Genomic DNA, 55,526 nt, shown 5'->3' on the forward strand with positions numbered 1-55,526 from the left:
CCCCTGGGTGGACTGCTCGTCCAGCCAGCCGGCCACCGCCGCCGAGGTGGCCGAGGGGTTCTTCGCCCGGTACAGCGCGGCCACCCCGGTCACATGAGGGGCCGCCTGGGAGGTGCCGCTCTTGGTGGCCGGGCCGCCGCCCGGCCTGGCGGAGATGATGTCCTGACCGGGCGCCAGAAGCCGGACGCAGGGACCCCAGTTGCTGAAATCCGTCATCTGGTCCTGCTTGTCGGTGGCCCCCACCACCACCGCCTGCTTGGCGCTGCCGGGGGAGTTCTGGCAGGCGTCGGTGGGCCGGCTGCCGGGCGCGGCGTTGCCCGCCGAGACCACCGGCACCACGCCCCGGTCCGCCAGATTGTCAATGGCGTTGTTGGTGGTGGCGGACACCGGGCCGTTGAGCGAGGCATTGAGCACCGCCGGCGCGGTGAAGTTGCCGGCCACCCAGTCCAGTCCCTGGTCCAGCCGGGCGGTGGAGGTGGTCCCGGCGCAGTCCAGCACCCGCACGCTGACCAGGGAGACTTTACGGGCCACCCCATAGGTGGCGCCGCCCACGATGCCCGCCACATGGGTGCCGTGCCCGGTGCCGGAGGCGCAGTCCCGGCCGTCGCCGCCCGGGGTGACCAGGTCCACCCCCGGTCTGGCGCGGCCGCCGAACTCGCTGTTGGCGTAGTCGATTCCGGTGTCCACGATAAAGGCGGTCACCCCCTCCCCGGTGCCGTTCACCTTGAACTGGCCGTCCAGCGGCAGGGCGCGCTGGTCGATCCGGTCCAGCCCCCAGGAGGCCGCCGGCACCCGGGCCGCCATGGGCCCGGTGCTCGCCGTGGACGCCGTGAACACGGCGTCCTCCTCCACCGCCTCCACCTCCGGCGAGCGGCGCACGGTCTCCAGCTGGGCGGGGGTCAGGGTGGCGGCGAAGCCGGACAGCGCGTGCGAGTAGACCGCGTCCGGGGTGACCCCCAGCTGCAGGGTGAGCACCCGGGCGCTGCTGCCCTGGCGCAGCCGGACGATGTAGTGGCCCGGCACCGCCTTGCCCTGGGTCCGGTACAGCGGTGCCAGGGCGGCCTCGCCCCCGGCCGGGTGCTCGGGCGTTCCGTCCGCGGCGGCCGGCAGCGCGGCGGCCGCGGCGATGGCGAGCAGTAGCGCGGCGAACACGGTGAGTTTGGGAGCCTTCATAGCTCCCTGGATATGCGGTCCCGCGGCGGGTCGCGACCCCGGCTGGGCCAACCGGCGGGCCCGGGGCCGCTGCCGCCCGGGTTCGCCTTGAGCCAGGTGCTCCGGTTAGGTTTTCGGTCATGACCGAAGCTGCTGCCCCCTCCTCCACCTCCGGCGCCGTCGCCGCCGGCCTCGCCACCGTCACCCTGGACGGCACCGTCCTCGACACCTGGTACCCGGCCCCCGAGCTGACCGCGGCCCCCGGCCCGGCCGGCACCCGGGAACTGACCGCCGAGGAAGCCGCGGAGCTGCTGGGCGAGGCCGCCGTCAAGGCCATCGGTCCGGACCCGCGCCGCGAGGTCACCGTGGTCGCGGTGCAGACCGTGATCGGCTCGCTGGACGACAAGCCGCTGGACACCCATGACGTCTATCTGCGGCTGCACCTGCTCTCGCACCGCCTGGTCAAGCCGCATGGCCTCAGCCTGGACGGCATGTTCGGCCTGCTGCCCAATGTCGCCTGGACCTCGCTGGGCCCGGTCGCCGTGGACCGGCTGGAGCAGGTGCGCCTCAATGCCCGCGCCGAGGGCCTGCACCTCGCGGTGACCAGCATCGACAAGTTCCCCCGGATGACCGACTATGTGGCCCCCTCCGGCGTCCGCATCGGCGACGCCGACCGGGTCCGCCTGGGCGCCCATCTCGCCCCGGGCACCACCGTGATGCACGAGGGCTTCGTCAACTTCAACGCCGGGACCCTGGGCACCTCCATGGTCGAGGGCCGGATCAGCGCCGGAGTGGTGATCGGCGACGGCTCCGACATCGGCGGCGGCGCCTCCACCATGGGCACCCTCTCCGGCGGCGGCAAGCAGATCATCTCCATCGGCGAGCGCTGCCTGCTGGGCGCCGAGTCCGGCATCGGCATCGCACTGGGCGACGAGTGTGTGGTGGAGGCCGGGCTGTATGTCACCGCCGGCACCCGTGTCACCCTGCCCGACGGCGAGGTGGTCAAGGCCCTGGAGCTCTCCGGCGCCAGCAATATCCTCTTCCGCCGCAACTCCCTCACCGGCACGGTGGAGGCCCGCCCCTACAAGGCGAACTGGGGTGGCCTGAACGAGGCTCTGCACAGCCACAACTGACGCTACTGGAGCGGCCGTTCGGCGTGGGCACGCCGGACGGCCGCTCTGGCGTTCCGGCCCGCCGCTGCGTCACCATGGAAGGCGTCCGGTCCAGCGTTGTCCGACCGCCGGGAGGGCGAGGATGAAGCTCGGTAAGCCAGTTGCCGTGGGGTTCGCCGAGGAGGCCGCGGAAGCGGCGGATCCGGCTGCGTCGGTTCCGTCCCCGGAAGAGGTACGTCCCGTACGGGCGGAAGGCGCCGGAGCGGCGGGGCCGCGGGCCGCCGAGGATGAGGCGGTGCCGGCCACCCGATGAGGCTGCGGCTCCCCGAGGAACGCCCCGCCCGGCCGCCCACCGGCTACAAGATCGCCTACCCGGTGCTGTCCCAGGACGGCACCCGGTCCGGCTTCACCGGAGTCTCCCTGGGCGGGGGTTCACCCTATGGCGTGCTGGACGACGCCCGCTGCGTCTATGGCCGCCGCCATCGCCCGCCGGCCCGCCGCTGTGACTGCGGCTTCCACTGCCTGCACTCGCTGTCCGAGGCTCTCGGGCTCACCTGCACCGGGGCCCACCGGCGGGCGGTGGTCCTGGAGGTCACCGTGCTGGGCTCCTACATCCGCTACGAACGGGGCCTGCGCTACGCCCGCCAGCGGGTACGCACGGTACGGGTCGGGCCCTGCGCCTGCGGGCGCCCGCCCCGCCGGCTCACCGACGCGGGCTGGGGCCGGCCCGGCTGGCGCGTACTGGGCCCCGACTGCGGGGCGTGCGCGCTGGGCCTCACCGGGGTGACCTTCGCCGAGTTCGCCCGGCTGGCGGGCGGGCAGCTGAAGGTCATCCCCTCGCAGCGGGACGGGCCCGCGGATGCCACGGTGCCGGAACTCATGGCGGAGGCGGCGCTGCTCCAGGCCCGCCTGGACTGGTTCCAGGGCCAACTGGCCAAGTTCACGGGCCGCGAACAGCTTTAGGGGTGCCCCCGTAGGGGCGCGGGGAACTGCGCGCCCAGCCCCGCACGGCTCGCACCCGGCATGTGACCTGTCACTGCCACGGCGACTGCATTTTGCCGGGTGCGCCCTTCAGGGGCGCGGGGAACTGCGCGCTCAGCCACGTGCGGCGCGCGCCCGAGGTGTGACCTGTCACTGTCACGGCGACTGCCCGGGGCCGGGTGCGCCCTATCAGGGGCGCGGGGAACTGCGCGACCAGCCAGGGGCGGCCCGCGCCCGACAGTGATACGGCGTCTGCCGAGACCCCTTGTCGCCCGGCCGCGGGCCGGTGGTGGTTGCTCGCGCAGTTCCCCGCGCCCCTGAAGGGGCGCACCCGGCGATGATGTGGCGTTTGCCGATGTTGCTTGTTGCCCGGCTGCGGGCCGGTGGGGGCTGGTCGCGCAGTTCCCCGCGCCCCTAACGGGGCGCCCCGCATGCGGCGTGTGCCTTGAGCAAGGCATCCGTGCGGGCAGCGGACAAGCCCCGCAGTGGCGCCCGCACCGCACCGCCCGGCAAGCCCAGCGCACCCAGCAGGGCCTTGGCCGTCACCGTGCCCGGCACGCCATCCGCCATCATCAGCCGGACCAGCGGCAGCAGCCGCTGATGGAGCCGGGCCGCCCCGGCATGATCACCCGCGTCGAACGCGTCCAGCATCGAAGCCAGCTGCGGCCCCGCCACATTGGCGACCGTGCTCACATAGCCCGCCCCGCCCACCGCGTACAGCGGCAGGTTCAGCTCCTCGCACCCCGAGTAGTACGCCAGCTCCGTCTCCGCGATCACCCGGGAGCTGCCCAGCAGGTCATAGGCGCAGTCCTTGACGGCGACGATCCGCGGGTGCCCGGCCAGCCGGAGCATGGTCTCCACCTCGATCCGGGTGCCGGTGCGCCCCGGGATGTCGTACAGCATCACCGGCACCTCCACCGCGTCCGCCACCGCGCGGAAGTGCGCCTCCACATCCTCCTGCGGCGGCTTGCTGTAGTAGGGGGTGACCACCAACAGCCCGTCCGCACCGGCCAGTTGCGCCGCACGCGCCAGCTCCACCGTGTGCCGGGTGCCGGAGGAGCCCACTCCGGCGATCACCGTGGCCCGTCCGCCGACCGCCTCGGCAACCGCCCGCACCAGCGCCGACTTCTCCGCGTCGCTGGTGGTGGGCGACTCGCCGGTCGTCCCGTTGAGCACCAGGCCGTCACAACGGCCCTCGGTGACCAGGTGATCGGCCAGCCGCTGGGCTCCGTCCGGATCGAGGGTCCCGTCCGCGGTGAACGGGGTGACCATGGCGCTGAGAGAACGGCCGAAGGGGCGGGTGACCGGCATAGGGCTCACACTCCGGGAACAGGGGGCTCTGCCGGAATTCTGGCCGCTTCGACCGTACAGGTCTATTTACTTGTCGTTAGCCCATCGCTAAGCAGTGCTACGCGATTTCAAAGCCGTCGGCATACAGGTGTGTCGAAGCGGGATCCGCTTCTACGCGCATCAATCCCCGTTGCCGCCAGGGAAGTTGTCAAGGCTTCGCCCAGCTGCGCCCGCTGTCGGGTGCATCAGCCGAACGAGGCCCCGTCGAATCCGTCTAGGCTTGGCCGGGTGCGCACCCGCCCCACGGCCGGCGGGCGCCCGACATGCCTCCGCAATGCCGCCGCCACAAGGAGAAGCCCCCTCATGCCCGCAGACCGCCCCACCATGCCGCCGGTGCGGCTCCACTCCGACGCGGAGCTGGCGCGGGACGCACTCTCCGCGCCGCTGTTCGCCCGCGCCGTCCGGCTGGCCCGCTGGGCCGGCGAGGGCACCCCGGTGGGTGCGGGCGGCGAGCTGCTGTCCGATCAACTCCGCGTGGCCACCGAGCTGTTGGGCCTGGACAAGGAGGAGGACGGCCCCGCCTACACCGCCGAGGCCTGGCAGCTCGCCCTGGACACCGGCCTGGTGGACTTCACCGAGGACGAGGAGGCCGAGGCGGCCGGCGGCCCGTCCGACGAGCCCAGCGGCACCGCGACGGCCGGCGAGGAACTGGCCGGCCTCACCTCCGGCAGCCCGCAGGACGTTCTTGACCTGTGGCTGAGCGGCCTGGAGACGGTACTGGCCGACGCCGCCGCCCCCGACCTGGGCGACATCGTGGACCAGATCTCCGAGGGCGGCGACCTGGACCTGGACGCCATCGACTGGAACCCGGAGGAGGAGGCCGACTTCCTCGACGGCGTGCTGGGCAACCTCTATGTGCTCACCGCCCTGGGCGAGGGCTCGCCCGAGCGGCCCGTCCCGCTGCCCGCGCTGGCCGCCTCCATGATCGTCCCGGATGATATGGACGAGCCCACCGACGACATCCTGGAAGAGGTCTCGGACGCGATGATGCGCCTGGACGACCAGTTCCGGGTACTGGCCCCCACCGGCCTGCTGGATTACCAGCCGGTGGACGAGTCGCTGATCGAGGAGGTGGACGGCGAGGGCCATATCCGCGAGTCCGTGGACGGCGTCCCCTCCGGGCTGCCCGAGGAGGAGGACGTCACCCGCTACGGCATGGTCGCCCTCACCCCGCTCGGCGTCTTCGCGGTGCGCAACCGGATGCTGGAGGCCGGAGTGGACGCCCCCCTGGTCGGCGACCTCGCCGGCCGGGGCGCGGACGTCCTGCTGGCCGCCCTCCCGCACTACCCCGGCCCGGCCGCCCAGGCCGAGGCCGAGCTCTGGCTGGCCCGCCGCACCCCGCCGGACGCGGCCCGCGAGCTGCTCGCCGCGGCGCGCGGCGACGACGCGGACGCCCCGCTGCGCCGGCTGTCCTGCCAGCAGACCCTCTCCCTGCTGGGCGCCGAGGCCGCGCCCGCTCTGCGCGAGGTGCTGGACGACCTCCACCTGGGCGGACTGGCCCGGGTCTGGCTGGCCGAGACCGGCGCCACCGACATCCCCGAGCCCGGCGAGGCCATGGTCTTCTGGCTGACCATCGACACCATCGCCGCCCAGCTGGCGGTCGGCGGCGAGTCGGAGGAGCTGCGCGGCCTGGTGGAGGGCCTGGTCGGCCAGCACAGCGGCTTCCTGGACGCGGCCTGGCGGGTGGACCACCCCGCCACGGCGGAGGTGCTGGAGGCGATGGGCCGCCTGCACCCCGACAAGAAGGTGGCCAAGGAGGCCCGTAAGGCCGCCTACAAGGCACGCTCCCGCGGCTGAGGAATCTCCGGCGCCGCCCGGTGTTGTCACCAGGGTGATACCGCTATCGATACTCGACCGCTCCCTGGTGCGGCGGGGACAGCCGCCCGGCGAGGCCCTGCGCGAGACCGTACGGTTCGCCCGGCACGCCGAGGCGCTGGGCTACCGCCGCTTCTGGGTCTCCGAACACCATGGCGTCCCCGGCATCGCCGGTTCCGCCCCCACCGTGCTGGCGGCGGCCGTGGCCGCCGCCACCGAACGGATCAGGGTCGGCACGGGCGGGGTGATGCTCCCCAATCACCGCACCCTGCTGGTCGCCGAGCAGTTCGGCGTCCTGGAGTCGCTCTTCCCGGGCCGGATCGATATGGGCCTGGGCCGCTCGGTCGGCTTCACCGACGGCATCCGGCGCGCCCTGGGCACCGAGAAGTCCGCCATGGACGACTTCGGCGCCCAACTCGCCGAACTCCACGCCTGGTTCACCGATGGGCCGCGCCCCCACTCCCGGGTCCACGCCCGCCCCGCCGAGGGCCTGCGCCTCCCCGCCTTCGTCCTTGCCAACGACGCCGGCGCGCAGATCGCCGCCGAGGCGGGCGCCGCCCTGGTCATCGGCGGCCTGCGCCCCGACGCCCGTCTGCTCTCCGCCCTGGACCGCTACCGCTCCGCCTTCCGCCCTTCCGCCTGGTGGGACCGCCCCCAGGTGATCCTGGCCGGCGGCATCGCCGTCGCCGGCACCCCGGACGCGGCCCGCCGCCTGCTGGCCCCCGAGACCTGGTCCCTCGCCTACTCCCGCACCCATGGGGTCTTCCCGCCCCTGATCCCCGCCGAGGAGATCGCCCCCGAGTGCATGACGCGACGCGAGCGCGAGTTCTATGAGTCCGGGATGCGCGCACACCTCTATGGCACCGACACCCAAGTCGCCGCCGAACTGGACGACTTGCTCGCCGCGACCGCTGCCGACGAGCTCCTGCTCACCATGGGCGCCCATGACCGCGAGGCCCTGCTCACCTCCTGCGAGCGCCTGGCCGAACTGGCCGCGGCCGGATAACCACCGGTGGTGGGCCGGGTTTCCGCACCACTCCAGGCCCTCAAGTTGCGGAAACGCACCCTCATGGCCGCGCTCCGGGTGCCGAACGGCCGCGCCCCGGTGAGGCTGGGGGCACCCACAACGCAACAAGAGGTGCACGATGAGGCGTACGCACTCCCTCCGAGCCGCCCTCGCTCTCGCCGCGGTGCTCTGCGCGGGAATCGGACCGATCGCCGGGGCCGAGGCCGAGGCCGCGCGTCCGGCCGTGGTCCGGACCACGCAGCCGCCCAGCCGGGAGCGGATTGCGGCCCTCTTCGACCGGTGGAACGCGGCACTGCGCACCGGCGACGCCGAGCGCGTCGCGGACCTCTATGCCCGCGACGCGGTACTGCTGCCCACCGTTTCATCCAGGATCCGCACCAACCGGGCCGGAATCGTTGACTACTTCGAGCACTTCCTGCTGAGCAAGCCGGTGGGAAGGATTCAGGAGCGGTACATCAATGTGCTCAGCGACACCGCCGCCGTGGACACCGGCCTCTACCGGTTCACGCTGACCAACGAGGACGGCAGCACCTCACACGTCGATGCTCGCTACACCTTCGTCTATGTGCTGCGCGGCGGCCGGTGGCTGATCCTCAACCACCACTCCTCGGCGGTTCCGGCCGGGGACTGAGCAGCCGGTCCGCTACAGTGCCTCGCCTCCCGGCCTGACCAACTCCCGTGCGGTGCGGGCCTTGACGAACCGGCCGAGGGCCGTCATCTCCCACTCGCCCGAGTACTGGCGGATGAACTTGGCCATCAGCACACCGGTCGTGGGCTCCGAGCCGGTGAGGTCATAGCGGACCAGCTCCTCGCCGGTCTGGGCGTCCACCAGACGGCAGTAGGCCTTGGCCACATCGGTGAACTTCTGGCCGCTGAAGGAGTTGACCGTGAAGACCAGGCCGGTGACATTCGGCGGCAGGCCGCCCAGGTGGACGGTGATGGTCTCGTCGTCACCGGAACCCGCGCCGGTGAGGTTGTCCCCGGAGTGCTGGATGGCACCGTCGAGGATCATCAACTTGCCGAAGTAGCAGGTGTCAATGGGCCGGCGGTCCGGGCCATAGGCGATGACCGAGGCATCCAGGTCGATGGAGCGCCGGCCGTAGGCGGGCTCCCAGCCCAGGCCCATCCGCACCGAATGGGCCAGCGGCCGGCCGTTCTTGACCAGGGAGACGGTCTCGTTCTTGCGCAGGCTCACCCGGCCCTTGTCCAGGCTGACCTTGGCAGGGGCGGCAGCAGGAGCGGGCGGGGCCGGGGGTATGGGGGCGGCCACCGGGGCGGGTTCCCCCGCCGGTTCCCCCGCCGGTTCCTCCACCGTGACACCGAAGTCCGTGGCGATACCGGCCAGACCGTTGGCATAGCCCTGCCCCACCGCGCGCAGCTTCCACGCCCCCGCGCGCCGGTAGAGCTCCACCACCACCAGGGCCGTCTCGGTGCCCAGCCGCGGCGGGGTGAAGGTGGCCAGCACGGCGCCGGTGGCGGTGTCCCGGACGGTCGCGGTGGGCTCCGTGCCCGCGAAGTTGCCGCCAGGGCCGTCCAGGCTGGCGGTGACCACCACCTTGTCGATGGCGGCGGGCACGGCCGCGGTGTCCACACTGATCGCATCCGGGACACCGGCGGACGCCGAGCGGTGGGCCACCCCCGGCCCGTTGGGCTGGTTGTAGAAGACGAAGTCGTCGTCGGAGCGCACCTTGCCGTCGGCGGTGAGCAACAGGCCCGATACGTCGAGCCGCACAGGGGCGGTGACGTCCACCGTCACACAGGTGGCGGGAAGCGGGATATTCGAGCCGGGTGTCATAGCGGTCATGCCCCGGGTAACGCATGGCTCCCCTTTACGGTTCCATGACCCTACGCGCCGCGCTCGGCGCCGGATTTCCTTTGCGGTTCGGTGCGAAGCGGCAAAGGAAATCCGACGCCGAGTGTCAGGACACCGGCTTGGGAGTGATGAAACCGCAGTCGTAGGCGGCGATCACCGCCTGGGTGCGGTCGCGTACGCCCAGTTTGGCGAGCACCCCGGCGACATAGGTCTTGACCGTGGCCGCGCCCAGGAAGAGCCGTTCGGCGATCTCCGCGTTGGACAGGCCCAGGGCCATCAGCCGCAGTACCTCCGCCTCCCGCTCCGACAGCCTGGCGCGGAGTTCCGCGGCGCGGGCGTCGGTGGCGCGGCGGCCGGCGTGGGCGGCGGCCAGGTTGCGTACCGCGGCGGGGAAGAGCAGCGAGTCGCTGCGGGCCACCAGGCGTACCGCATGCACCAGTTCGGCCGGTTCGGCGCGTTTGAGGAGGAAGCCGGAGGCGCCCGCGTGCAGGGCCTCATAGACATAGCTGTCGTTCTCGAAGGTGGTGACCACGATGACGCGCGGCGGCCGGTCCATGGTGGCCAGGATCTGCTCGGTGGCCCGGATGCCGTCCACATCGGGCATCCGTACGTCCATCAGCACGATGTCCGGCCGGAGTTGGCGGGTGACGGAGACCGCCTCGGCGCCGGTGGCCGCCTCGCCGACGACCTCCAGCCCCTCCTCTGCGCCGAGGATGACACGCAGCGCGGTGCGGATCATCCGCTCGTCGTCGGCCAGGACGATACGCAGGGCGGAGTCGGAGCCGGTCATCGGGTGGTTCCCTTCAGGGGCAGGTGGACGGTCAGCTGCCAGGTGTCGTCCCGTTGGCCCGCGGTGCTGCTTCCGCGCAGCAGGGTGGCGCGTTCGGCTATGCCCGCCAGGCCCCGGCCGCCGCCCTGGCGGCGGTGGCCGGGGCCCGGGGTGAGGGGATTGCGCACGGTGACCTCCAAGTTGTCGTCGTCCATGTCGATCCGCAGTTCCACCGGCACCGGGCCGGCATGGCGCAGGGCGTTGCCCAGCCCCTCCTGGACGATCCGGTACGCCTCCCGGGAGACCACCGGCGGCAGCCGGTCCAGGGGCCGGCCGGTGGTGGTGAGGGTGACCGTGCTCCCGGCCGCGCGGGTACGGGCCAGCAGGCCGTCCAGCTCGGCCAGGGTGGGGGCGGGGGCGGCGGAGGCGGGGCCGTCCTCGCGCAACAGGCCCAGCACGGTGTCCAGTTCGCCGACCGCGTTCCGGGTGGTCTGCTCGATGGCGGCCAGCGCCTCGCGGGCGAAGGCCGGATCGGAGTCCAGGACAGTGCGGGCCGCGCTCGCCTGCAGCAGTACCGCGCTGAGCGCGTGTCCCACCGAGTCATGCAGCTCACGGGCCAGCCGGTTGCGCAGGGCCAGCTGGTGGGCGCGGTGTTCGGCCTCGGCCAGCCGGTCGGCGGCGCTGGGGCCGAGCAGCCGGGGCGCACAGCGGGCCAGTACGGTGCCGGCCGCCCAGGGGGCGGCGATCAGCAGTGCCAGCAGGGCCAGGCCGGACAGGGGTGCCAGCAGGGTCAGCCAGGGGCCCTGGGCCCAGTGCGCCCAGGGCATGGCGCGAAGGGTGTCACCATGGCCGGTCAGCGGCAGGGCGATCAGTGCCACCGCACCCGGCGGCCCGGCCAGTGCCATACCGCTGACAATGCCGCCCAGGAGGACATGCAGGGTGAAGTAGAGCGCGGGCCGGGTCCGTTCGCCCCAGGTGTCGGCGGGGCCGGTGGCCAGTTCGCCGTCGGGTGCGGTCAACGCCCGGGCGGCGGTGGCCTCCAGCGGCCGGACCAATGGGAAGAGCAGTGCGGACAGAGCCGCCAGCGGGACGGCCACCAGCAGGGCGGAGAGCTGGAAGACGGCGGTGCCCAGGAGCCCGGTGCCGGGCGCCAGTGCGAAGGACAGCAGGACCGTGGCCAGGAGGTAGTAGGGCATCAACAGGGCGCCGCCCAGGAGGAGATGCACCCAGCGCAGCCGGGCCTGTGACCCCAGTATGGCCCTCACGGGGTACCGGCGGGGGTCGGGCGCCGGGCCAGGAAGGAGAAGAGGGCCCAGGCCAGCAGGAGTCCGATCAGCATCTGCACAGAGTAAGTGGCGATGGGAAGGGGGGTGATGATGTGGTCCTTGGAAGGGGAGGTGACGAGGGTGGAGAGGAGCATCCAGGCACCCCAGCAGCTGAGCGCGGCCGATCCGATGCCGGTCAGCAGCAGCGGCAGGCGCAGCGGAAGGTACCTGCCCCGGAGGAGCAGCAGCACACCGGCCAAGGTCAGGGCGGAGAACAGCACATAGCCCGACTCCACGATGGTGAAGTCGGTGCCGCGGGCCGCGGACGGGAGGCCGGTGCGCAGCCCGCAGGCCCACAGCAGATGGACGGTGGCGGGCAGCAGGGTCAGCAGGCCGGCGGTGCGGAAGGCGGCCAACTGCGCCGCGGAGGGCGGGAGTCGGTCCGGTGCGCCGATGGGGCCTCGCCAGAGCCGGCCCCAGCGGTCGCGGGCGTAGCGGAGGAACAGGGTGCCCAGGGTGAGGCCCTGGATGATGAATCCGGTGTAGACCACCGTGAACACCCAGTCGTCCAGGAACGGTTGGCCGGAGGCATGGGCGGGGGTGGCCAGGCCCAGGGCGCGGGCGAGCAGTTGTACCGGGAAGCCGTACATGATCTGGGCCAGCAGGCCCACCGCGTTCCACATGGGCAGCAGAAGCAGCCAGGCGGGCACCCGGCGGCCCCAGGGGCGGGTGAGCAGCAGGGCGAGCACCACCACACAGGCGTCCATCAGCACCGTCACCGCGTTGCCGTAGACCATCACCGTACGGTTGGTGCGCAGCGGGCTGCCCGGCGGGACGCCGACCCGGCTGCCGCAGATCCAGGCGAGCTTGAGCACCAGGTAGGGGACACAGGCGGCGGTGGCCACGGCCCGCAGGACGGCGAGCGGCGAGGGGCGGGCGGATACCCGGGGGGTCAGGGGCAGCGGACGGTTCATGGCAGCAGCCTCGCCCGGCCGGGCGGCCGGCCGCTTCGGCCGTGCAGAGGAGCGGCCTCCGCCGTGCGGTGGAGGCGGGTCCGGCTATGGACGAACGGCGGGTGATGGGCCATTAATGATCACGTGACCACCAGTGATGCTTCTCATCCTCACCGGCAAACGGATCCCGGCCGTCAGGGTTCCCGTTCCGCAGCGCAGGACCGTCCTCCGGTGTCGGGCGCACCCGTCGGGGTGGACGGGATACTGCGCCTCGCCATGGGCTTCCAGGCATCGAAGGTGCTGCTCACGGCAGTCCGGCTGGGGCTGTTCACCGAGCTCGCCGAAAAGCCGCTGGACTGCGAGGAGTTGCGCACCCGGCTCGGTCTGCACCCCCGCGCCGCCCGCGACTTCTTCGATGCCCTGGTGGCGCTGGGCCTGCTGGAGCGTTCCGGCGATCCCGAGGGTGTCTATGCCAACACCCCCACCACGGACCGTTATCTGGACCGCGCCAAGGACACCTATCTCGGTGGATTCCTGGAGATGGCGGACAGCAGACTCTATGGGTTCTGGGCGTCGCTGGGGGAGGGGCTGCGCACGGGCAGGCCGCAGAACGAGATATCGGACGGCGGCGGGCTCTTTGACACCATCTACCGGGATCCCGCCCGGCTGGCCGGGTTCCAGCGGGCCATGACCGGGCTGTCGCTGCGTTCCGCGCACGCCCTGGCCGAGGCGCTGGACTGGACGGCGTACCGCACCGTCGCCGACATCGGCTGTGCCGAGGGCGCGCTGCTCAGCCATCTGCTGCACCGGCACCCGCACTTGCGCGGCACCGGCTTCGACCTGCCCGCCGTGCGGGACAGCTTTGCGGACCATCTGCGCCGGCACGGCCCGGCGGGCCGGCTGTCCTTCGCGGCCGGTGACTTTCTCACCGGGCCGCTGCCCCGGGCCGAGGTGCTGCTCTTCGGCCACATCCTGCACAACTGGGACCTGCCCACCAAGCGGATGCTGCTGGCCAAGGCGTACCGCAGCCTGCCCGAGGGCGGCATTGTGGTGATCTACGAGAGCCTGATCGACGATGACCGGCGGGAGAATGCGACGGGGCTGCTGATGAGCCTGAACATGCTGATCGAGACGCCGGGCGGCTTTGACTACACCGGGGCCGACTGCCGGGCCTGGCTGGCCGAGGCGGGGTTCCGGGAGAGCCGGGTGCAGCATCTGGCGGGCGCGGAGTCCATGGTCGTCGGCCGTAAGTGACACTGGTCGCAGGGCCACCAGCGAGGAGAGCGGGAGAGCGAGTGACGGGCGAGGTGCTGCGGATCAAGGGCCGGGTGCTCATCGGGCCGGAGGAGGTACGGGACGAGGCGTGGGTGGTCGGCGGACGGCTCACCTTCGACCCGCCGGCGGGGGCGCGCCAGGTGACCACCGTCGAGGGCTGGGCGCTGCCCGGTCTGGTGGACGCGCACTGCCATGTGGGTCTGGACGCCCATGGGGCGGTGGACCGGGACACCACCGAGAAGCAGGCGCTGACCGAACGGCACGCGGGGGCACTGCTGCTGAGGGATGCGGGCTCGCCCTCGGACACCCGCTGGATCGACGACCGGGAGGATCTGCCGCGGATCATCCGGGCGGGCCGGCATATCGCCCGTACCAAGCGCTATATCCGCAACTACGCCCATGAGATCGAGCCGGAGGATCTGGTGGCCTATGTGGCGCGCGAGGCGCGCCGGGGCGATGGCTGGGTCAAGCTGGTGGGTGACTGGCTCGACCGGGAGACCGGCGATCTGTCCTTTGTCTGGCCCCGGGGCGCGGTGGAGGCGGCCATCGCGGAGGCGCACCGGCTGGGGGCGCGGGTGACCGCGCACTGCTTCGCCGAGGAGTCGCTGGCGCCGCTGGCCGAGGCGGGGATCGACTGTGTGGAGCACGCCACCGGGCTGACCGAGGAGACCATTCCGCTCTTCGCCGAGCGGGGGATAGCCATTGTGCCGACCCTGGTCAATATCGGCACCTTCCCGGAGCTCGCCGCCCGCGGGGAGGGCAAGTTCCCGCGCTGGGCGGAGCATATGCGCTCGCTGCACGCCCGGCGCTATGCGACGGTGGGCGCCGCCTATGACGCCGGGATCGAGGTCTATGTCGGTACCGACGCGGGCGGTTCGCTGGCCCATGGCCTGGTGGCGCGGGAGGTGGCGGAGCTGGTCAAGGCGGGGCTGCCGGCCAACGCCGCGCTCCGGGCCGCCTCCTGGGGCGCCCGGCGGTGGCTGGGCCGCCCGGGGCTGGAGGAGGGCGCCCCGGCGGACCTGGTGGTCTACGGCGAGGACCCGCGGGCGGATGTCCGGGTGCTGGGCGCACCGCGACGGGTCATTCTCCGGGGACGTGTGGTGAGTTGAGCGACTGCTGAATCGAATGCGGTGCCGAATCCCCCTCTTTGGAGTGAACTGACGCTGGTTCAGGGGTAGTTCACTCTTCCGTGGCCGACCATTGCGTGGTCGATGCCGGCGGCGCGCGATGTCCCCCATGGGCGCGCCGGCGGCTCCTTTCTCCATGTAAGGGTTCCCACACACGTGTTCAGCACCAGCAATGCCTCCTTCGGCATGCCCGTACGCGCTCTCACCGCCCTCGGTACCGTGGGCGCGCTTGCCCTGGGCACCGCCCCCGCCGCCCATGCCACGGGCGAGCGCGGACGCTCCGGCGCGGTCGTCCTGCGCACCGGGCTCGATGTCGCCCTGCTCGGCCGGTCCGTCCATGTCCCGCTGAACGCCTCGCTCAACGAGGTGAGCGCGCCCGCCAGTGGTGAGCGCAAGGCCCTGTCCGTCACCCTGGACGGTGCCCAGCAGGGCCGCCCCATCGAGGTGTTGCGCGCCGACGCCGCCACCGCCCGGGCCACCGCCGACGCGCACTCCGCCCGGGGCTATGCCAACCTGGTGCACGCCAGGGTGCATCTGCCCGGGCTGCCGCTGCTCTCCCTGATCGAGGTGGACCAGGTCACCTCGGAGGCGGACTGCCGGGCGGGCCACCAGCCGGCCGCCCACTCCCAACTGCCCGGCTCGGTCACCGTCCTGGGCAAGAAGGTCACCGTCGGCGCCAATGGCACCACCAAGGTGGACGTACCCGCCGTCGGCGAGGTCCGGCTGGACCTCGCCAGGACCGCCACCACCTCCCGCACCGCCGCCGCCACCGCGCTCGAGCTCTCCGTCTCGGTCAACCCCTTGAAGCTGGGCGTGGCCGAGGTCCATGGCACGGTGACCCTGGCCCGGGCGACCTGCGAGTCACCGGCCGCCCCGGCCGCCAAAACCGGCTCCTCCGACACCAGGGGCACCCAGCTCAAGCCGCAGACCGTCGCCGACAAGACCGTGCCCAAGAACCACCTGGCCCAGACCGGCGGCTCCTCCGCCACGCCCTGTATCGCCGCCGCGGCCGGGCTGTTGGTGGTGGGCGGCGGCGGTGCGCTGCTCGTCTCCCGGCGGCGGAGGGACGCGGCGTAAACGTCGCTGGGGATGGGTGCGGCGAGTGTCCGGGAGACCGCGCGGCCCGGCCCGGCCGCCTCACCCGGCGGGCTCGCCACCGCCTGACGGGGCGGGGGAGGACATCGCCTTCGCCAGGGCTGCCGCGAACTTGTCCGTGGTGGCCCGGTCCCGTACCGCCAGCCGCAGATAGTCCGGGCCCAGGCCCGGGAAGGTGTCACCGCGCCGCACCGCGAAACCCAGGCCGCGCAGCCGCACCCGCACCGCGTCCGCGCCCGGCAGCCGGACCAGGACGAATGGCCCGGCCGCCGGGGTGTGGACGGTGAGGTCGCCGAACTCGCCCAGCCGTGCCACCAGATGCTCCCGCTCGGCCGCGATCCGGTGCGCGGCATGCGCCGCCTCGGCCAGCGCCCGGGGGCCGCTGCACGCCTCGGCGGCGGCCAGCGCGGGCGAGGACACCGGCCACAGCGGCTGCGCCCGCTCCAGCCGGGCGATGGTCCCGGGCGAGGCCAGCACATAGCCGATCCGCAGCCCGGCCAGCCCCCAGGTCTTGGTCAGCGAACGCAGCACCACCAGGCCGGGCAGATCGGTCCGGGCCGCCAGCGACTCGCCCTCGCCCGGCACCGCGTCCATAAACGCCTCGTCCACTACCAGGGTCCGCCCCGGCCTGGCCAGCCGGGCCAGCGCGGTGGCCGGATGCAGCACGGAGGTGGGATTGGTGGGATTGCCGACCACCACCAGATCCGCGTCCCCCGGCACGGCCCGGGGGTCCAGCCGGAAGCCGTCCGCGGCATCGAGCAGCACCCGCTCCACCGGGTGCCCGGCATCCCGCAGGGCCGCCTCCGGCTCGGTGAACTGCGGATGTACCACCACGGGCCGCCGGGCCGGAAGTGCCCGGGCGATCAGGACAAACGCCTCCGCCGCCCCGGCCGTCAGCAGCACCCGCTCCTCCGGCAGTCCATGCCGCGCCGCCACCGCCCGCCGCGCGGCCCGCCCGTCCGGATAGGCGGCCAGCCCGTCCAGCGACGCGGCTATCCGCTCGCGCAGCCACACCGGGGGTGTGCCCTGCCGCACATTGACCGCCAGATCGGCCAACTCGGCGCCCTTGCCGCGGACTTCGGCATCGCCATGGTGGCGCAGATCCAGGTCGGACTCGGTGGGTATCGCCATGCTGGGGTCTTTCTCGGGCGGCGGCCGGACAGGGAAACGGTATCGGTCCGGGCCGGCCCGCCGCTCAGCCGGGCTCCCGGGCGATGGCGCAGGTGGCCCGGGGGGACTTCCGCTTCCCCACCACCAGCACGGCCCCGGCCCCCGCGGACCGCAGCGCCGCCGCCTCCGCCACGCTCCCGGTGCCCACGGCGGCCCGTGCCGTCGCCGACGGGTGCGGTACGGCCACCGAGTCCAGCTCCGCCGCCGGATACGCCCGCACCGGCACCCCCAGCTCCGCCGCCGCCGAGCGGAGGCCGGGCTCCCCGGCCTTGCCCTCCGCGGTCGCCAGGGCGGCGATCACGCCGGGTCCGGCGTCGGCGAGGGTCCGCCGGACAAGGTCCAGCACCTCCTCGGCGGTGACCCCCCGCCGGGCGCCGATGCCCAGGTGGAGGCGAAGGGGGCTGTGCTGCAATTCCGGGCTCCTTCGAGATGTACGCCGGGCAACCCTAAGGCCGGCCCTGCGCACGCCCCCAGCCGCATATGAGGGCTACGGCAGAATCTCCAGCTGGACACCGGCCTCAGTGCTGCGGATGCCGGACGTCAGGCAGTCCATGGGCAGTTGGCGGGGCGGGGCGGATACGGTCCGCCGTACCGGGTGCCCGGCGCCGAGTCCTTTGACCACCCGGCCTGATTGCAGAACGGCCACCGGGCCCCCGGCCCGGGCGGTGATGACAGCGTCCAGGGCGATCAACGACCACCGGCCGTCGGCATACCGGACGGTTTCCCTGCCGTCGGCGTTGGACGAGGAGGCGCAGGAAGCCGGTGCGGGGGAGGAGTCGAAGGAACTGGTGGCAGCGAGGGTCCGGCCCGGGCCGGTGGTGCACTCGTACCGCAGGTCGGCATGGACCCGGGTCGGCCGGGACCGCAGGGTCAGCGGCGGGTCGTAGTGGCTGATGGAATGGCCGGTGCAGGTGACGGCCCCGTCCCCGCCGGTCAGCCCGTCCCCACCGGTCAGGGCATGGCCGGCCGGTGCCCATACCAACGACGAGATCATCAGCGCCAGGGACCCCAGCGTCACCGCGGTGCCGCGCATCCGGAACACATCTCCTCCAACCAACTCATCGGCAGCTGCCGTCACTTGACTGCCCATGGCCGCGTCGGTCACCCAGGCGCCATGGAGCAGCACCCGGCGCGCACCCGCTCGCACGCGCGCTCCAACGCGCTACCGCTTCTGCCCACCCCGCACATTTCCGGGAGCCCTGCGAGGCGCGGTGCGGGCGGGGGTAGGAAGGACGGGACGAGCGGGGGTGCTCGTCGAGTCGGAAGCGACTTGGGTGAGTTGAGAGCGAGTTGAGAGCAAGTGGGAGGAAAACGAGTGGACCGTACGACCACCACAGCCGCCACCGCCACCCGGCGGGTCTTCGCGATGATGGACCTGGACGGGGACGGTGTCATCTCGGCACAGGACTATCTCTCCCGGATCGACCGGGTGGTCGGGGCGACGGGGCGCACCGAGGACGACGCGCTGGTCATCACCGCCCGCGCGGAGGGCGCCAAGGCCTGGCGGGCGATGGACGCGAACGCGGACGGACGGCTGACCTTCGAGGAGTACGACGCATGGGTGGACGGTGAGAAGTTCGACAACATCTGCCGCTTCGCGCTGGGCTCGCTGTTCGACCTCGTGGACGCCGATGGGGACGGGGCGCTGAACCGGGACGAGTTCACCACCCTGCGTACCGCGCTGAACAATCCGCCCGGCAATGCCAAGGCCGCGTTTGACGCGCTGGACGCCGATGGTGACGGTCTGGTCGCCCGCGGCGCCTATCTGGCGGCGATCCGTGCCTATGTGGTGGGCGACAACTCCCCCATGGGCGAGGCGCTGTACTGAGGTTCCCGGCCATGTACTGAGGTTCCCGGCCACCGGAAGTTCCGGGCGCCCGGGGGATTGCCTGTGGGCTCCATCGGCGGCAAGCTGCCGAGCCGTTGTACCGATGCCCGCCGGTAATGCCCTACGAAGGGAACCGTCCAGTGTCCCGTAAGCCATATGCCCTGCTCGCCGCCGCCGCGCTGCTTCCGCTCGGCGCCGCCGCCCAGGCCGCGGCGGCCACCCAGCCCCCGCCCGCGCAGCCGGCCGCCTGCACCTACACACCCGCCGTCCCCGCGGACAACTTCAAGGGGATACCGGTCTTCGACCCGGCCAAGGCCGCCAAGCCCTATAGAGCCACCCTGCGCACCAACCAGGGCGCCATCACCTTCCGGGCGCTGACCGACAAGGCGCCGTGCACCACCTATTCCTTCAAGTTCCTGGCGCAGCACGCCTACTTCAACCGCACCCACTGCCACCGGCTCACCACCAAGGGCATCTATGTGCTGCAGTGCGGCGACCCGACCGGCACCGGCAGCGGGGGGCCCGGCTATTCGTTCCCCGATGAGAACCTGGCCGGGGCCACCTATCCGGCGGGGACGGTGGCGATGGCCAATGCCGGGCCCAACACCAATGGCAGCCAGTTCTTCTTTGTCTGGAAGGACACCAAACTGCCGCCCGCCTATACGCCGTTCGGCAAGGTGACCGGCGGCCTCAAGGTGCTGCAGAAGATCGCGGCGGGTGGCGAGGACGACCAGAACGGGCCCGGTGACGGGTTCCCGAAGCTAGCGGTCAACATCAAGCGCGTGCATATCGTGTCCCGCTAGCGAGGCAAGGGCCGCATTGGCGACCAGGCGCCGGGGAAGTTCCGGCGCACCGGCCCAGTGGAGGTGGAGATAGGAGGCGTGTACGCCGCCCTGGGCGAAGCCCTCCACACCGCGCCGGGGGTGGGTGACGCCCCAGGCGGGGGACGGGCCCGCGCCCGGGGTGGTCATGGTGCGGTGGAACTCATGGCCGCGTACCCGGGTCCCGGCGGCCGCGAGGGCGTTGTCGGTGAGGGCGACCGCCTCGCGGTAGCCAAGGGTGAGGCGCTGCGACATCACGGCGTCGGCTGCCAGGACGCCGCACATCGGCTTGCCGTCGAGTGAGCGGGAGAGATAGAGCAGGCCCGCGCACTCGGCCACAATGGGCGCCCCGCTCGCCGCCAGCCGGGAAACCTCCCCGCGCAGCGGCTCATTGGCGGACAGTTCCGGGGCGTACACCTCGGGGAAGCCGCCGCCGATGACCAGGCCGGAGGTGCCGGGGGGAAGCGATTCATCGTGCAGCGGGTCAAAGGGGACGACCTCTGCGCCCGCCGCCGTCAGCAGTTCGGTGTGCTCGGCATAGGAGAAGGTGAAGGCGGGGCCGGCGGCCATGGCGATCACCGGGGTGGCGGGGGCGGTGGAGGGCGCCGGTTCCCAGGCCGGGCCGGGCAGCGGGGGCGCGCTGCGGGCCAGGGCCAGCAGGGCGTCCAAGTCGCAGCCGGTACGTACCTGTTCGGCCTGGGCGGCCACCGAGTCCAGGGCGTCCATACGCCGTTCGGCCACCGGGACCAGGCCCAGGTGGCGGCTGGGTACGGAGATGGCCGGGGCGCGGCGCAGCACGCCCAGCACCGGTACCCCGGACTCCTCCAGGGCCTCGCGGAGCAGCGCCTCATGACGGTCGGAGGCGACCTTGTTGAGGATGACGCCCGCCACCCGCACCTCCGGGTCCCAGGAGGCGAAGCCATGCACCAGGGCCGCCACCGAGCGGGACTGCGAGGAGGCGTCCACCACCAGCACCACCGGGGCGCGCAGCAGCTTGGCGACATGGGCGGTGGAGGCCAGTTCACCCTGGCCGGCGGCCCCGTCGAAGAGGCCCATCACGCCTTCCACAATGGCGAGTTGGCAGCCCGCCGCGCCATGGAGGAAGAGGGGGGCGATACGGTCCGGGCCGCAGAGGTAGGCGTCCAGGTTGCGGCCCGGCCGGCCGGTGGCCAGGGCGTGGTAGCCGGGGTCGATGTAGTCGGGGCCCACCTTGTGCGGGGAGACGGCCAGCCCCGCGTCGGCGAAGGCCCGCATCAGCCCGGTGGCCACCGTGGTCTTGCCGCTGCCGGACGCCGGGGCGGCGATGACCAGACGAGGTACGTTGCTCACCACTCGATGCCCCGCTGGCCCTTCTGGCCGGTGTCCATGGGGTGCTTGACCTTGGTCATATCGGTGACCAGATCGGCGAAGTCCTGGAGCTTTTCCGGGGCGTTGCGGCCGGTGATGACCACATGCTGGGTGCCGGGACGGTCCCGCAGGACGGAGATCACCTCATCGGTGTCGATCCACCCCCAGTGCAGGGGGTAGGCGAACTCGTCCAGGACATAGAGGCGGTAGGTCTCGGCGGCCAGGTCGCGCTTGACCTGCTCCCAGCCCTCGCGGGCCTTGTCCTCATTGCTGATCTCGGCATCCCGCTGGATCCAGGACCAGCCTTCGCCCATCTTGTGCCAGGTCACCGAGCCGCCCTCGCCGGAGTCGCCCAGCACCTTGAGGGCCCGCTCCTCGCCGACCCGCCACTTGGCGGACTTCACAAACTGGAACACCCCGACCGGCCAGCCCTGGTTCCAGGCCCGCAGGGCCAGGCCGAAGGCGGCGGTGGACTTGCCCTTGCCGGTGCCGGTGTGGACGAACACCAGCGGGCGGTTGCGGCGCTGGCGGGTGGTGAGTCCATCCTCGGGTACCACCAGCGGCTGTCCCTTGGGCATTACGCGGCCCTCCTGTCTGCACAAATGTCTGCACGAACGGTCCGTACCAGCGCGGAGACATGCTCCGCGCGCAGTTCCTCCAGGGTCACCACCGGGCCGCGCAGTTCGCGGCCCAGTTCGGCGGCCAGCCCCAGGCGCACCGGGCCGGACTCGCAGTCCACCACCACCGAGGCGACACCCTGTCCGGCCAGCAGCCGGGCCGCCTGCTGCGCCCGGGGCAGCGGGTCCGCGCCCCCGGTGGCCCGGCCGTCCGTCACCACCACCAGCAGCGGACGGCGGGAGGGGTCGCGCAGCCGCTCCACCCGCAGCACCTCATGGGCCCGGAGCAGGCCGGCGGCCAGCGGGGTGCGGCCCCCGGTGGGCAGCCGGTCCAGCCGGGCCGCGCCGGTGTCCACCGAGGAGGTGGGCGGCAGCGCCACCTCGGCACCGGCGCCCCGGAAGGTGATCATCCCGATTTTGTCGCGGCGCTGGTAGGCGTCCAGCAGAAGGGAGAGCACGGCGCCCTTGACGGCGCTCATCCGCTTACGGGCGGCCATGGAGCCGGAGGCGTCCACCACGAACAGCACCAGGTTGCCCTCGCGGCCCTCGCGGACGGCCTCGCGCAGGTCATCGCGGCGGACGACCAGTCCGGGACCGGAGCGGCCACGGGCCCGCTGGTGCGGGGCGGCGGCCTGTACCGTCGCCGCCAAGTGGAGCCTGGTGAGGGCGCCTTGGGGGCGGCGTGCGCCGGTGGTGCGGCCATGGGCGGTACGAGCGCGCGAGCGCCGCCCGGCGGCGCCCTCGCCCAGGCCGGGGACGTCGAACTTCCGGGTCCGGAAGGGGGTGGCGGCGGCTACGGGCGGTGCCTCGGGGGCGGGGGTGCCGGTTGCCTGTGGGTGGTGGTTCGCGGGGGTGGTCTCCTCCGTGGCGGTGGAGTCCTCCCGCTGGGGCGGGAGTTGGGGGGCGGGAGGCTCGACGGGAGCCTGGTCGCGATGCGGGGGCCGGCCACCGCCGGGGCCGTTGGGGTCGTCAGGGCCGTCGCCGTCGGGGCCGTCGGGGCCGGGGCCCTGGGGGTCCGGATCGTCGTCCTCGTTCGCTTCGTTCGCCTCGGGCTCTTCGTGCTCTTCGTCCTCGAACTGGCCCAGGATTTCATCCAGTTTGGCCTCGTCCAGGCCGGGGGCGTCAAAGGGGTTGCGCCGGCGGCGGTGCGGGAGCGACAGCAGGGCTGCCTGGCGTACGTCCTCGGTGGTGACCTCTGTGCGCCCGGCCCAGGCGGCCAGGGCGGTGGCGGTGCGGGCGGTGACGATGTCGCCGCGCATACCGTCCACTTCGAAGCCGGCGCAGACGGCGGCGATCCGGCGCAGGGCACCATCGCCGAGCCGTACCCTCGGCAGCATGGCGCGGGCGGCGGCGATGCGCTCACGCAAGGCGTCTTCCTCGGCGGCCCACTTGGCGGCGAAGGCGGCCGGGTCCTCGTCATGGGCGAGGCGGCGGCGGACGACCTCCACCCGCTCGTCGGGCTCGCGGGAGGCGGCGACCTCGACGGTAAGGCCGAAGCGGTCCAGGAGTTGGGGGCGGAGTTCGCCTTCCTCCGGGTTCATGGTGCCCACCAGGAGGAAGCGGGCGGAGTGGCGGACGGAGACGCCCTCGCGCTCCACATGGGAGGCGCCCATGGCGGCGGCGTCCAGCAGGGAGTCGATCAAGTGGTCCCCGAGCAGATTGACTTCGTCCACGTAGAGGACGCCTCGGTGTGCGTCGGCCAGCAGGCCGGGCTCGAAGGCCTTGACTCCCTCGGCGAGGGCGCGCTCGATATCGAGCGCGCCGACCAGGCGGTCCTCGGAGGTCCCGACGGGGAGTTCGACCATGCGGGCCGGTCGCGCGGTGCGCTGCGGGGTGCCGTGTGGGCCGTCGGGGCAGGTCGCGTCCGGTGCGGACGGGTCGCAGGAGAAGCGGCAGCCGGCGACGACGGCGATCTCGGGGAGCAGGGCGGCGAGTGCTCGTACGGCCGTGGACTTGGCGGTTCCTTTTTCACCACGGACCAGGACGCCGCCGATGGCGGGGGAGATGGCGTTGAGGAGGAGGCCCAGCCGCATGTCGGACATGCCGACGATGGCGGTGAAGGGGTAGGTGGGAGTGGGCATTTGGTTGGGTTCCTCCTGGGTGGTGGGTTGCTGTGGGGGGATGTGGCCCCGGTCCCGCCCTTTCACCGTTTCTCTGGGGGCTCCGCCCCCATGCCCCCGGGTTCGCTTTCGTCCGCGGGCCGATGGGAACTGCGCGAACGGCCACGGACGGCCCGCAGCCGAAAACGCACTTCACCGTGGCCCGCTCACGGCGCGCCCGGCGGGATGAAGGGCGCGCCGGCCACCGGCATCCCCTCCTCTATCAGGCGCAACAGCGCGCCCGTGTCCGCGTGTTGCTCGATGAGATCGCCGAGGCGGTCCAACTGCTCCTCGCGCAACGCCGCGAAGCTGGTGTCCGGGGCGGGGACAAAAGACCGTCCCGCCTGGTCCGCCACCCGGCGCAGGAACGCCCGCCGGAAGCCGTCGCTCTCCAGGGAACCATGCCAGTGGGTGCCCCATACCGAGCCGACCCGGCAGCCGTCCAGGAAGGCTTCCCCGCCCAGGACTTCGGCCACGCCATGGTGGATCTCATAGCCCGCCACGGGCTCGCCGAGGGCCGAACCCACCGGGCGGGCCAGGGTCTTGCCGGGTGCGAAGCGGATCCGTACCGGCAGCAGGCCGAGGCCGTCCACCACGCCCGCCCGGGACTCCACCTCGTCCTCGATGCGTTCGCCCAGCACCTGGAAGCCGCCGCAGATGCCCAGTACCGGGCGGCCCTCGGCGGCGCGGCGGGCCAGCGCGTCGGCCAGGCCGCGTTCGCGCAGCCAGGACAGGGCGCGTACGGTGCCGCGGGTGCCGGGGATCACGGCCAGGTCGGCGTCGGCCAGTTCCTCGGGGCGGTCCACGAACCGTACGATCACGCCGGGTTCGGCGGCCAGCGCATCCACATCGGTGAAGTTGGACATCAGAGGGATGGCGCAGACCGCGACGCGCAGGACATCACGGCCGTGCGGCGGGGCGACCACCGATTCGCGGACCGCGCCGCGCAGCGACACCCTCAGCCCGTCCTCCTCGTCGATGCCCAGGCCATGGGCGAAGGGCAGTACCCCGAAGGTGCGGCGGCCGGTGAGGCCGCGCAGCATCTCCAGTCCGGGTTCGAGGAGGGTGACATCACCGCGGAACTTATTGACCAGGTAGCCCGCTATCAGCGCCTGGTCCTCGCGGGAGAGCAGGGCGGTGGTGCCGAAGAAGGAGGCGAAGACCCCGCCGCGGTCGATGTCGCCGACCACCACCACGGGCAGCCGGGCGGCCCGGGCGATGCCCATATTGACGATGTCGCTGCGGCGCAGGTTGATCTCGGCGGGGCTGCCGGCGCCCTCGCAGATCACCGCGTCATGGGTGCGGCGCAGTTCGGCCAGGCACTCGGTGACGGTGCCGAACAGCTGCTCCTGGCGCCCGGCGTGGTAGCCGCGGGCGCTCAACTCGCCCACCGGCTTGCCCATCAGCACCACCTGGCTGCTGCGGTCACCGCCGGGCTTGAGCAGCACCGGGTTCATCAGGGCCGAGGGCTCCACCCGGGCGGCGGCCGCCTGCATGGCCTGGGCGCGGCCTATCTCGGCGCCCTCCCGGGTGACAAAGGAGTTCAGCGACATGTTCTGTGCCTTGAAGGGCGCCACCTTGACGCCCTTGCGGGCCAGCCAGCGGCAGATGCCGGCGGTCACCACGCTCTTTCCGGCGTCGGAGGTGGTGCCCGCCACCAGCAGGCCGCCGCCCAACTCAGCCACGATTCCTCCCCTTTACAGTCTTCCGCAGCAAACTGCCCATTCCACGGGCCGATATGGCGGTGGCCAGGGCCAGCGCCGAGACCCGGCGGGAGAGCCGGACGGCGCGTTCGATGTCGGTGACGGCGACCGGGCGGTTCTCCGCGCCCAGTACGGGGCGGTGCTCGACGCGGCCCGCATAGGCCAGGGTGCCGCCCAGGCGTACGCCCAGGGCGCCCGCGAATGCGGCTTCCACCGGGCCCGCGTTGGGGCTGGGGTGGCGGCCGGCGTCGCGGCGGGCCACCCGCCAGGCGCCGCGCGGGTCGGGTCCGGCGAGGACGGCCAGCGCGGCGGTGAGCCGGGAGCCGGGCCAGCCGGCCAGGTCGTCCAGGCGGGCGGAGGCCCAGCCGAAGCGGCGGTAGCGCGGCGACTTATGGCCCACCATGGCGTCCAGGGTGTTGACCGCGCGGAACCCGGCCAGCCCGGCGGAGCCGGCCAGCGCGCCCCAGACCAGGGCGCCGACCACCGCGTCGGAGGTGTTCTCGGCCACCGACTCCACCACGGCGCGGGCGATCTGGTCCGCGTCCAGGGCCTGGGGGTCGCGGCCGCAGAGGTGGGGGAGGCGGGCGCGGGCGGCCGCCAGGTCGCCGTGCTCCAGCGCCCGGCCGATGGCGCGGGCCTCCCGGCCGAGCGAGGTGCCACCGAGCACCGCCCAGGTGGTGGCGGCGGTCAACGCCGTGGCAGCGGCGGGGGATTGGCGTATGGCGCGGGCGAGCAGGGCGGCGGACAGGGTGGCGGTGCCGGCGCAGAGCAGGGTGTGCAGGGCGCCGGCCGCGCGGTCGTCGCGCCACAGGCGGCGTTCCACGCCGAGCGCGGCACGGCCGAAGGCGGCCACGGGGTGGCCCCGGCGGGGGTCGCCGAGGGCGAGGTCGCCGAGGAAGCCGAGGGTCGCGCCGCAAGCGAAGGTGAGGGAGTCGGCGCGCATGGGTCAGCCGGTGGTGCTCCGGCGGGTGCGCGATGCGCTGGGCAAGGGGCGGCTTCGGCCGGGCATGGCTGATGTGTCCTCACTCAGGGTCCGCGCCCTGGCTCGACGTGACCGGCGACGAGAGTTCCTGGCTTCCGGGGAGGGTTCGGGGTTCCCCGGTGACAGTGGCGGGACCGCGCCGGATTCGCACCGGCTTCCTCTGGGCTGTCGCCGTTTGGCTTCGGCAGTCCACCATGGGGAGTTGGGGGGCGTCAACTTTGTACGGTGCCCCCGTCGCGGGGAACTGCGCGAGCAACCACCGACGGCCCGCACCAGGTCACGATGCCCGTGCGGGTCCGCAGTGGCTGGTCGCGCAGTTCCCCGCGCCCCTGTCGGGGCGTCCTTACTTGCCCACGATGAGGACGATCCCGTACGCGACCGCCGCCGCGCAGAGCGCGTAACAGGCGTACGCACCGGCGCGCGCCGCCACGCTCCGGGAGGAGCCGGAGGTGCCGACGATCCCCAGGGTGAAGACACCCACCAGTCCGACCGTCATCAGGACGCTGACGCCGAAGACCTGCCCGAGGGCTACCCAGTCGATGTGCATGGACGATTCCTTCAGCTCGCGGCCGCGGCCGGCTCGGCGGGGGTGACAGGGGCGACGGTCGCGACGGAGGCGACCGGCGCGGCAGCGGCCAGCGGACCCGCCGATGGGGGTCCCCCCGCGCCGTTCAGGCGTGGGGGAGGCGCGACGGCCTGCATCGCGGCGGTCACCACACCCGCGGGCTCGGCCGGAGCCGTGGCGTTGACGTTCTCGGAGGTGACCGGCTTGCGGCGGGAGGCCATCCAGATGGCGCCGCTGACGCCCAGGCCGAGGACGGCCACGGCGGCCACGCCCCAGCTGCCCTGGTCGGCCAGCAGTGCCGCGCCGCCGGAGACCAGACCGGCCGCGGGCAGGGTCAGGCACCAGGCGATGACCATGCGGCCGGCGGTGGACCAGCGCACCACGCCGCCCTTGCGGCCCAGGCCGGCGCCCATCACGGCGCCGGAGCAGACCTGGGTGGTGGAGAGCGCGAAGCCGATGTGCGAGGAGGCCAGGATCACCGTGGCGGCACCGGTCTGGGCGGCGAAGCCCTGGGCCGGGCGGATGTCGGTGAGGCCCTTGCCGAGGGTCTGGATGATCCGCCAGCCGCCCAGGTAGGTGCCCAGCGCGATGGCCAGGCCGGCCGAGACGATGACCCACAGCGGCGGGTCGGAGTGCGGGGCGATGACGCCGCCGGTGACCAGCGCCAGGGTGATCACACCCATGGTCTTCTGGGCGTCGTTGGTGCCGTGGGCCAGGGAGACCAGCGCGGCCGAGGCGATCTGCCCGGCCCGGTAGCCCTTGGCGGTCTCCTTCTCGTCACGGCCCCGGGAGAGCCGGTAGGTGAGCCGGGTGGCGGCCGTGGCGGCGACACCGGCCACGATCGGGGCGGCCACGGCGGGGATGACGACCTTCATCACGATGGCGTCACCGTGGACGCCGTGCGTACCGACCGAGACCAGGGTGGCGCCGATCAGACCGCCGAAGAGGGCGTGCGAGGAGCTGGAGGGCAGGCCCGCCAGCCAGGTCAGCAGATTCCAGACGATGGCACCGACCAGTCCGGCGAAAATCACCTCTGGTCTGACGCCGGCCTTCTCGTCGATGATTCCCCCGGAGATCGTCTTGGCGACCTCCACGGAGAGGAAGGCGCCGACGAGGTTGAGCACCGCCGACATGGCCACCGCGACCTTGGGCTTCATGGCCCCGGTGGAAATGGTGGTGGCCATCGCGTTGGCCGTGTCGTGGAAGCCGTTCGTAAAGTCGAACACCAAGGCCGTGACGATCACGATCCCGATGAGAAGCGTGATGTGTTCCATTCACCCAGGCAATCAGTCCGGTGGTCAGTACGCGGCGACCGTAAGGAGCCTTGGTGAACGGAAGGTGAACTGAGACGGGACCGACGATGACGCGAACCGGAGGCGGCAGCCGATGAGGGGTGGCACGGAAGACCGGGACATCCCGGCGCTCTGGACGGAAGTGCTGGCCACGGCCCGTCGCACCGCCTCCGAGGGGCTGGTGGTGGGCACCTCCGGCAATGTCTCGGCCCGGCTGGGCGACATGATTCTCATCACGCCCAGCGGGATTCCCTACCACCGGCTCGGCCCCGGGGATGTGACCGCCGTGGACCTCGACGGCCGCCAGGTGCTGGGCAGCCTCACCCCCACCAGCGAGCTGCCGCTGCACCTGGCCGTCTACCGGGCCACCGACGCGGCCGCCGTGGTGCACACCCACGCGGTGCACGCCACCGCCGTCTCCACCCTGGTCGAGGAGGTGCCGCTGGTCCACTACATGGCGGGCGCCCTCGGCGGCCCGGTGCGGGTGGCCCCGTACGCCCTGTACGGCAGCGAGGAACTGGCGGCCGGCGCGCTGCGGGCACTGGACGGGCGGACCGGCTGCCTGCTGGCCAACCACGGCATGCTCACCTACGGCGCCGGCCTGGAACAGGCCTATGACCGCACCGCCCAGCTGGAGTGGATGTGCAGGGTCTGGCTCACCGCCGCCGCGGTGCCCGGCCGCACCCCCGCCCTGCTCACCCCCGAGCAGCTGGCCGCCGCCACCGGCAAGCTGCGCGGCTACGGACAGCGCGGCTGAGCGGCGGAGGTCTCCCGGGTGGCAGCGGGCGCCCACCGCCCCGAGACTGGAGGCGATGCTCCTGCGCAAAGCGGCCACGACCGCAGCGACCGTGGTGGGTGCCGGGGCGGCCGTGCTGGCCGCCGGGCGGTACGCGGGCGACGCCGCCCTGAAGATTCCGCCGGACCGGCCGCTGCCCGGCGAGGAGCGCTGCACGGTGCACGGCGCCGATACCGCCACCGTCACCCTCTCCCGCACCGCCGCCTCGGTGCGCCCCGGCACCTACGCCCTGGTCGGCAAGGACCTGCACGCCATCGTGGGACCGCCGGTCGCCGAGGTGGCCCACCCGCCCGACCGGGTGGTCCGGCACCTGCGCCGGCTGGTGCACGGCGCCCTGGACCCGGGGACCAAGGTCTGGCTCAGCCCCCAGCTGTACCCGGGCAACCCCCGCGACGCGCTCGGCCTGGACCACTCCGACGTACAGGTCGAGGGCGAACTGGGGCCGCTGCCCGCCTGGTTCCTGCCCGGCCCCCGGGACACCTGGGTGATCACCGTGCACGGCCTGGGCGCCACCCGGCGGCAGGCCATGGCGCTGCTGCCCTTCCTGCACCGGCTGCGGCTGCCGGTACTGGCCCCCGCCCTGCGCGGCGACCCCGGCGCCCCGCCCGCCCTGGACGGCATCAACCGGCTGGGTGCCGAGGAGTGGCACGACGTGGACGCCGCCATCGGGCATGCGGTGCGCAACGGCGCCCGGCGGGTGGTGCTGCACGGCTGGTCCACCGGCGCCACCATGGCCCTGCTGGCCGCCCTGGACTCCCCGCTCAGCCACCGGATCAGCGGCCTGGTGCTGGACTCACCGGTGCTCGACTGGCAGGCCACCCTGCGCGCCCTGGCCCGGCACCGGGTGCCCAGGGCCCTGGTGCCCTACGCGGTGCGGGCCGCCCGGCACCGGGCCGGCCTGGACCCCGGGCTGCTGCTGCGGGCGGGCGAACCTGACAAACTGTTGGTTCCCACCTTGATCCTGCACGGCCCCGACGACGCCCTGGCGCCCTGGGAGCGCTCCCGCGAACTCGCCGAGCGCCGGCCCGGCCTGGTCACCCTGCGCTCGGTCCGGGAGGCTCCGCATGCGGCCGCCTGGAACGCCGACCCGCACCGCTACGAGGAGGCGCTGCGCCGCTTCCTCACCCCCCTGATGTAGCGCCCCGGCGGGACCCACCAGGGCCGTCGCCCGCTGCATCGTCCATTCCGATTGGGTTTTCGGAGCGTGAACGGCAAGACTGCTCTTGTGACGTCCCGTACTCCGCGCGACTCCCGGCTCAGACTCGTCCCCCGACAGCCGATCGCCGCCGCCCGCAGGGCAGTGGCCAACCGCGGCACCCGACCGGTCCCCCGGCCGCCGGCCGGCATCCCGGCCCGCCCGGAACTCGCCCGCCAGGCCAGAGCCGGCCTCACCGGCGCCGTCCGGCTGGCCCGCTGGGCGGCCGCCGAAGGCGCCCATGACCTGGGGCCCGGCGCCGAGCGGGCCGAACGGGCCGCCGCCGCCCTGGGCCTGACGGCCCGGCAGGTGCGCACCGACTGGGACCGGGCCCGGCTGGCCGGACTGCTGGAGCTGCACGACGGCACCGCCCGCCCCGGCTGGCGGCTCACCGCCTGGGACCGCGACGACAGCGCGGTGCTGCGCGGCTGGGTCGCCCTCTTCGACGCCTGGTCCCTGGCCCTGCCCGAACCGGCCGGCACCGACCCGGCGGTGGCCGCCGAGGTGGTGGAGGCGGCGCCCCAGCTGCTGTCCGTGATGCATCTGTCGGACGGCCCGGTGCCGGTGGCCATGCTGCTGGACCTGCTCCAGCAGCGGGTGGCCGAGATCCGCGCCGAACGCTGTGAGATCCCCTACGACGGCCCCTCCGCCGTGCCCCCGCCGTCCGCCGCGCCGCCCACCGACGGGCCCGGCAGCCCGCTGCCGGGGCTGCTGGACTGGGCGCTGGCCGGGCTGGCCTCGGTGGGCGCCCTGGTGACCCGTGGTCAAGGGACCGAGGCCGAAGCCCAGTTGACGCCGCTGGGCAACTGGGCGGTGTGGGTCAAGCTGGAGCAGATCTGTGTGGCCGCCCAGAGCCCGGCCGGCCATATCGAACTGTCCGCCGAGGCCATGCTGCGCGGCTGCGCCGACCTCACCCCCGGCCCGGCCCGCGCCGAGTACCGGGCCTGGCTGGCCGCCCGGCCGGTGCGCAGCGCCGTGGCCGAGCTGCTGGAGGCGGCCCGCGGCGACGACGCCCTGGTGCGCGGCCTGGCCTTCGAGGCGCTGCGCGCGGTGGGCGGTCCCGCCGAGAGCGCGGTGCGGGCCGCCGTGGAGGAGCCCTGCCTGCGGCCCTACGCCCTGCTGTGGCTGGCCGAGCAGCAGGGACACGACCCCGAGGAGGCCGCCGAGGTGCTCACCCGCGAGGAGGCCACCTGGCTGTGGGTGGACACCGCGGCCGCCGTCGCCGACCACGGGGAGAGCCGGCTGCTGGTCCGCCATCTGGACTCCGCGGTGCAGGGCACGGTGCCCGGCCTGCTGGAGGAGGTACGGGCGGTGGGCCACCCGCGCACCGTCCAGGTGCTGGTGGCGCTGGCCGCCGCGCACCCCGACCCGGCGCTGGCCAAGGCGGTCCGCCGGGCCGCCTTCCAGGTGCACCGGGGCGGCAGCTGACCGGCCCCCGGCCCGGCGGTCAGCCGTCTGCCTCCGGGCCGGACGGGGCGTAGCTGCCGAAGGTCCACACATTGCCCTCCACATCGCGGGCCATATAGTCGCGGGAGCCGTACTCCTGGTCGGTGGGGCCGGCCAGGATCTCCGCGCCGTGTTCCCGGGCGCGGGCGCAGTGCGCGTCCACGTCCGCCACCAGCACATAGATCCCGGCCGGGCCGCCGCTGCCCATCGCCTCCACAAAGGCCCCCTCCCGGTCCGCCGAGCCCACCATCACGATGCCGTTGCCATACACCAGCTCGGCGTGCAGCACGGTGCCGTCCTCGCTCTCGTAGTACGCGGACTGGGTAAAGCCAAAGGCCGTGATCAGCTGTTTTATGGCGGCCTTGGGATCCCGGTACAGCAGGGCGGGACAAATGGACGGCCTGGCCGTGCGCAAACCCGTCACAACGCTCACCTCTTCTGTGGTCAAGCCTCTTGTGTGGTCAACGGAAGGCGCCGCGGCTCCCCTCCCGAGTATCCGCGAATGATCGCTTGCGTACCTTTCCGGCGAGGGCCGGCGCCAGGCCCATCAGGCAGGTACCCCCCAGGCCGCCGGCCAGGCGTCCGCACCCGTACCCGGAAATCCGCTTGCACCGCACCGTTAGAATCGTCCTCATGGCTTCTCTCCTCGCGGATTAGACGGCGCCGCCGCCCGCCCGCCCGGCGCAGCGCGGCCGTACCCACGCCCCCGTCCCACCGCCGTCCACCCTGCTCAGGAGTAGTTCCCTTGATCACCGCCTCCGGCATCGAGCTGCGCGCCGGCGCACGCGTCCTCATCGAGTCCGCCAGCTTCCGCATCGCCAAGGGCGACCGCATCGGCCTGGTGGGCCGCAACGGCGCCGGCAAGACCACCCTCACCAAGTGCCTGGCGGGCGAGGGCATCCCGGCCGCCGGCACCATCTCCCGCTCCGGCGAGGTCGGCTACCTCCCGCAGGACCCGCGCACCGGCGACCTCGATGTGCTCGCCCGCGACCGTATCCTCTCCGCCCGCGGCCTGGACACGGTGCTGCGCAAGATGCGCGAGAACGAGGACCGGATGGCCAACGGCAAGGGCGCCACCCGGGAAAAGGCGATGAAGAAGTACGAGCGCCTGGAGACCGAGTTCCTCACCAAGGGCGGGTACGCCGCCGAGGCCGAGGCGGCCACCATCGCCGCCAGCCTGGGCCTGCCCGACCGCATCCTCACCCAGCCGCTGCACACCCTCTCCGGCGGCCAGCGCCGCCGGGTGGAGCTGGCCCGGATCCTGTTCTCGGACGCCGACACCCTGCTGCTGGACGAGCCCACCAACCACCTGGACGCCGACTCCATCGCCTGGCTCCGCGACTACCTCAAGACCTACCGGGGCGGCTTTGTGGTGATCTCCCACGATGTCGATCTGGTGGAGACGGTCGTCAACAAGGTCTTCTACCTGGACGCCAACCGCTCGGTCATCGACGTCTACAACATGGGCTGGAAGCTCTACCAGCAGCAGCGCGAGGCCGACGAGAAGCGCCGCAAGCGGGAGCGGCAGAACGCCGAGAAGAAGGCCGCCGCGCTCAACGCCCAGGCCGACAAGATGCGGGCCAAGGCCACCAAGACCGTGGCCGCCCAGAACATGGCCCGCCGGGCCGAGCGGCTGCTGTCCGGCCTGGAGGCCGAGCGCGCCTCCGACAAGGTCGCCAAGCTGCGCTTCCCCGAGCCCGCGCCCTGCGGCAAGACCCCGCTGATGGCCGAGGGCCTCTCCAAGTCCTATGGCTCGCTGGAGATCTTCACCGATGTGGACCTGGCCATCGACCGGGGCTCCCGGGTGGTCATCCTGGGCCTCAACGGCGCGGGCAAGACCACCCTGCTGCGCCTGCTCGCCGGTGCCGAGCAGCCGGACACCGGGCGGGTCACCCCGGGTCACGGTCTGAAGCTGGGCTACTACGCCCAGGAGCACGAGACCCTGGATCCGGACCGCACGGTCCTGGAGAACATGCGCTCCGCCGCCCCCGACCTGGACCTGGTCGAGGTCCGCAAGGTGCTGGGCTCCTTCCTGTTCTCCGGGGACGATGTGGACAAGCCGGCCGGAGTGCTCTCCGGCGGCGAGAAGACCCGCCTCGCCCTGGCCACCCTGGTGGTCTCATCGGCCAATGTGCTGCTGCTGGACGAGCCCACCAACAACCTGGACCCGGCCAGCCGCGAGGAGATCCTCTCCGCGCTGCGCACCTTCACCGGCGCGGTGGTGCTGGTGACCCACGACGAGGGGGCCGTGGAGGCGCTGGAGCCGGAGCGGATCATTCTGCTCCCGGACGGCGTGGAGGACCTGTGGGGGCCGGACTACGCGGACCTGGTCAGCCTCGCCTGACGGCCGTCCGGTCACCCGCTTGATCACCCGGTCCGGATCATTCGGCCGATGCGTGATCCTTCATCTGAGTGAGTACGGCTCATCCCCCGGTGTGGTGCCGCACTCCGGCGCGCGCACCGGCCCCCTCCCGGGCCGGTCTTCCGCCGCGCGCTCCCCGCGCTACCCCTGACCTGCCACTTCGCGGCCGCGCTGGGCCGCCACTCGTACGGCCGTACGGGCCGGAACGGGCGGAATCGGTTGTTCCGGGCGAGCTCCGAGGCCGCTCTCGCGGAAACCTTCTGTCATCGACCTTGCCGAATGGGTGGCCAGGATCCCGGCTAGGGGTGATCATGAGAGACAAGAGGCGCATCTCCCATGAGGAGGCACGGGTGGCTGAGACTCTGAAAAAGGGCAGCCGGGTGACCGGCGCTGCGCGCGAGAAGCTCGCGGCAGACCTGAAGAAGAAGTACGACGCCGGTGCGAGCATCAGGGCGTTGGCCGAAGAGACCGGCCGCTCCTATGGCTTTGTTCACCGGATGCTCAGCGAATCCGGCGTGATCCTCCGGGGTCGCGGCGGAGCGACGCGCGGCAAGAAGGCCGCCTCGGTCTGAGGCCGCGCACCGTGGCCTCGGTCCGGGGCCACGCACCGTCCGGGCAGCGAACGTGGGCAGTGCCACCCGGTCGGCCGAGCAGTCGGCCGGGTGGTTACTGTGCAGTCAACAAGCAGCCAGCACACTGCGACTGCAGCCGTATTCGGAGGCTCCCATGACCGGCCCCAAGGCCCTGCTCGACCAGGACGGCGTAAGGCTCACTGTCGATGAGGCGGTCGCCACCATCACCCTCACCAACCCCGCCAAGCGCAACGCCCAGTCGCCCGCCCTGTGGCGGGCCCTGGCCGAGGCGGGGCGGCTGCTGCCGGGCAGTGTGCGGGTGACGGTGTTGCGCGGCGAGGGCAAGTCCTTCTCCGCGGGGCTGGACCGCCAGGCGTTCACGCCCGAGGGCTTCGAGGGCGAGCCGTCCTTTATCGACCTGGCCCGTGGCTCGGACGCGGACCTGGACGCCGAAATAGCCCGCTACCAGGAGGCGTTCACCTGGTGGCGGCGCAGCGACATCGTCTCCATCGCCGCCGTACAGGGGCATGCGATCGGTGCGGGCTTCCAGCTCGCGCTCGCCTGCGATCTGCGGGTGTGCGCGGACGATGCGCAGTTCGCCATGCGCGAGACCAGTCTGGGGCTGGTGCCCGACCTCTGCGGCACCCAGCCGCTGGTGCAACTGGTCGGCTACGCCCGGGCCTTGGAGATCTGCGCCACCGGGCGCTTTGTCCATGCCGCGGAGGCGGAGACGATCGGGCTGGCCAATGTGGTGGTGCCCGCCGCCGAACTCTCCGCAGCGGTGGAGGACTTGACCGCGGCTCTGCTGGCCGCGCCGCGGGATGCGGTGATCGAGACCAAGGCGTTGCTGCGGGGGGCTGCGGGCCGCACTTACGACGACCAGCGGGCGGCGGAGCGGGCTGCGCAGGGGCGTCGCTTGCGTGATCTGGCTGGGGTGGGGGAGTAGTTTCCCGCGCACGGTTGCGCCCACCGGGTGGCACCCGGCGATGATGCGGCGTCTGCCTGCGGCTCTGGTCGTTCGGGTGCGGCCCGTATGTGGTTGCTCGCGCAGTTCCCCGCGCCCCTGGTGGGGCGTGCCCTTGGCGTTCGGGTGCGGGCCGTGGGCGGCTGGTCGCGCAGTTCCTCGCGCCCCTGAAGGGGGCGTCAGCGGGTGCCGGTGGCGGTTACCACTACGGCGACCGTGCGGACCGGGCCGGTGGTCAGTGCGCGGCGGACCGCGAGGGCGACATCCAGGGCCCGGAACCCGTCCGCGACCGCGATCTGCACCTGCTGGTGGGCCTCGTCCCCCGGGGACAGGCCCAGCACCGGGGCCAGCCGCGCGACGCCGGGGACGGAGAGCGCCGGGTGGTCCGGCTCTCCCGGCGGCGCTGGGGAGGGGCGGCGCGCCACGGGCGCCCGCCCCGCCGGGGCGTCCAGCAGTCCGGTCACCCGGAGGTCCACCGTACGGACCGCCAGCCCCAGCCCGTCCCGGGCCGCCTGAAGCAACCGCGCCCGCAGCCGTTCCGCCGCCGGCCGCAGCGGCTGGTCCGCCTTGACCGCCAGCTCCGCCTCGATCCGCAGCGGCCCCGGCGGCAGGGCGCTCGGCGGGGGCGGTACCGCGGGAGCGCACGCCGTACCCCGCTCCGCCGGGGCGAGCCGCAGCTCACCCAGCCGGATGCCCCGCAGCCGGGCCGCCGCCCGCCGCAGGGCGTCGGCCGCCGCCGCCTCGGTGATCCACGCCCCGTCCGCCGCCCCGCCCAGCGGCAGCAGTCTGCCCAGTGCGAGTTGCCTTTGTACCGCCGTCGCCAACGCGTCCGCATCCATGCCACCAGCCTGCCGCAGGAAGCCCGCGACGATCCGCGTAGCAGCCCCTAAGGTGGACAAAAGGACCGGTGGACGATTTTCCCTTCCCATGGATCCCTTGATTTGGGACGTTCCCTGGAAGAGAGGCGATCGACGATGAGCGAGCACCCGGGTACGGAGACTCCGGCCAAGGAACCGCAGGTTGCACCGGCCGAACGGGGCCGGACCACCATTGCCGATGGGGTCGTGGAGAAGATCGCCGGGATGGCGGCGCGCGATGTGCTGGGCGTGCATGCCATGGGCGGCGGTCTGGCCCGTACCTTCGGGGCGGTCCGCGACCGGGTGCCCGGCGGCGGCAAGTCCGTCTCCCGTGGCGTCCGGGCCGAGGTCGGCGAGGTACAGACCGCCCTGGACCTGGAGATCGTCGTGGACTACGGCGTGGCCATCGCGGATGTGGCCCGCGCGGTGCGGGAGAACGTCATTGCGGCGGTGGAGCGGATGACCGGTCTGGAAGTGGTCGAGGTCAATATCGCGGTGAGCGATGTGAAGCTGCCTGACGAGGAAGAGGAAGAGCCCTCGCCGAGGATTCAGTGAGGAGCGCGTGATGAGCATGGCCGTGGCCGGCCTGATCGCCGGCATGGCACTCGGCTTCGCCGGATACTTCGGCGGATTCGGGGCCTTTCTGCTGGTGGCGGCGTTGGGCGCCATTGGGTTCATGGCCGGCCGGTTCCTGGACGGGGACCTGGAGCCGGGCGACTTCTTCCGGCCGCGTGAGCGGGACCGCGAGCGCGACGGACGGCGGAGGTAGGCGATGGGGGGAGGGCGTGAGGTACCACCGGGAGAGCGGGGGGCCACCCGCGTGGCGGATCGCGTGGTGGCCAAAATCGCCTCCCGGGCGGCGCGCGAGGCGCTCGCCGGTGAACTGCGCGAGCACCATGCTGCCCCGACCGCCTCGGTGGTGGTGCGGGACGAGTCCGCGCGGGTACGCGTCCATATGGAGCTCGGCTACCCGGTGGATCTCCGGGCCCGCTGCCGTGCGGTACGCCGCCAAGTCGCCGAGCGCCTCGAGACCTTGGCGGGGATGAGCGTGCCGGAGGTGGTGATCACGGTGGAACGGCTGCACTCGCCGCACCTGGACCGCGCGGGCGCGGGGCGGGTGCGATGAGCGGTCCCGTCCATCTGGGCAAGGGCCCGCGGCCGGAGCCGGAACCCTCCGGCCGTTTCTGGTCGTCCAGGCGGGTGCCCGCGGCCATCGCCGCCCTGGTGCTGATGGCCGTCTCCGGGCTGTTCCTCTACGACGTGGCGGCGGTACGCGCCCACCACCCCGCCATGCACTGGCGCCGCCGGCTGGCCCATGAGCTGGCCACCCGGCACCTGGGCAACGGCTGGGTGATCGCCGGCGCGGTGCTGGCCATGCTGCTGGGCCTGTGGCTGATCGCGCTGGCCGTCACCCCGGGCATGCGCGGGGTGCTGCCGATGCGCCATGAACTCCCCGAAGTACGGGCCGGGTTGGACCGGCGGGCGGCGGCCTTGGTGCTCCGGGACCGGGTGTTGGAGATCGCCGGGGTACGGGCGGTACGCGTGGAGGTGGGGCGCCGGGTGATCCGGGTCCGCGTCCAGGCGCACTTCCGGGACCTGGACGAGGTCCGGGCCGATGTGGACGCCGTACTGGCCGAGGCGGTACGGGAGTTGGGGCTGGGCCGACAGCCGGTGCTCGCGGTGCGGGTGCAGCGTGCGGTGCGGCGGTGAGGGCCGTGAGGTCGGTGAGGCGGTGAATGTGGTGCTGAAGGTGGTCAACCGGGTGCTGCTGGCGCTGGCCGGAGTGCTGTTGCTGGGGCTGGGCGCCGCCGTCCTGGCCGGTGCGCTGGATCTGCGGCGGCGCTGGGATCTGTCGCTGCCTTCCGGCTGGCCCTTCGCCGGACCGCATGACGTCCTGCTCAGCGCCGCCCACCGGCGCCGGTGGCAGGGCAGCGACTGGTGGTGGCCCGTGGTGATCATGGTGCTCTCCCTGCTGGTGCTGGTGGCCCTGTGGTGGCTGCTGGCCCAGCTGCGGCGCCGCCGGCTGGACTCGGTCATGGTCAACGGCGGTGACGAGGACCTGGTGCTGGTGCGCGGGCGGGCCCTGGAGGAAGCGATGGCCGCGGAGGCGGCGGAGCTGGCCGGAGTCGATGCGGCGATGGTCACCCTGACCGGGCGGCGCAGCGCCCCCGAGGTCCGGGTGACCCTGACCCTGGGAGCGCACTCGGCACCGGCGGCCGCGCTGCACCGGCTGTGCGCGGAGGCGCTGGATCATGCGCGGAGTTCGGTGGGGCTGGTGAGGTTGCCGGCGCGGGTGCGGTTGAGGGTGGTCCGCCATCGGGCGGAGCGGGTTGAGTGAGCACGGTTTGGGGTGCGCACGGTTGGGTGCCCCACTTGGCGGTTGATCGCGGGGCACCCCGCCGGTTGTGGGCAGTCGTTCCGCAGGGCGATGGGGGCACCTCCCAGCGGTAGCTGGGGGAGGGTGGGCACAACCGCCCATCGGGCGGCACCCGGCGACGAAACGGCGTCTGCCAACGACGGTTGCCGGTCGGCCGCAGGCCGTACGTGGCTGGTCGCGCAGTTCCCCGCGCCCCTGATGGGGCACCCGACGCCCCTGGGGGCACCCCGCGCCACCAGTAGTGGGGCACCCCGCGCCGTGTGGACGGGCGTCAGAAGCCGTGGCGGGCTCCGCCGTCCACCGGCAGCATCAAGCCGGTGAGATAGGACGCCGCAGGCGACAGCAGAAAAGCCGCGCAGCGCCCGAACTCCTCGGGACTCCCATAGCGCCGCAGCGGAATGCGCGCCGAGTGCCCGGCCCGGACCTGCTCCGGGTCGCCGGAGAGCGCGTCCAGTTCGCGGACCCGGTCGGTGTCGATCCGGCCGGGCAGCAGCCCTACCACCCGGATGCCCCGGGGGCCCAGCTCCACCGAGAGCGACTTGGCGAACCCGGCCAGTCCGGGCCGCAGTCCATTGGAGACGGTCAGCCCGGGGATGGGCTCATGGACGGACCCGGACAGTACAAAGCCGATCACCCCGCCCTCGGAGAGTTCCGCCGCCGCGGCCCGGGCCAGTCGCACCGCGCCCAGGAAGACGCTTTCGAAGGCGGCCCGCCACTGCTCCTCGCCGATCTCGGCGGTGGAGCCGGCGGGCGGCCCGCCCACGCTGATCAGGATGCCGTCGAAGCGGCCGAACCGCTCCCGCGCGGTGTCGATGAGCCGCTCGGCCGAGGCGGGGTCGGCGTTGTCCGCTCCCACCCCGACGGCGCCTCCGCCCAGCCGGGCGGCCGCGGCGGCGGCCGTCTTCTCGTCCCGCCCGGAGATCACCACCCGGGCCCCGTCGGCCACCAGTTCCCGCGCGGCGGCATGGCCCAGCCCGCGGCTGGCGCCGGTCAGTACATACACCCGGTCCTTGAGCCCAAGATCCATGCGCTCAGTCTGCCGTGCTGGGCGCCGCCGCGGCAGGGGCGGCCGCCTGCTCCGCCTCCTCGGCCTTCTTGGCGGCGGCCGCCTGCTGGTCGCGGCGCTCCCGGCGGACCAGGATCACCCAGCCCACCGGAACGAACGCCGAGAACAGCCACCACTGCACCGCATAGGCCATGTGATTGCCGATGCTGCTGTGGTCAGGGGCGGACACCGGCTCCGGCTGGTCGCTCCCCGAGGGCGCCTCGGCCAGCTCGATATAGCCGCCCAGCAGCGGCCGGTGCAGCTGCTCGGACTGCCGCCGGCTGTTGATCAGCATCACCATCCGGGGCGGCAGCCCCTTGGTGTCCTTGATACCGCTGGAGTGGGTGGTCTCGTCCGCGCGCAGCCGGCCGGTGATGGTGACCTTGCCCGAGGGCGGGGCGGGAACCTTGGGGTACTGCAGCTGACCGCTGTCGGCCGGGATCCAGCCTCGGTTGACCAGCACCGCCTTGCCATCCGCCAGCATCAGCGGGGTGACGACCATAAAGCCGGACTTGCCGGAGTCGTCCGTCCGGTAGCGGACGACCACCTCGTCCTTGGGGTCATAGCTGCCGGTCGCGCTCACCCGGCGCCAGACGTCCTTTCCGGACACATCCCGGCCGGGCGAGCTCAGCTCGGTGACCGGAACCGGAGCGGCGGAGAGCTGGCGGCCGATCTGGTGGTTGCGCGCGACCCGGCTCTCATGGCGATGCAACTGCCAGAAGCCCAGTTTGATCATCACCGGAATGAGGACGAGCCCCACAAGCGTGAGGATCACCCACTGCCGGGTCAGCAGGAAGCGGTACACGCATCGACGTTACCTGGTGTCCCCGGCGGTCCCTCCGGTGGGTGCTGCGCGCCGCCCGCGCCCGGCCTACGCCCCGCCCCCCGGCGCCGGGACCACATGGGAGAGCAGCTGGACATAGGCCGCCTCGTCCACCACCGGAGTGTTGAAGGACCGCGCCTTGGTGACCTTGCCGGTGGGGGAGTCGGGGTCATTGGTGACCAGCAGGCTGGTGAGCCTGGAGACACTGCTCGCCACATGGAGCCCGGCCTCGATGGTCCGGTCCTCCAGCAGCTCCCGGTCGATGGAGGTGTCACCGGAGAAGGCCACCCGCATGCCCTGGATGAGCTGTTTGCCCGGTTCATAGCGGCCGGGGTTGGGATAGGGGCAGGGCGGCAGCCGACGGCTGGGCCGCCAGCCGGCCGACCGGTACGAGGGCTGGTACCCGATCCGCGGCGAGCGGGCGGAGGGGCCGTCCGACCACTCGGTCAGCGGCTGACAGGCCAGCAGTGGCAGCCGCAGGCCGGCCTCTGCCGCACGGTGCAGGCTGGGCCGGAAGGTCTCGGCCAGCACCCGGGCGTCGTCCAGGGCGTGGTGGGCCCGCTGCTGCACCACGCCATAGTGCGCGGCCAGCGACTCCAGCTTGTGGTTGGGCAGCGACAGCCCCAGCTCCTTGGACAGTGCGATGGTGCACAGCCGTTGCCGCACCGGGACCTCCATCCCGGCCCGCGCATACTCCCGGGCGATCATCGACCAGTCGAAGGCCGCGTTGTGCGCCACCAGCACCCGCCCGGCCAGCCGGTCCGCGAAGTCGGCGGCGATGTCCTTGAACAGCGGTGCCTCCGCCAGGACTTCGGAGGTCAGCCCGTGAATCCACACCGGGCCCGGGTCCCGCTCCGGATTGACCAGCGTGTACCAGCTGTCCTCCACCCGGCCATGGGTGTCCAGTTGGTACACCGCGGCCGACACTATCCGGTCATCCCGGGCGAGCCCGGTGGTCTCCACATCGACCACCGCGTACCCCTCGGGATAGGCGGCCGGCCAGGAGGCGGGCGATGCGGCTGCGGTGCTGTCGTCGAGCATGGTCCAAAAGCTTAAGGGCCACCACTGACAACCAGGCCCCTGGCCGATCTCCGTGCGAGTGGATCAGGCCAGCGGCGGGCCCGGTCCGGCGAGTTGAGGCCCTGCCGGTCGGGGCCTGATTGAGGTGTGATATAGGCCCGACCGGTTCGCTTGGCGCGCCCAGCAAGTGCCGCCCCGCGCCCCTTGGGGGAGCTCTCCAGGCAGACGCTGGTCAACTGCCGTACGGTCAAAGCCCCTTCGGGGCATCCCGGAACGGTGTGTGAACTCCGGGGCGCCGACGCGGCGGCCTGCTCAAGCGCCGCCGGATACGCCGCCTTCCCCCGGCGCCCCGCCCGGTAAGGGCTCGACCCCCACCACATGACGTATCCGCGAGGGCTCCACCAGCACCATCACCCGCCGCTCACCCGGGATACGCCACTCGAACCGTTCGGTGCCCAGATAGACCCGCGCCAGTACGTCCATGTTCCGGTCCGCCTCCGGCCCCGTGATGAACCGGATGGCACGGCCCCGGATCTGTACCCGGTCATAGGCGTCGGCCGGGTCGGCGTGGGACAGGCACACCCGCGGATCACGGCGCAGATTGCGCTCCTTGATCCGGCCGACCGCGGTGTTGAACAGGAGCAGATCCCCGTCATGGCCCAGCCACATCGGGCTCACATGGGGCGACCCGTCCCGGTTGACCGTACCCACGTACCAGATGTGCGGCGCCTCGATCCGCGCCCGTATCTCACTCGACAGCGCAACCATGAAGCAAGCCCTGCCCGGACGGGGCTTCCCGGACACATGCTGTCTCAGACATATGCATTCCGGTCAGTCGTCGGGTGGAGTCACGGCCGTCCCGCCGGAGCTCCAGTCAGGCCGGGCCCCGCCTGCCGAGCCGGTCACCATGCAGAACGACCGCCTCAGGATGAGCCGCCGCCATGGCGCGCAGCCCCTCACCCAGCGCACCGGACCGCCGGACGTCCGTCCTCCGCAGCACGGCGAAGGCCAGCGCCACCCGTGGATACCGCCGGTGATGCTCATAAGGGTGCAGCATCTCGGCCACCCGCTTCCAGGCGGCGGGATGGCGCAGCAGGCCGCCCACCAGGACCGGCATCTCCAATCCACCCAGCAGCGCCAGCAGTTGGCGGCGCACCGGCCGGGGCAGGCTCCGCATCCTCGGCACGGCCGAGGGGTCCGCCTCGCCTCCCGACCAGACGCACAACAGCCGCAGCACATCGGTGGCCGTGGTCAGCAGCCCCGGCAGCCGGTCGCCCACCGGTGCGCCCAGGGCCAGCAGGCCGCCCAGCACCAGTGCCCTGCTCTCCGGTACCGGGATCGCCGCCGGCAGCCAGTCCAGCCCGCCGGGCGCGGCATGGGCCAGCAGCACCTTGAGGTCCTCGCGGTCCTGAGGGCAGAGCGGAGTGCGCCGCTCCAGCAGCCCGGCCAGCGCGGCCGCCGCCTCCGCGCCCCGGTCCGTACCCAGCACCAGCGGAAGCAGCGGCCCGCCCCCAACGCCCCTACCCGGCGCGGCCGGTGGGGCATCGGTCCGCAGGAAGGGGGTCGTACGGTCGATGTGGCGATGGCAGAGCGGGCACCCCGCGTACTCCGCCCCGTCCCAGCAGTCCTGGCACACCAGATGTGCGCAGGGCGACAGGGGGTGCACCGGGCGTGCCGTACCGCACAGCACACAGGGCTGCCATGGCCGCTCCCGCAGCAGGCTGAACACCCGTTCCACATAAAGTGCTTGAGTGTGCGGCGGCAGGGCTCGTGGGAATTCGCCGAAGAGCGGCATATGGGTACGCTCCACGCCCAGCAGTCCGTCGATCGCCCGCAGCAACCCCTTGCCGCCGTCCGCCAGGGCCTCCACCCCCGCCGAGCCCAGCGCACCGCGCAAGGGCTCGCTGAGCGCGTACCCCCGGTCCAGCAGCTCGCCCTCCAGCGCTGTCAACCCGTCCGCCAGGTGCGAGTCCATCCCCTTTGCTCCACAGGACAGTTCATGGTCAACAAACCAGACCCGGGCGCGGCGCAGCAGCACTGCCTGCAATGTGGACACGGACCATTCCCCCTGAAACCCCCATAGGCGGGGGCGGGGAGTGGGTGCGCAGGCAGCCGCGGAGCCGCCCCCGCATCAGCGATCCTAGGCGGGCCCTTCCGCCCCGCGCCAACGGTTTCCAGGCTCGCTCGGGGGCGGATTTCCTTTGCCGGAACCGCACTTGCGGCAAAGGATTACCGACTCAGAAGGTCCCGCACCACCGCCCGCACCGACAGCTCGAACAGCCGCCCGGGATCGGGCGGCCGCGCCAGGGCCCGCTCCAGCGCCCGGTCACCCTCGCCCGCCACTACGGCATCGGGGGTCACGGCATCACGGGCCACGGCGCCGCCCGTCTTGGCGCCGTCTGTCACCGTATCCGCCGCCATCCGCTCGCCCTCCGGCCCCGACACCTTTTCCACCAGTACCGAGCCCACCACCAGGAACTCCACCGCGCGCACCAGCGCGGCCGCCCGGGCTCCCCGCAGACCGGCCGCCTGGGCCTCCTTCACCAGGGCCTGGCGCACGGGGAGGAACAGCCGCTCGGTGAGCCCCCGTTCATGCACCATCGCGATGAGGTGCGGCCGGGCGCGCAGTTCGGCGCGCAGCGTCCGGGCCAGCGAGACGATACGGGTGCGCGGGGTGCGCCCGGTGGGGTGGATGGCCGCGAACTCCTGGAGCGTACGTTCCACCAGCGCGTCCAGCAGCGCCTCGCGGTTGCCCACATGCCAGTAGATCGCCGTGACGGCCGTCCCCAGCTCTTCGGCCAGCCGCCGCATGGTCAGCGCACGCGGCCCCCGCTCCCGTACCAGGCGGGCGGCGGCCCGCAGGATCTCCTCGCGGCTCAAACCCAACTCCCGTCCATCGCATGGTGTTTACCCCTGGGCGGTGGCGCTGTAACTGTGTTACAGAACCCAAGACGACACAGGGCGGTGACGCGGATGGCACGCGTACGGTACGGCCCGCGCGACGCGGAGGAGATGGCCGGGACCCGCCGGGCGGCGGTGCCGGAGGTCTGGTCCACCGGGCTGGTGGCGCACTGGGAGAGCGATCCGGATGCCGTGGCGGCGGTGCTTCCGCCACCGCTGGAGCCCGGCCCGCGCCCCCTGGTACGGGCCGCCGTCAGCACCGTGGCGCTGTACGGCCGGCCGCTGGGTGCCGGATCGGTGGCGGTGTCCGCCCGGCACGGTGGGCACGAGGGCTGGTACCCGCTGGTGATGCCGATGACCGAGGAACGGGCGCTGACCGGCGGCCGGGAGGTGTTCGGCGAGCCCAAGAAGCTGGGCGAGGTGGTCCTGGAGCGCGAGGGAATGGTGGTGCGGGCGCGGCTGGCCCGGCATGGCATCGCCTTCCTGGAGGTGCGCGGCGCCGTCGCCGCCGAACTGCCGCTGCCCGCACCGTCCCAGCGCCTGGACTTCTACTTCAAGTTCCTGCCCGCGGTGGACGGCGAGGGCTTCGACGCCGGCCCGCTGCTGGTCTACTGCACCCGCACCGAGCGGGTGCGCAGGCTGGAGGCCGTCACCGGCGATGTGGTGCTGGGTGAGTCGATGTACGACCCGGTGGCCGATCTGCCGGTGCGGCGCCTGCTGGACCTCACCCTGGGCGAGCGGAGCACCGCCCAGCGGGGCCGGGTGGCCGCCAAGGTGAGCGCCGGCGATCTGCTGCCCTATGTCCACCAGCGCTATGACGACGTCCACCAGATCCTCGACCGGCCCCGGCCCCCGGAGGCGAGTGCCCGATGACGTACTCGGACCCCTATCTGGTGATCTCCTCGGACTGCCACGCCGGGCTGCCCACCGAGGAGTACCGCCCGTACCTGGAGCGCCGCCACCACCGCGCCTTCGATGACTTCCTCGCCCAACGCGCCGCCCGGCAGGCCGAGATGACACGGCTGGGGGTGCGCAACGAGGCATTCGCGACGCGCTGGTTCGAGGAGCACCGGGAGGGGCTGCGCGGCGGCTGGGACCCGGCGCAGCGGATCAAGGAACTCGACGGGGACGGGGTGGCCGGCGAGGTGGTCTTCCCGGACGCCGACGCGGTGGACAGCCGCAACGCCGCCCCCTTCGGGGTCGGGCTGGGCCTGTCCGGCGACCACGACCCCGAACTGGGCATGGCCGGGGCCCGGGCGCACAACCGCTGGCTGGCCGAGTTCTGTGCCGGGCATCCGGAGCGGCACCGTGGGGTGGCGCTGCTGCCGGTGACCGCGGAGGTGCCGGAGGTGCTGGCCGAGATCAAACGGGCCCGGGAGTCCGGACTGCGCGCGCTGATGATCCCCGCCATGTGGGGCGGCAACCCGCCGTACCATGACCGGCGTTACGACCCGGTGTGGGCGGCGGCCGCCGAGGCGGGCATGCCGGTGCTCACCCACTCCGGGGCCGCCCCGCGCCAGGAGTACGGCGATCACCTCGGCATCTATGTCACCGAGGTGACCTGGTGGCCGGCCCGGCCGCTGTGGTTCCTGCTCTGGTCCGGGGTCTTCGAACGCCATCCGGGGCTGCGCTTCGGCATCGCCGAGTCCGGCTGCTGGTGGCTGCCCAATCTGCTGTGGTTCATGGACCGCCTCTATCTGGGTGCGCATGGCGGCCGGAAACTCTCGCCCTTCTCCGGGCTGCCCCGTCCGCCCCATGAGTATCTGGACCGCAATGTCTTCATCTGTGCCACCAACACCAAGCGGCGGGAACTGGCCCAGCGCTATGAGATAGGCGTGGACAACATCCTCTGGGGCTCCGACTTCCCCCACCCGGAAGGCACTTGGCCGCACACCCGGCGCTGGCTGCGGGACACCTTCCATGACATTCCGGTCGGCGAGACCCGGCGGATGCTGGGGCTGTCCGCCGCCGAGGTCTTCGGCTTCGACACCGCCGCGCTCGCCCCGCTGGCCGCCCGGATCGGTCCCACGCCCGCCGAACTGGGCCAGCCCGCGGACCAGTCGGCGGTGGAGGCGTCCTGGGCCCGCTCCCGGGAGACCGGCCGTCACTGGCTGACCGACCGCGACTTCCCGGCCATGGGCAGGGACGTGTGACCGGCCCCCGCGACGGCGCCGTGACCGCCGGCCGCTACACGGTCATCTCCGCCGACTGCCACGCCGGAGCCGATCTCCTGGACTACCGGCCGTACTTGGCGCGAGCGCACCACGACGCCTTCGACGCCTGGGCGGCGACCTATGTCAACCCCTACGAGGACCTGCTCGCCGACACCGCCGACCGCAACTGGAACTCCGACCGCCGGCTGGCCGAACTGGAGGCGGACGGCATTGTCGCCGAGGTTGTCTTCCCCAACACCATTCCGCCCTTCTTCCCCAGTGCCTCCCTGCTCGCCCCCGCGCCCACCAGGGAGGAGTTCACCCTGCGCTGGGCCGGGCTGCGCGCCCACAACCGCTGGCTGGCCGACTTCTGCGCCCTGGCCCCCGGCCGCCGGGCCGGGGTCGCCCAGATCCTCCTCAACGATGTGGACGAGGCGGTACGGGAGGTACGCCGCGCCCATGCCGCCGGGCTGACCGGCGGCATCCTGCTCCCCGGCACCCCGCCCGGCAGCAGCCTGCCCGAGCTCCACTCCACTGTCTACGACCCCCTGTGGGCCGTCTGTGCCGAACTCGGCGTCCCCGTCAACCACCATGGCGGCTCCGCCTCCCCGCCCCTGGGCCACGAACCGGCCGCCAGGGCCGTCTTCATGGTGGAAACCACCTGGTTCTCCCACCGCGCGCTATGGCACCTCTGCTTCGGCGGCGCCTTCCAGCGCCACCCCGGCCTGCGCCTGGTCCTCACCGAACAGGGCGCGGGCTGGATCCCGCCCGTCCTGGCCACCCTGGACTACTACCACGCCCGGCTGACCACCTCCCGCGCCCAACTGGACTCCGCCGAGGCCAAGTTCGGCGCGGGCCTGGGGGTACGGGCGCCGAGCGCGTACTGGCGGGAGAACTGCTTCGTGGGCGCCAGCTTTATGCGGCCGCATGAGGCGCCCCTACGGCACCGGATCGGCATCGACAAGATCATGTGGGGCAGCGACTACCCCCACGACGAGGGCACTTACCCCCATTCCCGGGAAGGGCTGAGGGCCGCCTACGCGGGGCTGCCACGGGAAGAGGTCGCGGCGATGGTGGGCGGCAACGCGGCGGTTGTTTACGGCTTCGACCTGCGACTGCTGGACCGGATCGCGGCCCGGGTGGGCCCAACGGCCACGGAAATCGCCGAACCGCTCACCGAGCCCCCGGCGGGAGCCACCAGCCCGGTGTTCGCGACGGGGGCGGCGGGGCGGGCCTGGTGAGGGCGGACGCTCGCCGGTGGGGGTCGCTGCGGGCGAGCGTCCATGGCGGGGATGCTGTCAGTGTTCGTCGGCGAAGAGTTCGTCGGCCGTGGCGACGGAGAAGGCGCGGTCCAGCCAGATTTGCAGGGTGTCGAGGTCCTTGCACTCGGTGACCCGCTGTCGCACTTCGGGGGAGGCCGAGATCCCGCGCCGCTCAAGCGCGACCAGCACCAGCCTCGCCCGCTCCTCGGCCCGGCCTTCCTCCCGGCCTTCCTCGAAGGATTCCTCGATGAGCGTGCCCCGGCCGGGGAAAAAGGTTCCAGGCATCAGCATCCTCCAAGTCTCTCTTGCCGGGGTGTCCCCCAGGCCGATCTCGAGTAGTTCACTGCAGTACTTGACGGTCTGCGGATCAGCCGTTCCCAGCGCACGCGCCAGTGCCTCAAGTATGGCCGGAAGATTCGGGCTACGGCCGTGTGTCAAGGCGGAGAAGGTGGCAAGGGTCGGGTCCTTGGCCGCCTCCTCCTGGTCCAGGATCTCCGGGACGTTTCCGGGGCTGAGGACCAGCGGGTGCAGGGACAGCGCCGTCCAGTCCTTGGTGCCGAGCTCAAAGGGCCCGGATGCCCAGGTGGCGGTTGCCTTGTCCTGGCAGACCACGAGCAGCAGCGCCGGGCGCTGGTACTTCGCCTTGAGATGGGAGAGGTAGTACGCCCAGTTGACCGCCTTGTCCTCGTCGCGGCGCCCCTGCGCCTCGATGGCGAGGAGGAACCCTCCGCCGTCGGGTGGCTTGATGCGCAGCACGCTGTCCACGCGCCGCTCCAACGGCCGGATTTCCGTGGTGTCGGGTGTGAGCGCCTCCACGCCCGCCTCCGCGGGATAGGGGACACCCAGGATCTGGAAGACGGGTCTCAATAGCTCCGGACGTTCCTGGAAAATCCGGTGCGAGGCCTCGTGGCGCGAAGTGACCATGATCGGACCGTATGGCTATGGATGGCGGCGTGTGGGGTGGATGGCGAGCAATCACTCGATCGTGCTTGCGATCGTCGCGCCCTTGACGGGGGTCGCAGACCTGGCGTCTTCTCTGCTCCACAGGTGAGTTGACACGCTCAGCAGGAATGCTGGACGGGCACGGGATCGCCGGGCGAATCCAGCCACACGCGTTCGCCGTCTTCGTCCACGGTCAGGCCGAAGCGGCCGAAGTCCGGCCGGCCGTGTTCGTCCCACCACCGGTAGGCGGCCGCTACCTCGTCCCAGAGGCGTCGGGGCCCCGACTGGCGAACCTCGAACTCCGTACGGTCCGCTTCGTACTCGACGGTCGCCCAGGACGTGACGGCCGTATCCCGAAGCCAGAGCGTGTATGAGCCGTCCGGGTACTCCTCCATCCATGGGAACGCGCCGGGAACTTGCACTCCGATGGCGAACATAACCGCCCAGTCGCCAACTGCTTCAGGAGATAGGTGAGTCAGGCTTTTCACCCCGTCCGCCGGCCACTTCATCCCCTTGAGGTACTCGCGGATGTGCCGCCGCTCCATCCGCTGCGCGCGGAGCCGCATAAACGCGGATGAGCCGGTAAAGAAGCCGGTCGCGGTGCCGTTCCCGGCAACCGTCAGGCGCACAATCGCCTCCCCTCCGTACACGGGCCCCCATGGAGCGACGATCAGCCCGCCGGGCTGGGTCTGCGCCACCCATGCGCGGGGCACGTGGCCGACGGAGCAGGTGGCGATCAGGCGGTCGTACGGGGCGGCGTCGGGGTATCCCCGTGCTCCGTCGCCGACGATCGTCAATGGGTGGAAGCCCGCCGCCGAGAGCCGCTTGCGGGCGTCGCGCGCACTGGCCTCGTCCACCTCCACCGTGACGACGTTCTCCGCGCCCAGCCGATGGGAAAGCAGAGCGGCATTCCAGCCGGTGCCGGTACCGATTTCCAGCACGCGCTGGTCTGGCTCGACGCTCAAGACGTTGAGCATGGAGAAAACCATGGTCGGCATGGAACTGGAACTGGACGGCACCCTGCCCTTGCCGGCTCCGGCGTACGCCCCGTCGTCCCACTGCGTGGTGATCGGCGCATCGCGATAGACGGCCGCCCACCATGTGTCGGGGTCCTCACCACGGCTCACCCGATCGCTCTGCCGGTTCATTCCGGCCCGGCCGGGCCAGATGACGTCCGGGACGAAGAGGTGACGGGGTACGGCCTCGAATGCCGGCAGCCAGTCGTCGGCCAGCGCTCCCTCGCTCAGGAGCGCGGAGGCGAGCCGCTTGGGGCCCGCCTCCTTCATGCTGTGCGCGTCCACTCAGCGACCGTCCGCGGGGTTCTGCCCATCGTTGGTGTTGCCACCCTCGTCCGAGCCGCCTCCGCCGTGCTTGTTTCCGCTGTCCGCGCTTGTCGCCCACCAAGTCATGGTGCTCACCCCTTCGGAGCAGTGAGGAATGGATTGTTGTCCGTGCCGTTGTGCGGTGACGTGTGCAGCAGTGATCAACGAAGGCGTGCCTGGTGGAAGTCGCGGTTCAGGCCGAGAGCCTTCGCGCGCTTCTCCGCTGACTGCTCGACCTGGACGGACAGGGCCGCCATCTCATCCGGACCCAGCCGCAGTTCCGTCGGTTCGGAGGTGCCGTCCAAGTGGTGCAGGGTGATCAGCACGATGAAGCGCTGCTGCTGGTGGTCGTAGCGGATGTCGCGCTTCTGGGGACTGGCATGTGAGATCACGGGGCTTCGCCCTTCCGTCGTCCTTGGGAGTCCTGCCGGGTGCCGTCCAGTGAACGGCTTGCACCATCCCGACCGGGAGGGCGAAGCGCCGCCGTTCAGCTCCGGGAGACCGGACCAAATGACTCGGCCTTTACTGAGCCAGGGGACGTCCCGCACCCGTTCCCCTACGGTGACGGCATGGCAGCCAATACCGAACTGGCGGCGCGCATGGCGGCGCTCGGGCTTACGCGCCTGGAACTTGCCGAACAACTGAATGACGTGATCGAGGAATTCACCGGACGCCGTGGTGATCTCTCCGATCGCACCATTCGCCGCTATCTCTCCGGGCAGACCCGATGGCCGCAAGGCAGGCAACGAGCGGCGCTCAGCGCGGTGTTCCACCGTACGCCGGAGGAACTGGGCTTCACTCCGCCCTCGGCGTCGGCTGCCTCGAAGAGAAATGCCCACGCTGTGACACAGCAGATCGGCGGCACCGAAGTCCAACAGCTGCAAGACAGGTTCAACGTCCTTGTGGCCCGCGACAATCGATATGGCGGAGGCCCCGACATCGAAGCTCGTGCCGCCGACCTGGTGGAAGAAGCGCTGGCCTTCCAGCGGTACGGTTCGGTCAGCCGGCGCGTGCGAAGTGCCCTCTACGCCTGTGCTGCTTCATTCGCGTCCAGTGCCATGTGGGCAGCCATCGACAGCCGCCGTCGTGAAGCTGCGGAGTACCACTTCACTCGGGCATCCAGCCTCGCAACGGTCTCCGGTGACCAGGCCATTCAGTTCCGCATCTGGTCCCATGCGGGCAGCTTTTACCGCCATCTCGGGCGACCGGCGGACGCACTGGCCGCCAATGATGTGGCGCGCGGACTCCCCATCGCCCGCCGCGACCCGATGTTTGCTGCCCTGGGTCATGCTCGGCATGCCGCCATCCACGGCTCCATGGGAAATGCCACGGGGGTGCGCCGGGCACTTGCCCATGCTCATGGGGCACTTGACCGCGCCGACGCGAGTACCCGCAGGCCAGTCTGGATGACGGCGGTTTGCGACCGGGCGGAGATTGAGGAACTCGCCGTCTCCGCACATCTCAGCCTGGGGGACTTCCCGCGTGCGGAAGCTCATGCGTACCGCAGTCTGGCTCTACTGCGTCCCCATATGCGCCGTGACCGCGCCCTGGTCACCGCACGGCTGGCATGCGCGCAGCTTGGGCAGGGCGAACTTGAGCTCTCCCTCGCCACGGCGATGACCGTCTCTTCCGGCGCTTTGGCCCACCACCCCCGTGTCGCGGCGGTGCTGAACGAATTCGGCGCCAGGCTCAAGGCCATGGCTCCCAGGAGTACGCACTTCCGGACGTGGGAGGAGCACCAACACCCCTCCTGATTCCGCTCCATGGCGGACCGGTGCGGGATTCCGCAGGCTCAGCCAGGACGCGGGTGCGGAAAGCAGGCCCACTTCAACTCCGTTAACTCTTACGAGTGTTGTGGTCCGCAGGCCGGGCCGCCGGCTCGTTCCCCCGAGCTAACTTGCCCGCATCGGGTCGCTTCGTACCGAACGCGAAGCGACCCCTGCCGGACGGCCACAACCCGTCGGCAGGGGTCTACACCCGCCAAGGAGAGAAGAGCTCCCCGCGCATGCTCAAGTACTTTATCGCGCCCGAAGGCCGCTTCACCCGGGCGCCGAACGAGATCATCCGTCATCCGCGCCTCGGCTCGGATGCCGTACGTCTGTTGCTATGGCTGCTCTCGCTGCCGCCCGGAGCGGATATGCCGCTGTCGGAGGCGGCGCGGCGGGCCGGGATCAAGAAGGCGGCGTTCCAGCGGGCCAAGGGGGAGTTGATCGAGGAGCGGTACGTCCATGAGTGGCGGACGCAGGGGCCGGACGGCCGTTGGGCGACGACCCAACTGGTCGCCGGTGCGCCGCTCGATGCCGAGGAAGCCCGTGCCGTCCGGGACGGGCGTCAGCCGAGTGACAGCAAACCGGCCCCCGGTGAGCCGTGTAGCCGGGCCGTCGCCCGCCCTCCCAGCCCTCCCGGCCCTCGCGGAGGGAGGAGCCGGTGGCGGAAGCGGCAACTGCGGTTCCGGCTGCGCTGGTTCGGCGGGGAGCGCAGATCCTTGCCGCCGTCTCGCATTCGGTACGGCAACTGCGGCTGAACGGAAGGGATATCCAGACCCTCGCCCCGCTCGCGGGCGAGTGGCTGCTGCGCGGTGCGGGGGCGGATGACCTGCGCGAGGCGCTGGTGAACGGGTTGCCGCAGCCGGTGCACTGCCCGGCGGCACTGCTGCGTGACCGGCTGGTGCGCAAGCGGCCGGAGATTCCCCGGCAACGGGTGGCCGCCGGGCCGCCGTTGGCGCCCCGGGTGGCGGGAATGGTCGAGTGCCGGGGGCGGCACATCCAGCCTCGGCTGTTCCGGCCGGAGGCGGATGAGGTTCTGTGCGGGGAATGCCGGGAGGAGGACGGGCAAGCCGCCGCCCACGCCGAGATCACCGCGCGCGGCGCGGCGGCCGTGCGGGCGGTGTTGCGAAGGGGGTGACGTGGACCCCCGGTAACAAGAATTGGGTACCCATGGGTAACACCCCCTAGCGACAAGCCAGTCGGCAAGCTTATGGTGCGGAACATGCCGCACCTGCCCGATGTCGTGTTGTGGTCCGTGCCCGCCTTTGTCCTGCTCACCGCCCTGGAAGTGGTGAGTTACCGGCTGCATCCCGATGAGGAGGCCGAGGGGTACGAGGCCAAGGACGCGGCCACCAGTGTCGGTATGGGGCTGGGGAGTCTGGCCTTTGACGCGCTGTGGAAGGTGCCGATCGTCGCCATCTATACGGCGGTCTATGAACTGACGCCGCTACGGGTGCCCATCCTCTGGTGGACGCTGCCGCTGATGCTGCTGGTGCAGGACTTCTTCTACTACTGGTCGCACCGGGGACACCATGTCATCCGGATTCTGTGGGCCTGCCATGTGGTGCACCACTCCAGCCGGAAGTTCAACTTCACCACCGCGCTGCGGCAGCCCTGGACCACCTGGACGGTGTGGCCGTTCTATGTGCCGATGGTGGCGGCGGGGGTGCACCCGGCGGCGGTGGCGTTCTGTTCCTCGGTGAATCTGGTCTATCAGTTCTGGGTGCATACGGAGCGGGTGCGGAAGCTGCCGCGGCCGTTTGAGTTTGTGCTCAATACGCCCTCGCACCACCGGGTGCACCATGCCTCGCAGGGTGGTTATCTGGACCGCAACTTCGGGGGGATTCTCATTATCTGGGACCGGATGTTCGGGTCCTTTGTGGCGGAGGGCGAGCGGCCGGTGTTCGGGCTGACCAAGAACATCGACACCTTCAACCCGCTGCGGGTGGCCACCCATGAGTATGTGGCCATCGCCAGGGACCTACGGGCGGCCAGGAGTTGGGGTGAGCGGCTGGGGCGGGTCTTCAGGGGGCCCGGGTGGCAGCCGCGTACGGCGCGTCCGTCCGGGGAACGGCTGCCGGAGCGGGTCGGATGAGGGGCGTACGGGGCCGGCTGGCGGCCTTCGCGGCGGCGGGCGGGGTGCATCTGGGTGCGCTGCTCACCCGGCGGCGCGGGGTGGAACGGGCCACCAAACCGGTGCTGATGCCGCTGCTGGCGGAGTATGTCCTGGTGCGCGGCGGGCCCCGACTGCTGGCGCTGGCCCTGCTGTTGGGGGCCGTGGGGGACGTTCTGCTGCAGTGTGAGGGGGAGGCGGCGTTCCTGGCGGGGATGGGGGCGTTCGCGGCCGGGCATGGGTGCTATCTGGCGCTGTTCGCACGGCAGCCGAAGAAGAATGCGTGCCGGCTGGCGGTGCCCTACGGAGCGGTGTGGGCGCTGAGTGTGGCGGCCCTCTGGCCGGGGCTGCCGTCACAACTGCGGCTGCCCGTCGCGTTGTACAGCCTGTTGCTGACCGCGATGGCGGCGGGTGCCGCCGGGGCGGGGCCGCGGGCGGCGGCCGGGGGTGCGCTGTTTCTGCTGTCGGACGGGCTGATCGCCGGTGGGCTGGCGGGATGGCCGCAGGCGCGGGTTCCGCAGTTCTGGGTGATGGTGACGTATCTGGCGGCTCAGTTGCTGCTGGTGGAAGGGCTGTTGGCCCGGCCGGAGGGCAACGGGGCCGGGCGCGTGCCCGGCCCCGTCCCCGGGGAGGCGGGTCAGTCCTGGACGGCGGCCAGGGCGTCCACGATGCCATAGCCGAAGTGGCTGTTGATGTTCTTGGTGCCGGTGCAGGTGGCATCGGCGGGCGCCACCGGGCAACCGGGGTTCTTGGCCTGGGCCTTGAGGATCCAGGTCAGCTCCTGCGGGCTCGCCTTGGGGTGGGTGCTCTTCAGCAGCGCCAGCACACCGGCCACATGCGGGCTGGCCATCGAGGTGCCCTGCAGCCAGCCCCAGTCGCCGCCGGGCAGGGTGGAGAGGATGCGGCCGTCCTTGGCGGGGGCGTCCGGGATCTGGAGGTTGTCACCGCCGGGGGCTGCCACGGCGATCTGCCCGCGGCCGTAGTTGGAGTAGTAGGACTTCAGCGACTTGACGCCGGTGGCGGAGACGGTGACCACCCCGGGCAGCTGGGCCGGGACGTCCAGGCACCGCGAAGGATCGATCTTCCGCGGCAGGGGCTTGGTGTCATTGGGGCTGGAGTTGTCGGGGAGCTCCTTGGCCGCCAGGTCGAAGTTGGAGTTGCCGGCCGCGGCCACATTGACCACGCCCTTGCGCTGGGCATAGGCGGAGGCACGGCCGATGGCGTCGGCTATCGCCTTCTGGTCGGGGTCGTCGGCGCAGTTGAACATCCAGGGATCGACGTAATAGCTGTTGTTGGTGACCGCTATGTGGTGCTCGGCGGCGAAGACAAAGGCGCAGACCACGCTCTCGGCGTAGAAGAAGCTGCCCGCGCTGTTGCTGCTGACCTTGATGGCGGAGACCTTGACGCCCGGGGCGACCCCGGCCACACCGGTGCCATTGCGGGCGGCGGCTA

Annotated in this window: 56 protein-coding genes and 1 riboswitch (2 of these 57 cut by a window edge); of the genes, 28 read left to right on the forward strand and 28 right to left on the reverse strand. The window is 72.2% G+C overall.

Annotated features, from left to right (window positions below):
• Positions 1 to 1,173: the 5' portion of a S8 family peptidase gene (locus tag CV755_RS01350; protein ID WP_109278254.1), read on the reverse strand. The gene continues 60 nt to the left of window position 1, outside the view; 1,173 of the gene's 1,233 nt are visible here — the first part of the coding sequence; it begins with the start codon at positions 1,171 to 1,173; its stop codon lies beyond the left edge, outside the window.
• Positions 1,174 to 1,292: 119 nt separating this feature from the next.
• On the opposite strand from CV755_RS01350, the gene dapD reads away from it, so the two are divergent.
• Positions 1,293 to 2,285 (forward strand): 2,3,4,5-tetrahydropyridine-2,6-dicarboxylate N-succinyltransferase, encoded by a 993-nt coding sequence (gene dapD / locus CV755_RS01355; protein WP_109278255.1) that lies wholly within the window; start codon positions 1,293 to 1,295, stop codon positions 2,283 to 2,285.
• 288 nt (positions 2,286 to 2,573) lie between these two features.
• The gene (locus CV755_RS01360) at positions 2,574 to 3,227 is read left to right on the forward strand and encodes a hypothetical protein (RefSeq protein WP_109278256.1); all 654 of its coding nucleotides are present in this window, start codon (positions 2,574 to 2,576) and stop codon (positions 3,225 to 3,227) included.
• A gap of 432 nt (positions 3,228 to 3,659) precedes the next feature.
• On the opposite strand, the gene dapA is transcribed toward CV755_RS01360, so the two are convergent.
• Complete coding sequence (gene dapA, locus CV755_RS01365) at positions 3,660 to 4,556, reverse strand: 4-hydroxy-tetrahydrodipicolinate synthase (RefSeq protein ID WP_109278257.1); 897 nt, start codon at positions 4,554 to 4,556, stop codon at positions 3,660 to 3,662.
• Positions 4,557 to 4,898: 342 nt separating this feature from the next.
• Here dapA and CV755_RS01370 point away from each other — a divergent pair, with 342 nt between their 5' ends.
• The 3 genes from CV755_RS01370 (at position 4,899) to CV755_RS01380 (ending at position 8,068) form a co-directional block, all read left to right on the forward strand.
• Positions 4,899 to 6,392 carry a hypothetical protein gene (locus CV755_RS01370; RefSeq protein WP_109278258.1) on the forward strand — a complete coding sequence of 498 codons (1,494 nt, stop codon included), beginning with the start codon at positions 4,899 to 4,901 and terminating at the stop codon, positions 6,390 to 6,392.
• Between the two features lie 34 nt (positions 6,393 to 6,426).
• Positions 6,427 to 7,416, forward strand: coding sequence for an MsnO8 family LLM class oxidoreductase (locus tag CV755_RS01375; RefSeq protein WP_109278259.1), 990 nt, complete (start codon positions 6,427 to 6,429; stop codon positions 7,414 to 7,416).
• Positions 7,417 to 7,555: 139 nt separating this feature from the next.
• Entirely contained in the window at positions 7,556 to 8,068 is a 513-nt protein-coding gene (locus tag CV755_RS01380) for an SgcJ/EcaC family oxidoreductase (protein ID WP_109278260.1), read from the forward strand.
• Between the two features lie 12 nt (positions 8,069 to 8,080).
• Here the strand turns inward: CV755_RS01380 and CV755_RS01385 are convergent, their stop codons facing one another.
• The 4 genes from CV755_RS01385 to CV755_RS01400 form a co-directional block, all read right to left on the reverse strand.
• Positions 8,081 to 9,232, reverse strand: a complete 1,152-nt coding sequence (locus CV755_RS01385) for a TerD family protein (RefSeq protein ID WP_109278261.1) — start codon at positions 9,230 to 9,232, stop codon at positions 8,081 to 8,083.
• A gap of 124 nt (positions 9,233 to 9,356) precedes the next feature.
• Positions 9,357 to 10,040: a response regulator transcription factor gene (locus tag CV755_RS01390; protein ID WP_109278262.1), complete on the reverse strand. Its 684-nt coding sequence runs from the start codon at positions 10,038 to 10,040 to the stop codon at positions 9,357 to 9,359.
• Positions 10,037 to 11,284, reverse strand: coding sequence for a sensor histidine kinase (locus tag CV755_RS01395; RefSeq protein ID WP_338323614.1), 1,248 nt, complete (start codon positions 11,282 to 11,284; stop codon positions 10,037 to 10,039). Before CV755_RS01395 ends, CV755_RS01390 begins: the two co-directional genes overlap by 4 nt.
• On the reverse strand, positions 11,281 to 12,258 hold the full coding sequence (locus tag CV755_RS01400; protein WP_109278263.1) for a hypothetical protein: 978 nt from the start codon (positions 12,256 to 12,258) through the stop codon (positions 11,281 to 11,283). Before CV755_RS01400 ends, CV755_RS01395 begins: the two co-directional genes overlap by 4 nt.
• 210 nt (positions 12,259 to 12,468) lie before the next feature.
• On the opposite strand from CV755_RS01400, the gene CV755_RS01405 reads away from it, so the two are divergent.
• From CV755_RS01405 to CV755_RS01415, 3 genes are all read left to right on the forward strand, one after another.
• On the forward strand, positions 12,469 to 13,491 hold the full coding sequence (locus CV755_RS01405; protein ID WP_241560897.1) for an acetylserotonin O-methyltransferase: 1,023 nt from the start codon (positions 12,469 to 12,471) through the stop codon (positions 13,489 to 13,491).
• Positions 13,492 to 13,544: 53 nt separating this feature from the next.
• Entirely contained in the window at positions 13,545 to 14,621 is a 1,077-nt protein-coding gene (locus tag CV755_RS01410; RefSeq protein WP_109278342.1) for an amidohydrolase family protein, read from the forward strand.
• A 174-nt stretch (positions 14,622 to 14,795) separates the two neighbouring features.
• The gene (locus CV755_RS01415) at positions 14,796 to 15,716 is read left to right on the forward strand and encodes an SCO1860 family LAETG-anchored protein (protein ID WP_109278264.1); all 921 of its coding nucleotides are present in this window, start codon (positions 14,796 to 14,798) and stop codon (positions 15,714 to 15,716) included.
• A gap of 60 nt (positions 15,717 to 15,776) precedes the next feature.
• Here CV755_RS01415 and cobC read toward each other — a convergent pair whose 3' ends face one another.
• From cobC to CV755_RS01430, 3 genes are all read right to left on the reverse strand, one after another.
• Positions 15,777 to 16,865, reverse strand: coding sequence for an Rv2231c family histidinol phosphate aminotransferase CobC (gene cobC, locus CV755_RS01420; RefSeq protein ID WP_109278265.1), 1,089 nt, complete (start codon positions 16,863 to 16,865; stop codon positions 15,777 to 15,779).
• Between the two features lie 64 nt (positions 16,866 to 16,929).
• Positions 16,930 to 17,316, reverse strand: a complete 387-nt coding sequence (locus CV755_RS01425) for a cobalamin biosynthesis protein (RefSeq protein ID WP_109278266.1) — start codon at positions 17,314 to 17,316, stop codon at positions 16,930 to 16,932.
• A gap of 75 nt (positions 17,317 to 17,391) precedes the next feature.
• Positions 17,392 to 18,051 (reverse strand): hypothetical protein, encoded by a 660-nt coding sequence (locus CV755_RS01430; protein WP_153068550.1) that lies wholly within the window; start codon positions 18,049 to 18,051, stop codon positions 17,392 to 17,394.
• Between the two features lie 168 nt (positions 18,052 to 18,219).
• Between CV755_RS01430 and CV755_RS01435 the strand changes: the two genes are divergently transcribed.
• Both CV755_RS01435 and CV755_RS01440 read left to right on the forward strand, forming a co-directional pair.
• A complete protein-coding gene (locus CV755_RS01435; protein WP_109278268.1) occupies positions 18,220 to 18,732 on the forward strand; it encodes an EF-hand domain-containing protein in 513 nt (170 codons plus the stop codon).
• 140 nt (positions 18,733 to 18,872) lie between these two features.
• On the forward strand, positions 18,873 to 19,535 hold the full coding sequence (locus CV755_RS01440) for a peptidylprolyl isomerase (protein ID WP_241560898.1): 663 nt from the start codon (positions 18,873 to 18,875) through the stop codon (positions 19,533 to 19,535).
• Here the strand turns inward: CV755_RS01440 and CV755_RS01445 are convergent.
• From CV755_RS01445 to CV755_RS01475, 7 genes are all read right to left on the reverse strand, one after another.
• A complete protein-coding gene (locus tag CV755_RS01445) occupies positions 19,494 to 20,882 on the reverse strand; it encodes a cobyrinic acid a,c-diamide synthase CobB (protein ID WP_109278343.1) in 1,389 nt (462 codons plus the stop codon). The genes CV755_RS01440 and CV755_RS01445 overlap by 42 nt on opposite strands.
• Positions 20,879 to 21,478: a cob(I)yrinic acid a,c-diamide adenosyltransferase gene (cobO, locus tag CV755_RS01450; protein ID WP_109278270.1), complete on the reverse strand. Its 600-nt coding sequence runs from the start codon at positions 21,476 to 21,478 to the stop codon at positions 20,879 to 20,881. The genes CV755_RS01445 and cobO overlap by 4 nt, the downstream gene beginning before the upstream one ends.
• Positions 21,478 to 23,598, reverse strand: a complete 2,121-nt coding sequence (locus CV755_RS01455) for a putative cobaltochelatase (protein WP_109278271.1) — start codon at positions 23,596 to 23,598, stop codon at positions 21,478 to 21,480. The genes cobO and CV755_RS01455 overlap by 1 nt, the downstream gene beginning before the upstream one ends.
• A 185-nt stretch (positions 23,599 to 23,783) precedes the next feature.
• On the reverse strand, positions 23,784 to 25,292 hold the full coding sequence (locus CV755_RS01460; RefSeq protein WP_193553328.1) for a cobyric acid synthase: 1,509 nt from the start codon (positions 25,290 to 25,292) through the stop codon (positions 23,784 to 23,786).
• 1 nt (position 25,293) lies between these two features.
• On the reverse strand, positions 25,294 to 26,262 hold the full coding sequence (locus CV755_RS01465) for a cobalamin biosynthesis protein (protein ID WP_109278273.1): 969 nt from the start codon (positions 26,260 to 26,262) through the stop codon (positions 25,294 to 25,296).
• 121 nt (positions 26,263 to 26,383) lie between these two features.
• Positions 26,384 to 26,462, reverse strand: a riboswitch (cobalamin riboswitch).
• A gap of 182 nt (positions 26,463 to 26,644) precedes the next feature.
• Positions 26,645 to 26,848, reverse strand: a complete 204-nt coding sequence (locus CV755_RS01470; protein ID WP_109278274.1) for a hypothetical protein — start codon at positions 26,846 to 26,848, stop codon at positions 26,645 to 26,647.
• Positions 26,849 to 26,859: 11 nt separating this feature from the next.
• Positions 26,860 to 28,140 carry an inorganic phosphate transporter gene (locus tag CV755_RS01475; protein WP_109278275.1) on the reverse strand — a complete coding sequence of 427 codons (1,281 nt, stop codon included), beginning with the start codon at positions 28,138 to 28,140 and terminating at the stop codon, positions 26,860 to 26,862.
• 112 nt (positions 28,141 to 28,252) lie between these two features.
• Between CV755_RS01475 and CV755_RS01480 the strand changes: the two genes are divergently transcribed.
• From CV755_RS01480 to CV755_RS01490, 3 genes are all read left to right on the forward strand, one after another.
• Complete coding sequence (locus CV755_RS01480; RefSeq protein WP_109278276.1) at positions 28,253 to 28,915, forward strand: class II aldolase/adducin family protein; 663 nt, start codon at positions 28,253 to 28,255, stop codon at positions 28,913 to 28,915.
• Between the two features lie 55 nt (positions 28,916 to 28,970).
• Positions 28,971 to 30,092, forward strand: coding sequence for an alpha/beta hydrolase (locus CV755_RS01485; RefSeq protein WP_109278277.1), 1,122 nt, complete (start codon positions 28,971 to 28,973; stop codon positions 30,090 to 30,092).
• A gap of 87 nt (positions 30,093 to 30,179) precedes the next feature.
• Entirely contained in the window at positions 30,180 to 31,577 is a 1,398-nt protein-coding gene (locus CV755_RS01490; RefSeq protein ID WP_109278278.1) for a hypothetical protein, read from the forward strand.
• Positions 31,578 to 31,596: 19 nt separating this feature from the next.
• Here the strand turns inward: CV755_RS01490 and CV755_RS01495 are convergent, their stop codons facing one another.
• Positions 31,597 to 32,019: a VOC family protein gene (locus CV755_RS01495; protein WP_109278279.1), complete on the reverse strand. Its 423-nt coding sequence runs from the start codon at positions 32,017 to 32,019 to the stop codon at positions 31,597 to 31,599.
• A gap of 321 nt (positions 32,020 to 32,340) precedes the next feature.
• Here CV755_RS01495 and CV755_RS01500 point away from each other — a divergent pair, with 321 nt between their 5' ends.
• From CV755_RS01500 to CV755_RS01510, 3 genes are all read left to right on the forward strand, one after another.
• Positions 32,341 to 33,939: an ABC-F family ATP-binding cassette domain-containing protein gene (locus CV755_RS01500; protein WP_109278280.1), complete on the forward strand. Its 1,599-nt coding sequence runs from the start codon at positions 32,341 to 32,343 to the stop codon at positions 33,937 to 33,939.
• A 368-nt stretch (positions 33,940 to 34,307) separates the two neighbouring features.
• Complete coding sequence (locus CV755_RS01505) at positions 34,308 to 34,529, forward strand: helix-turn-helix domain-containing protein (protein ID WP_018541244.1); 222 nt, start codon at positions 34,308 to 34,310, stop codon at positions 34,527 to 34,529.
• A gap of 154 nt (positions 34,530 to 34,683) precedes the next feature.
• Positions 34,684 to 35,475: an enoyl-CoA hydratase/isomerase family protein gene (locus CV755_RS01510; protein WP_109278281.1), complete on the forward strand. Its 792-nt coding sequence runs from the start codon at positions 34,684 to 34,686 to the stop codon at positions 35,473 to 35,475.
• 197 nt (positions 35,476 to 35,672) lie between these two features.
• Here the strand turns inward: CV755_RS01510 and CV755_RS01515 are convergent, their stop codons facing one another.
• A complete protein-coding gene (locus CV755_RS01515; RefSeq protein WP_109278282.1) occupies positions 35,673 to 36,332 on the reverse strand; it encodes a hypothetical protein in 660 nt (219 codons plus the stop codon).
• A 135-nt stretch (positions 36,333 to 36,467) separates the two neighbouring features.
• Here CV755_RS01515 and CV755_RS01520 point away from each other — a divergent pair, with 135 nt between their 5' ends.
• Genes CV755_RS01520 through amaP form a run of 5 tightly spaced genes read left to right on the forward strand, consistent with a single transcriptional unit; the run spans position 36,468 to position 38,688 of the window.
• A complete protein-coding gene (locus tag CV755_RS01520; protein ID WP_109278283.1) occupies positions 36,468 to 36,905 on the forward strand; it encodes an Asp23/Gls24 family envelope stress response protein in 438 nt (145 codons plus the stop codon).
• 10 nt (positions 36,906 to 36,915) lie between these two features.
• Positions 36,916 to 37,119: a hypothetical protein gene (locus tag CV755_RS01525; protein ID WP_109278284.1), complete on the forward strand. Its 204-nt coding sequence runs from the start codon at positions 36,916 to 36,918 to the stop codon at positions 37,117 to 37,119.
• 3 nt (positions 37,120 to 37,122) lie between these two features.
• The gene (locus tag CV755_RS01530; RefSeq protein ID WP_109278285.1) at positions 37,123 to 37,476 is read left to right on the forward strand and encodes an Asp23/Gls24 family envelope stress response protein; all 354 of its coding nucleotides are present in this window, start codon (positions 37,123 to 37,125) and stop codon (positions 37,474 to 37,476) included.
• Positions 37,473 to 38,060 carry a DUF6286 domain-containing protein gene (locus CV755_RS01535; protein WP_193553324.1) on the forward strand — a complete coding sequence of 196 codons (588 nt, stop codon included), beginning with the start codon at positions 37,473 to 37,475 and terminating at the stop codon, positions 38,058 to 38,060. The genes CV755_RS01530 and CV755_RS01535 overlap by 4 nt, the downstream gene beginning before the upstream one ends.
• Before the next feature lie 22 nt (positions 38,061 to 38,082).
• Entirely contained in the window at positions 38,083 to 38,688 is a 606-nt protein-coding gene (amaP, locus tag CV755_RS01540; RefSeq protein WP_109278345.1) for an alkaline shock response membrane anchor protein AmaP, read from the forward strand.
• A gap of 310 nt (positions 38,689 to 38,998) precedes the next feature.
• Here the strand turns inward: amaP and CV755_RS01550 are convergent, their stop codons facing one another.
• The 6 genes from CV755_RS01550 to CV755_RS01575 form a co-directional block, all read right to left on the reverse strand.
• Positions 38,999 to 39,754 carry an SDR family oxidoreductase gene (locus CV755_RS01550; RefSeq protein WP_109278287.1) on the reverse strand — a complete coding sequence of 252 codons (756 nt, stop codon included), beginning with the start codon at positions 39,752 to 39,754 and terminating at the stop codon, positions 38,999 to 39,001.
• 4 nt (positions 39,755 to 39,758) lie between these two features.
• Complete coding sequence (locus CV755_RS01555) at positions 39,759 to 40,577, reverse strand: SURF1 family cytochrome oxidase biogenesis protein (protein WP_109278288.1); 819 nt, start codon at positions 40,575 to 40,577, stop codon at positions 39,759 to 39,761.
• 66 nt (positions 40,578 to 40,643) lie between these two features.
• Positions 40,644 to 41,636, reverse strand: a complete 993-nt coding sequence (locus tag CV755_RS01560; RefSeq protein WP_109278289.1) for a DEDDh family exonuclease — start codon at positions 41,634 to 41,636, stop codon at positions 40,644 to 40,646.
• Positions 41,637 to 41,927: 291 nt separating this feature from the next.
• Complete coding sequence (locus tag CV755_RS01565; RefSeq protein ID WP_109278290.1) at positions 41,928 to 42,383, reverse strand: PPOX class F420-dependent oxidoreductase; 456 nt, start codon at positions 42,381 to 42,383, stop codon at positions 41,928 to 41,930.
• Positions 42,384 to 42,489: 106 nt separating this feature from the next.
• Positions 42,490 to 43,671, reverse strand: coding sequence for an RING finger family 4 domain-containing protein (locus tag CV755_RS01570; RefSeq protein ID WP_241560899.1), 1,182 nt, complete (start codon positions 43,669 to 43,671; stop codon positions 42,490 to 42,492).
• A gap of 173 nt (positions 43,672 to 43,844) precedes the next feature.
• Positions 43,845 to 44,495: a TetR/AcrR family transcriptional regulator gene (locus tag CV755_RS01575; protein ID WP_241560900.1), complete on the reverse strand. Its 651-nt coding sequence runs from the start codon at positions 44,493 to 44,495 to the stop codon at positions 43,845 to 43,847.
• 93 nt (positions 44,496 to 44,588) lie between these two features.
• On the opposite strand from CV755_RS01575, the gene CV755_RS01580 reads away from it, so the two are divergent.
• The 3 genes from CV755_RS01580 to CV755_RS01590 are packed head-to-tail and all read left to right on the forward strand — an operon-like array spanning position 44,589 to position 47,910.
• Positions 44,589 to 45,389, forward strand: coding sequence for an acetoacetate decarboxylase family protein (locus CV755_RS01580; protein ID WP_109278293.1), 801 nt, complete (start codon positions 44,589 to 44,591; stop codon positions 45,387 to 45,389).
• Positions 45,386 to 46,669, forward strand: coding sequence for an amidohydrolase family protein (locus CV755_RS01585; RefSeq protein WP_109278294.1), 1,284 nt, complete (start codon positions 45,386 to 45,388; stop codon positions 46,667 to 46,669). The genes CV755_RS01580 and CV755_RS01585 overlap by 4 nt, the downstream gene beginning before the upstream one ends.
• The gene (locus CV755_RS01590) at positions 46,666 to 47,910 is read left to right on the forward strand and encodes an amidohydrolase family protein (RefSeq protein ID WP_241560901.1); all 1,245 of its coding nucleotides are present in this window, start codon (positions 46,666 to 46,668) and stop codon (positions 47,908 to 47,910) included. The genes CV755_RS01585 and CV755_RS01590 overlap by 4 nt, the downstream gene beginning before the upstream one ends.
• Positions 47,911 to 47,967: 57 nt before the next feature.
• Here CV755_RS01590 and CV755_RS01595 read toward each other — a convergent pair whose 3' ends face one another.
• The 3 genes from CV755_RS01595 to CV755_RS01605 all read right to left on the reverse strand — a co-directional run bounded on the left by CV755_RS01595 (position 47,968) and on the right by CV755_RS01605 (position 50,587).
• Complete coding sequence (locus CV755_RS01595) at positions 47,968 to 48,855, reverse strand: hypothetical protein (RefSeq protein WP_109278295.1); 888 nt, start codon at positions 48,853 to 48,855, stop codon at positions 47,968 to 47,970.
• 137 nt (positions 48,856 to 48,992) lie between these two features.
• On the reverse strand, positions 48,993 to 50,159 hold the full coding sequence (locus CV755_RS01600; protein WP_193553329.1) for a methyltransferase domain-containing protein: 1,167 nt from the start codon (positions 50,157 to 50,159) through the stop codon (positions 48,993 to 48,995).
• 197 nt (positions 50,160 to 50,356) lie between these two features.
• Positions 50,357 to 50,587, reverse strand: coding sequence for a hypothetical protein (locus CV755_RS01605; protein ID WP_109278296.1), 231 nt, complete (start codon positions 50,585 to 50,587; stop codon positions 50,357 to 50,359).
• 177 nt (positions 50,588 to 50,764) lie between these two features.
• Between CV755_RS01605 and CV755_RS01610 the strand changes: the two genes are divergently transcribed.
• The 4 genes from CV755_RS01610 (at position 50,765) to CV755_RS01625 (ending at position 54,751) form a co-directional block, all read left to right on the forward strand.
• The gene (locus tag CV755_RS01610; RefSeq protein WP_109278297.1) at positions 50,765 to 51,949 is read left to right on the forward strand and encodes an NsdA family TPR-like regulatory protein; all 1,185 of its coding nucleotides are present in this window, start codon (positions 50,765 to 50,767) and stop codon (positions 51,947 to 51,949) included.
• A gap of 673 nt (positions 51,950 to 52,622) precedes the next feature.
• A complete protein-coding gene (locus CV755_RS01615) occupies positions 52,623 to 53,099 on the forward strand; it encodes a hypothetical protein (RefSeq protein ID WP_109278298.1) in 477 nt (158 codons plus the stop codon).
• A gap of 84 nt (positions 53,100 to 53,183) precedes the next feature.
• Complete coding sequence (locus CV755_RS01620) at positions 53,184 to 54,056, forward strand: sterol desaturase family protein (RefSeq protein WP_109278299.1); 873 nt, start codon at positions 53,184 to 53,186, stop codon at positions 54,054 to 54,056.
• Positions 54,053 to 54,751, forward strand: a complete 699-nt coding sequence (locus CV755_RS01625; protein WP_109278300.1) for a lysoplasmalogenase — start codon at positions 54,053 to 54,055, stop codon at positions 54,749 to 54,751. The genes CV755_RS01620 and CV755_RS01625 overlap by 4 nt, the downstream gene beginning before the upstream one ends.
• Here CV755_RS01625 and CV755_RS01630 read toward each other — a convergent pair.
• On the reverse strand, positions 54,712 to 55,526 hold the 3' portion of the coding sequence (locus tag CV755_RS01630) for a S8 family peptidase (protein ID WP_109278301.1). 700 nt of this gene lie beyond the right edge of the window; the window shows 815 of its 1,515 coding nt (coding positions 701-1,515); its start codon lies off the right edge, out of view — the gene reads right to left on this strand; the stop codon is at positions 54,712 to 54,714. The genes CV755_RS01625 and CV755_RS01630 overlap by 40 nt on opposite strands.

The organism is Streptomyces orinoci (assembly GCF_003121295.1).
Lineage (GTDB): Bacteria > Actinomycetota > Actinomycetes > Streptomycetales > Streptomycetaceae > Streptomyces > Streptomyces orinoci.

Coding starts and splice junctions, on each gene's coding strand:
- dapD (WP_109278255.1), top strand. CDS start 1,293: ATGACCGAAGCTGCTGCCCCCTCCTCCACCTCCGGCGCCGTCGCCGCC.
- CV755_RS01360 (WP_109278256.1), top strand. CDS start 2,574: ATGAGGCTGCGGCTCCCCGAGGAACGCCCCGCCCGGCCGCCCACCGGC.
- dapA (WP_109278257.1), bottom strand. CDS start 4,556: ATGCCGGTCACCCGCCCCTTCGGCCGTTCTCTCAGCGCCATGGTCACC.
- CV755_RS01370 (WP_109278258.1), top strand. CDS start 4,899: ATGCCCGCAGACCGCCCCACCATGCCGCCGGTGCGGCTCCACTCCGAC.
- CV755_RS01380 (WP_109278260.1), top strand. CDS start 7,556: ATGAGGCGTACGCACTCCCTCCGAGCCGCCCTCGCTCTCGCCGCGGTG.
- CV755_RS01385 (WP_109278261.1), bottom strand. CDS start 9,232: ATGACACCCGGCTCGAATATCCCGCTTCCCGCCACCTGTGTGACGGTG.
- CV755_RS01390 (WP_109278262.1), bottom strand. CDS start 10,040: ATGACCGGCTCCGACTCCGCCCTGCGTATCGTCCTGGCCGACGACGAG.
- CV755_RS01400 (WP_109278263.1), bottom strand. CDS start 12,258: ATGAACCGTCCGCTGCCCCTGACCCCCCGGGTATCCGCCCGCCCCTCG.
- cobC (WP_109278265.1), bottom strand. CDS start 16,865: ATGGCGATACCCACCGAGTCCGACCTGGATCTGCGCCACCATGGCGAT.
- cobO (WP_109278270.1), bottom strand. CDS start 21,478: ATGCCCAAGGGACAGCCGCTGGTGGTACCCGAGGATGGACTCACCACC.
- CV755_RS01455 (WP_109278271.1), bottom strand. CDS start 23,598: ATGCCCACTCCCACCTACCCCTTCACCGCCATCGTCGGCATGTCCGAC.
- CV755_RS01465 (WP_109278273.1), bottom strand. CDS start 26,262: ATGCGCGCCGACTCCCTCACCTTCGCTTGCGGCGCGACCCTCGGCTTC.
- CV755_RS01470 (WP_109278274.1), bottom strand. CDS start 26,848: ATGCACATCGACTGGGTAGCCCTCGGGCAGGTCTTCGGCGTCAGCGTC.
- CV755_RS01475 (WP_109278275.1), bottom strand. CDS start 28,140: ATGGAACACATCACGCTTCTCATCGGGATCGTGATCGTCACGGCCTTG.
- CV755_RS01480 (WP_109278276.1), top strand. CDS start 28,253: ATGAGGGGTGGCACGGAAGACCGGGACATCCCGGCGCTCTGGACGGAA.
- CV755_RS01485 (WP_109278277.1), top strand. CDS start 28,971: ATGCTCCTGCGCAAAGCGGCCACGACCGCAGCGACCGTGGTGGGTGCC.
- CV755_RS01510 (WP_109278281.1), top strand. CDS start 34,684: ATGACCGGCCCCAAGGCCCTGCTCGACCAGGACGGCGTAAGGCTCACT.
- CV755_RS01515 (WP_109278282.1), bottom strand. CDS start 36,332: ATGGATGCGGACGCGTTGGCGACGGCGGTACAAAGGCAACTCGCACTG.
- CV755_RS01520 (WP_109278283.1), top strand. CDS start 36,468: ATGAGCGAGCACCCGGGTACGGAGACTCCGGCCAAGGAACCGCAGGTT.
- CV755_RS01525 (WP_109278284.1), top strand. CDS start 36,916: ATGAGCATGGCCGTGGCCGGCCTGATCGCCGGCATGGCACTCGGCTTC.
- CV755_RS01530 (WP_109278285.1), top strand. CDS start 37,123: ATGGGGGGAGGGCGTGAGGTACCACCGGGAGAGCGGGGGGCCACCCGC.
- CV755_RS01535 (WP_193553324.1), top strand. CDS start 37,473: ATGAGCGGTCCCGTCCATCTGGGCAAGGGCCCGCGGCCGGAGCCGGAA.
- CV755_RS01550 (WP_109278287.1), bottom strand. CDS start 39,754: ATGGATCTTGGGCTCAAGGACCGGGTGTATGTACTGACCGGCGCCAGC.
- CV755_RS01560 (WP_109278289.1), bottom strand. CDS start 41,636: ATGCTCGACGACAGCACCGCAGCCGCATCGCCCGCCTCCTGGCCGGCC.
- CV755_RS01565 (WP_109278290.1), bottom strand. CDS start 42,383: ATGGTTGCGCTGTCGAGTGAGATACGGGCGCGGATCGAGGCGCCGCAC.
- CV755_RS01580 (WP_109278293.1), top strand. CDS start 44,589: ATGGCACGCGTACGGTACGGCCCGCGCGACGCGGAGGAGATGGCCGGG.
- CV755_RS01585 (WP_109278294.1), top strand. CDS start 45,386: ATGACGTACTCGGACCCCTATCTGGTGATCTCCTCGGACTGCCACGCC.
- CV755_RS01595 (WP_109278295.1), bottom strand. CDS start 48,855: ATGGTCACTTCGCGCCACGAGGCCTCGCACCGGATTTTCCAGGAACGT.
- CV755_RS01600 (WP_193553329.1), bottom strand. CDS start 50,159: ATGAAGGAGGCGGGCCCCAAGCGGCTCGCCTCCGCGCTCCTGAGCGAG.
- CV755_RS01610 (WP_109278297.1), top strand. CDS start 50,765: ATGGCAGCCAATACCGAACTGGCGGCGCGCATGGCGGCGCTCGGGCTT.
- CV755_RS01620 (WP_109278299.1), top strand. CDS start 53,184: ATGCCGCACCTGCCCGATGTCGTGTTGTGGTCCGTGCCCGCCTTTGTC.
- CV755_RS01625 (WP_109278300.1), top strand. CDS start 54,053: ATGAGGGGCGTACGGGGCCGGCTGGCGGCCTTCGCGGCGGCGGGCGGG.